General features: G+C 70.9%; 49 protein-coding genes and 3 tRNA genes (2 of these 52 only partly in view). 28 read left to right on the forward strand and 24 right to left on the reverse strand.

Annotated elements, in window-relative coordinates; all coding sequences use genetic code 11:
- Nucleotides 1-953, forward strand: partial view of an FHA domain-containing protein gene (locus LPW41_RS03010; RefSeq protein WP_230704080.1) — the 3' portion only. It extends 331 nt beyond the left edge of the window; 953 of the gene's 1,284 nt are visible here — the last part of the coding sequence; its start codon lies off the left edge, out of view; it ends in the stop codon at nt 951-953.
- 15 nt (nt 954-968) lie between these two features.
- On the opposite strand, the gene LPW41_RS03015 is transcribed toward LPW41_RS03010, so the two are convergent.
- The 10 genes from LPW41_RS03015 to LPW41_RS03060 form a co-directional block, all read right to left on the reverse strand.
- Entirely contained in the window at nt 969-2,318 is a 1,350-nt protein-coding gene (locus LPW41_RS03015; RefSeq protein ID WP_186325424.1) for a S8 family serine peptidase, read from the reverse strand.
- On the reverse strand, nt 2,315-3,643 hold the full coding sequence (gene eccB, locus LPW41_RS03020; RefSeq protein WP_144830158.1) for a type VII secretion protein EccB: 1,329 nt from the start codon (nt 3,641-3,643) through the stop codon (nt 2,315-2,317). The genes LPW41_RS03015 and eccB overlap by 4 nt, the downstream gene beginning before the upstream one ends.
- Before the next feature lie 4 nt (nt 3,644-3,647).
- Entirely contained in the window at nt 3,648-4,982 is a 1,335-nt protein-coding gene (gene eccD / locus LPW41_RS03025) for a type VII secretion integral membrane protein EccD (RefSeq protein ID WP_144830155.1), read from the reverse strand.
- 69 nt (nt 4,983-5,051) lie between these two features.
- Entirely contained in the window at nt 5,052-5,345 is a 294-nt protein-coding gene (locus tag LPW41_RS03030; protein ID WP_144830152.1) for a WXG100 family type VII secretion target, read from the reverse strand.
- On the reverse strand, nt 5,345-5,662 hold the full coding sequence (locus tag LPW41_RS03035) for a WXG100 family type VII secretion target (protein ID WP_144830148.1): 318 nt from the start codon (nt 5,660-5,662) through the stop codon (nt 5,345-5,347). The genes LPW41_RS03030 and LPW41_RS03035 overlap by 1 nt, the downstream gene beginning before the upstream one ends.
- A 54-nt stretch (nt 5,663-5,716) precedes the next feature.
- Nucleotides 5,717-7,282: a hypothetical protein gene (locus LPW41_RS03040; RefSeq protein ID WP_230704081.1), complete on the reverse strand. Its 1,566-nt coding sequence runs from the start codon at nt 7,280-7,282 to the stop codon at nt 5,717-5,719.
- Nucleotides 7,279-8,535, reverse strand: a complete 1,257-nt coding sequence (locus LPW41_RS03045) for a S8 family serine peptidase (protein ID WP_230704082.1) — start codon at nt 8,533-8,535, stop codon at nt 7,279-7,281. Before LPW41_RS03045 ends, LPW41_RS03040 begins: the two co-directional genes overlap by 4 nt.
- Before the next feature lie 38 nt (nt 8,536-8,573).
- Nucleotides 8,574-8,969, reverse strand: a complete 396-nt coding sequence (locus LPW41_RS03050) for a hypothetical protein (protein ID WP_230704083.1) — start codon at nt 8,967-8,969, stop codon at nt 8,574-8,576.
- Nucleotides 8,970-9,082: 113 nt separating this feature from the next.
- A complete protein-coding gene (locus LPW41_RS03055) occupies nt 9,083-9,370 on the reverse strand; it encodes a WXG100 family type VII secretion target (protein ID WP_230704084.1) in 288 nt (95 codons plus the stop codon).
- A 29-nt stretch (nt 9,371-9,399) separates the two neighbouring features.
- Nucleotides 9,400-9,711: a WXG100 family type VII secretion target gene (locus LPW41_RS03060; protein WP_144830137.1), complete on the reverse strand. Its 312-nt coding sequence runs from the start codon at nt 9,709-9,711 to the stop codon at nt 9,400-9,402.
- Nucleotides 9,712-10,002: 291 nt separating this feature from the next.
- Between LPW41_RS03060 and LPW41_RS03065 the strand changes: the two genes are divergently transcribed.
- The 8 genes from LPW41_RS03065 (at nt 10,003) to LPW41_RS03100 (ending at nt 25,972) form a co-directional block, all read left to right on the forward strand.
- Nucleotides 10,003-11,367 carry a hypothetical protein gene (locus LPW41_RS03065; protein WP_230704085.1) on the forward strand — a complete coding sequence of 455 codons (1,365 nt, stop codon included), beginning with the start codon at nt 10,003-10,005 and terminating at the stop codon, nt 11,365-11,367.
- Nucleotides 11,364-12,371, forward strand: a complete 1,008-nt coding sequence (locus LPW41_RS03070; RefSeq protein ID WP_230704086.1) for an RDD family protein — start codon at nt 11,364-11,366, stop codon at nt 12,369-12,371. The genes LPW41_RS03065 and LPW41_RS03070 overlap by 4 nt, the downstream gene beginning before the upstream one ends.
- The gene (eccCa, locus tag LPW41_RS03075) at nt 12,368-16,372 is read left to right on the forward strand and encodes a type VII secretion protein EccCa (RefSeq protein WP_230704087.1); all 4,005 of its coding nucleotides are present in this window, start codon (nt 12,368-12,370) and stop codon (nt 16,370-16,372) included. Before LPW41_RS03070 ends, eccCa begins: the two co-directional genes overlap by 4 nt.
- Before the next feature lie 169 nt (nt 16,373-16,541).
- The gene (gene recQ, locus LPW41_RS03080; protein WP_230704088.1) at nt 16,542-18,584 is read left to right on the forward strand and encodes a DNA helicase RecQ; all 2,043 of its coding nucleotides are present in this window, start codon (nt 16,542-16,544) and stop codon (nt 18,582-18,584) included.
- A 299-nt stretch (nt 18,585-18,883) separates the two neighbouring features.
- The gene (locus LPW41_RS03085) at nt 18,884-20,986 is read left to right on the forward strand and encodes an acyl-CoA dehydrogenase (RefSeq protein WP_230704089.1); all 2,103 of its coding nucleotides are present in this window, start codon (nt 18,884-18,886) and stop codon (nt 20,984-20,986) included.
- Nucleotides 20,987-21,109: 123 nt separating this feature from the next.
- A complete protein-coding gene (locus LPW41_RS03090; RefSeq protein WP_230704090.1) occupies nt 21,110-21,682 on the forward strand; it encodes a DNA-3-methyladenine glycosylase I in 573 nt (190 codons plus the stop codon).
- Nucleotides 21,683-21,866: 184 nt separating this feature from the next.
- The gene (locus LPW41_RS03095; protein WP_230704091.1) at nt 21,867-23,414 is read left to right on the forward strand and encodes a DEAD/DEAH box helicase; all 1,548 of its coding nucleotides are present in this window, start codon (nt 21,867-21,869) and stop codon (nt 23,412-23,414) included.
- 218 nt (nt 23,415-23,632) lie between these two features.
- Nucleotides 23,633-25,972: an excinuclease ABC subunit UvrA gene (locus tag LPW41_RS03100; protein ID WP_144830116.1), complete on the forward strand. Its 2,340-nt coding sequence runs from the start codon at nt 23,633-23,635 to the stop codon at nt 25,970-25,972.
- A gap of 243 nt (nt 25,973-26,215) precedes the next feature.
- Here the strand turns inward: LPW41_RS03100 and LPW41_RS03105 are convergent, their stop codons facing one another.
- The 8 genes from LPW41_RS03105 to LPW41_RS03140 form a co-directional block, all read right to left on the reverse strand.
- Complete coding sequence (locus LPW41_RS03105) at nt 26,216-26,692, reverse strand: dehydrogenase (protein ID WP_230704092.1); 477 nt, start codon at nt 26,690-26,692, stop codon at nt 26,216-26,218.
- Between the two features lie 162 nt (nt 26,693-26,854).
- Nucleotides 26,855-27,607: an SDR family NAD(P)-dependent oxidoreductase gene (locus tag LPW41_RS03110; protein ID WP_230704093.1), complete on the reverse strand. Its 753-nt coding sequence runs from the start codon at nt 27,605-27,607 to the stop codon at nt 26,855-26,857.
- Nucleotides 27,608-27,702: 95 nt separating this feature from the next.
- A complete protein-coding gene (locus LPW41_RS16990; protein WP_222123896.1) occupies nt 27,703-29,451 on the reverse strand; it encodes a sodium:proton antiporter in 1,749 nt (582 codons plus the stop codon).
- A 58-nt stretch (nt 29,452-29,509) separates the two neighbouring features.
- On the reverse strand, nt 29,510-30,748 hold the full coding sequence (locus tag LPW41_RS03120) for an aminotransferase class V-fold PLP-dependent enzyme (protein ID WP_230704511.1): 1,239 nt from the start codon (nt 30,746-30,748) through the stop codon (nt 29,510-29,512).
- A 37-nt stretch (nt 30,749-30,785) separates the two neighbouring features.
- Nucleotides 30,786-31,724, reverse strand: coding sequence for a hypothetical protein (locus tag LPW41_RS03125; protein WP_230704094.1), 939 nt, complete (start codon nt 31,722-31,724; stop codon nt 30,786-30,788).
- A 10-nt stretch (nt 31,725-31,734) separates the two neighbouring features.
- A complete protein-coding gene (locus LPW41_RS03130; protein WP_103206884.1) occupies nt 31,735-31,992 on the reverse strand; it encodes a glutaredoxin domain-containing protein in 258 nt (85 codons plus the stop codon).
- Between the two features lie 34 nt (nt 31,993-32,026).
- Nucleotides 32,027-33,154, reverse strand: a complete 1,128-nt coding sequence (locus LPW41_RS03135; RefSeq protein WP_154096806.1) for a glycosyltransferase family 2 protein — start codon at nt 33,152-33,154, stop codon at nt 32,027-32,029.
- A 158-nt stretch (nt 33,155-33,312) separates the two neighbouring features.
- The gene (locus LPW41_RS03140) at nt 33,313-34,467 is read right to left on the reverse strand and encodes a polysaccharide deacetylase family protein (protein WP_230704095.1); all 1,155 of its coding nucleotides are present in this window, start codon (nt 34,465-34,467) and stop codon (nt 33,313-33,315) included.
- Nucleotides 34,468-34,573: 106 nt separating this feature from the next.
- Between LPW41_RS03140 and LPW41_RS03145 the strand changes: the two genes are divergently transcribed.
- The 3 genes from LPW41_RS03145 (at nt 34,574) to LPW41_RS03155 (ending at nt 38,430) form a co-directional block, all read left to right on the forward strand.
- Entirely contained in the window at nt 34,574-35,530 is a 957-nt protein-coding gene (locus LPW41_RS03145; RefSeq protein WP_230704096.1) for a Gfo/Idh/MocA family protein, read from the forward strand.
- Nucleotides 35,531-35,571: 41 nt separating this feature from the next.
- On the forward strand, nt 35,572-36,765 hold the full coding sequence (chrA, locus tag LPW41_RS03150) for a chromate efflux transporter (protein ID WP_230704097.1): 1,194 nt from the start codon (nt 35,572-35,574) through the stop codon (nt 36,763-36,765).
- Between the two features lie 78 nt (nt 36,766-36,843).
- Complete coding sequence (locus LPW41_RS03155; protein ID WP_230704098.1) at nt 36,844-38,430, forward strand: AMP-binding protein; 1,587 nt, start codon at nt 36,844-36,846, stop codon at nt 38,428-38,430.
- A gap of 54 nt (nt 38,431-38,484) precedes the next feature.
- Here the strand turns inward: LPW41_RS03155 and LPW41_RS03160 are convergent, their stop codons facing one another.
- From LPW41_RS03160 to LPW41_RS03175, 4 genes are all read right to left on the reverse strand, one after another.
- Nucleotides 38,485-40,491: an MDR family MFS transporter gene (locus LPW41_RS03160; protein ID WP_230704512.1), complete on the reverse strand. Its 2,007-nt coding sequence runs from the start codon at nt 40,489-40,491 to the stop codon at nt 38,485-38,487.
- A 430-nt stretch (nt 40,492-40,921) separates the two neighbouring features.
- Nucleotides 40,922-40,994, reverse strand: a tRNA-Phe gene (locus LPW41_RS03165).
- 64 nt (nt 40,995-41,058) lie between these two features.
- Nucleotides 41,059-41,132: transfer RNA gene (locus LPW41_RS03170), tRNA-Asp, on the reverse strand.
- A gap of 30 nt (nt 41,133-41,162) precedes the next feature.
- A tRNA-Glu gene (locus tag LPW41_RS03175) sits at nt 41,163-41,235 on the reverse strand.
- 213 nt (nt 41,236-41,448) lie between these two features.
- Between LPW41_RS03175 and LPW41_RS03180 the strand changes: the two genes are divergently transcribed.
- Complete coding sequence (locus LPW41_RS03180; protein ID WP_230704099.1) at nt 41,449-42,912, forward strand: M23 family metallopeptidase; 1,464 nt, start codon at nt 41,449-41,451, stop codon at nt 42,910-42,912.
- Between the two features lie 58 nt (nt 42,913-42,970).
- Here the strand turns inward: LPW41_RS03180 and LPW41_RS03185 are convergent, their stop codons facing one another.
- Complete coding sequence (locus LPW41_RS03185; protein WP_144830087.1) at nt 42,971-43,504, reverse strand: inorganic diphosphatase; 534 nt, start codon at nt 43,502-43,504, stop codon at nt 42,971-42,973.
- 203 nt (nt 43,505-43,707) lie between these two features.
- Here LPW41_RS03185 and tilS point away from each other — a divergent pair, with 203 nt between their 5' ends.
- The 13 genes from tilS (at nt 43,708) to lysS (ending at nt 55,675) form a co-directional block, all read left to right on the forward strand.
- Nucleotides 43,708-44,700 (forward strand): tRNA lysidine(34) synthetase TilS, encoded by a 993-nt coding sequence (gene tilS, locus LPW41_RS03190; RefSeq protein ID WP_230704100.1) that lies wholly within the window; start codon nt 43,708-43,710, stop codon nt 44,698-44,700.
- A gap of 35 nt (nt 44,701-44,735) precedes the next feature.
- On the forward strand, nt 44,736-45,287 hold the full coding sequence (hpt, locus tag LPW41_RS03195) for a hypoxanthine phosphoribosyltransferase (protein ID WP_230704101.1): 552 nt from the start codon (nt 44,736-44,738) through the stop codon (nt 45,285-45,287).
- 149 nt (nt 45,288-45,436) lie between these two features.
- On the forward strand, nt 45,437-47,440 hold the full coding sequence (ftsH, locus tag LPW41_RS03200; RefSeq protein ID WP_154096798.1) for an ATP-dependent zinc metalloprotease FtsH: 2,004 nt from the start codon (nt 45,437-45,439) through the stop codon (nt 47,438-47,440).
- A 6-nt stretch (nt 47,441-47,446) separates the two neighbouring features.
- Complete coding sequence (gene folE / locus LPW41_RS03205) at nt 47,447-48,034, forward strand: GTP cyclohydrolase I (protein ID WP_230704103.1); 588 nt, start codon at nt 47,447-47,449, stop codon at nt 48,032-48,034.
- Nucleotides 48,031-48,822, forward strand: coding sequence for a dihydropteroate synthase (folP, locus tag LPW41_RS03210; RefSeq protein WP_144830069.1), 792 nt, complete (start codon nt 48,031-48,033; stop codon nt 48,820-48,822). Before folE ends, folP begins: the two co-directional genes overlap by 4 nt.
- A complete protein-coding gene (gene folB, locus LPW41_RS03215) occupies nt 48,822-49,190 on the forward strand; it encodes a dihydroneopterin aldolase (RefSeq protein WP_144830066.1) in 369 nt (122 codons plus the stop codon). Before folP ends, folB begins: the two co-directional genes overlap by 1 nt.
- Nucleotides 49,187-49,714: a 2-amino-4-hydroxy-6-hydroxymethyldihydropteridine diphosphokinase gene (folK, locus tag LPW41_RS03220; RefSeq protein ID WP_144830063.1), complete on the forward strand. Its 528-nt coding sequence runs from the start codon at nt 49,187-49,189 to the stop codon at nt 49,712-49,714. The genes folB and folK overlap by 4 nt, the downstream gene beginning before the upstream one ends.
- Nucleotides 49,711-50,196: a DUF3180 family protein gene (locus tag LPW41_RS03225; RefSeq protein ID WP_144830060.1), complete on the forward strand. Its 486-nt coding sequence runs from the start codon at nt 49,711-49,713 to the stop codon at nt 50,194-50,196. Before folK ends, LPW41_RS03225 begins: the two co-directional genes overlap by 4 nt.
- Nucleotides 50,150-50,764, forward strand: a complete 615-nt coding sequence (locus LPW41_RS03230; protein ID WP_230704104.1) for a PH domain-containing protein — start codon at nt 50,150-50,152, stop codon at nt 50,762-50,764. Before LPW41_RS03225 ends, LPW41_RS03230 begins: the two co-directional genes overlap by 47 nt.
- The gene (locus LPW41_RS03235) at nt 50,761-52,494 is read left to right on the forward strand and encodes a PH domain-containing protein (protein WP_230704105.1); all 1,734 of its coding nucleotides are present in this window, start codon (nt 50,761-50,763) and stop codon (nt 52,492-52,494) included. The genes LPW41_RS03230 and LPW41_RS03235 overlap by 4 nt, the downstream gene beginning before the upstream one ends.
- On the forward strand, nt 52,491-53,213 hold the full coding sequence (locus tag LPW41_RS03240) for a DUF2520 domain-containing protein (RefSeq protein WP_230704106.1): 723 nt from the start codon (nt 52,491-52,493) through the stop codon (nt 53,211-53,213). Before LPW41_RS03235 ends, LPW41_RS03240 begins: the two co-directional genes overlap by 4 nt.
- Entirely contained in the window at nt 53,210-54,064 is an 855-nt protein-coding gene (gene panC, locus LPW41_RS03245; protein WP_230704107.1) for a pantoate--beta-alanine ligase, read from the forward strand. Before LPW41_RS03240 ends, panC begins: the two co-directional genes overlap by 4 nt.
- A 90-nt stretch (nt 54,065-54,154) precedes the next feature.
- Nucleotides 54,155-55,675 carry a lysine--tRNA ligase gene (lysS, locus tag LPW41_RS03250; protein ID WP_230704108.1) on the forward strand — a complete coding sequence of 507 codons (1,521 nt, stop codon included), beginning with the start codon at nt 54,155-54,157 and terminating at the stop codon, nt 55,673-55,675.
- Here the strand turns inward: lysS and LPW41_RS03255 are convergent.
- Entirely contained in the window at nt 55,626-56,783 is a 1,158-nt protein-coding gene (locus LPW41_RS03255) for a DUF4192 family protein (protein ID WP_144830046.1), read from the reverse strand. The genes lysS and LPW41_RS03255 overlap by 50 nt on opposite strands.
- A 134-nt stretch (nt 56,784-56,917) precedes the next feature.
- On the opposite strand from LPW41_RS03255, the gene LPW41_RS03260 reads away from it, so the two are divergent.
- Together LPW41_RS03260 and cls are read left to right on the forward strand one after the other, a co-directional pair.
- Entirely contained in the window at nt 56,918-57,115 is a 198-nt protein-coding gene (locus LPW41_RS03260; protein WP_144830042.1) for a hypothetical protein, read from the forward strand.
- Between the two features lie 64 nt (nt 57,116-57,179).
- A protein-coding gene (gene cls / locus LPW41_RS03265) for a cardiolipin synthase (RefSeq protein ID WP_144830039.1) crosses the window boundary here: on the forward strand, nt 57,180-57,671 show its beginning. Its footprint extends 975 nt past the window's final position; only the first 492 of its 1,467 coding nucleotides appear in the window; it begins with the start codon at nt 57,180-57,182; the stop codon falls past the right edge of the window.

A 57,671-nucleotide genomic window follows, 5' to 3' on the forward strand; every position in this document is an offset into this window, starting at 1 on the left:
TACTCGCCGCCGGGGAGAAGACTCCGGATGCCGTGGATCACGCGACCGATGACGACGCCGAGGTCGTGACCGTGGCCGAGGGCGAGCCTGCGCCGATCACCGCCGTGCCGGGGGCGGAGGCGACGGCGGGTGAGGCGTCGACCGCGGCAGCCTCCGCGACGACTTCTGCGAGTCCCTCTTCGGCTTCCGCTGCGACGACGGATCCGCCTCCGCCGGCTGCCGCGGCCGGAGGTCGCCGCGCGCGGTCGGCCACGCAGGAGACGCCGAGTATCCCGGTGCTGCCAGGGCCCGTCCTCATCGGCGAGGTGCCTGCGGAGGAGACGACCGTGGCGCCGAGCGGCACCGCCCCGCTCGACGACGGAGAGGTCGCCGAGGTGCCTGACGCCGTGCCCTCCGTCGAGGTGCCGAGCTCCGCCCCCGTCGCCGAGGTGCCCGCCGTCGCTGCCGGCGCCGAGACGCCCACCATCGCGGCCGCCGGCGCGCCCGCCGCGGAGGGCGAGGAGCTCGGCCGGGTCGCCGAGACGACCGATTCCACGGCGCAGCGTCCCGACGAGCAGTCGTCGGCCGCCGCCTCGCCCATCGAGGAGATGACGCAGACGGCACGTCCGCGGTCACGCCGCCGTGGCGAGTGGAGCCTGCGCCTGCCCGGTGGAGAACTCGTCGCCCTCGAGAGCCGGACCGTCGTGCTCGGCCGTCGTCCGTCCGTCGACGACGAAGGCGTGCAGTACGTCACGGTGACCGACGACACGCGCACCATGTCGAAGCGTCACGCCCGCCTCGACTGGACGGTTACGGGCTGGACCATCACCGACCTGGAGTCGACCAACGGAGTGACCCTGGTGCACGACGACGGTCGCACCGAGAAGCTGTCGGCCGGGGGCACGGCGATCGTTCCCAGCCGCTTCCGACTCGGCGACGCGCAGGTCGAACTGCGCCCCGAACCGACGGCCTGACGTCGCGGGGCGTTCCTACTCCGCGGGGTCGGGACCGTACAGGCCGCGACCCGTCGGCGCCGGGCGCCGCGACGCGGTCTCTTCGCGACGGCGGCTGACGTACACGGCCAGTGCGCCGATGGCGCCGAGCGCCACGAGTCCCGCCACGCCGATGCCGGTCATGGTCGAGATGGCCGCGGCATCCGGACCCGGCCCGACGACCACGGCCACCGGAGCGGGCGTTCCGGTCGGCGAGGCCGTGGGCGAGGCTCCCGGAAACGGGCTGTTCGGCCCGCGCAGCCCCGAGCCGGGGACCAGCACGATCGCGTCATAGGGCTGCACGAAGCCCCACCCGGTGATGTTCGAGCGATCGTCGGGCTGCGGCCGCACGGCGGTCGCCTCCAGGCGGTACGCCCACTGCGCGGGGGTCTCGCCGGGGTGCGCCGCCGCGACGAGAGCAGCCGCCCCCGACACGTACGCCGCGGCGTAGCTCGTCGCGGGTTGCTCCTTCGCCACCACGCAGTCGCCGCCCAACGGCCAGGCCGAGGCGATGGCCTGACCCGGAGCCGACAGTCGTACGTGCGTGCCGCGGATGCTGTCGCTCGTGACGGCGCTCTCGAGGTTGGTGGCCGAGACGCCGATCGCGCCCGAGAATCCGGCCGGGTAGCGGATGCCGTCGGCGTCGCTCTGCTCGACCGCGGCCGTCGAATCGCGGTTGCCCGCGCTCGCGATGACGAGGCTGCCGCGCGACTTCGCGTAGGCGACGGCGTCGGCCAGGGCGCCGTTCTTCTCGGTCGTGCTCATCGAGACGTTGATGACCTGCGCGCCCCGGTCGGCGGCGATGCGGATGCCCTCGGCCATGCGCGCGGTGTTCGGGCCGATACCCGCGTCGATCTGCGACTTCTCGTCGCCCGCGTAGACGCGGATGGGCAGGATCTTCGCCTCGGGCGCGAGGCCCTGCACCCCGGAGCCCGAGATCACCTGCGCGGCGATCTGGCCCGCGATGACGGTGCCGTGACCGTAGGTGTCGGTGCGTCCGTTCGCGTCGGTGCCGTCGGGTACGAGGTTCACCCCCGGCACGACGTTGTCGTCGAGGTGCGGGTTCTTCGCCACCCCCGAGTCGACCACCGCGACGGTGACGCCCGCTCCGCGAGTGAGCGCCCAGGCCGCGTCGCTCTGCAGCTGGGCGAGCGCCAGCGGGGTCTGGGTCACGCGCGTCGACGCGTCGCACTGCTCCTGCGTGGCCGACACGATCCCGGATGCCGGGCCGAGGCCCTGCGCCGAGACCGGGGCTCCGACTCCGGCGTGCGCCGCGGCGGGCACTCCCGCGAGCAGGATCCCGGTCGCGAGCGCAACCGCGCCGACGCGTCGGATGCCCGGGATCACTTCGTCTCCGGCGTGGTCTGCGCGGCGCCCTCCGTCAGCGACGGGCCGGTCGCGAGCAGGGCCGTCCACCCGTCGGCCACCGCGCCGACGTCGTCGGTGCTGTATCCAAGGCGGGAGATGACCTCTTCGCTCGCGCCGGGGAGGGGATAGGCCGTGCCGGTGGCATCCACCAGGGTGAGCACGCTCGAGTTCTGGTCGCCGCGCCCGCCGGCCCGCACGAGGGCGCCGTGGCTGGGCTCGACCTGCACCCCGGCGGTGACCGCCGTCGACGTCGGCTGCGTGGCCAGGGCCGTGACGGCTTGACCCTCGCCGCCCTCGAGCACGGCGCACGGGCGCTGGCCCGCCGCGACGGTGTCGAACGCGGTCTCGGGCCAGTCCTGACCGAGGTCCTGCGTCGCGGTCGGGAGGTTGCGGGTCTCGTCGATCGAGACCTCGGTGACGCTCGTACCGAGGGCGCTGCCGCTTCCGAGCTGGTACAGCTGCCAGGCGAGAGGCGTCAGGCGCACGAGCACACCGCCGGTCTGCACCAGGTAACGCTCGTCGTCGGGGGTGCCCGTCTGGCGGATCACCTCGCCGACCTTGAGCGAGGTGCCCGGTACGCCCTGGCCGAAGTTCTTCAGCGTGATCGGCGTCAACGGCGTGCCCGCTGTGAACAGGTCGAGCCAGGCGGCCGAGACCGGCACCGGGTTCAGCGACGAGATGCCGGCGGCGCGCAACACGGCATCCGGATCTTCGTTCGACACCGCGAAGCTGCGCTCGCCCTGCACCACGTGCAGAAGGCCGTCGACGGAGACCACGACGGCCTTGCCCGTGGCGGGAGTCGGAGCCGCGGCCGTGCTCACTCGGACGTCGACGGCGGCGTCGTCGGTGACGCACGCGCTCCAGCCCGAGTTGATGAGACCCGATGCGGGGGGCAGCTCGTCGGGGGCGCCCGTGATGCCGAGGGTGTTCCCGACGGGGGTGCCGGCGAGCGTCGCCTGGTCGGTGGAGATGACCCCGAAGTTGTCGGCGGGCAGCAGCAGGCGGGCGCTGGCGGTGTTGATCACCGGGTGGAGCACGCCGTCGACGGTGACGAAGCGTGCTCCGGTGTCGGAGACCAGCACGAGCTTGCCGTTCTCCCAGCCGGTCGGAAGACCCGGGCGGATGAGGCCGTAGAACACGCCCACCAGCACGACGATCACGGTCAGCGCGATTGCGGCGATCACCGCGCGCAGGGGAGAGGTCGGCTGGAGCTCCTTGCCGCCGGGGGCGCCGCTGACGAACGCGGTGAGCAGGCGTCGGCGCGAGAAGTTCTGCGCCTCGATCAGGTCGCCCTTGGTGGCCATCGGGTCAGGCCAGTCCGGACGAGATGACCGACAGCGGCAGGAGCGAGGCGAGCACCAGCAGCTCGACGGTGTCGGCGACGCGGATGAGGCGCAGGCGCGTCTTGGGCGCCAGCAGGGTCACGGTCACCACGCTGACGGTCGCGACGGCGAGCACGATCAGGATGCCGACGCGCAGGCCCGGCTGCGCGAGCGACGCCACGACGCCGGCCACGACGAGGCCGAGCACGCCGGTGGCCATCACCGTGAGCACGCCCGAGCGGGCGTAGGTCTGCCGCGAGGGGAACATCATGCCGGCGAAGGCGAGAGCGCACAGGATCGCACCGGTGGCGTTCTGCGCGGCCACGAGCGGAGTGGCGACCAGTACGGCCGCGGCGAGGGCGAGCCGCAGGGCGATGAGGATGCGCTTGCCCTGGGCGACGCGAGCGGCGATGTCGTCGGCGTCGATCGGCTCGGGGTCGGCGAACATCTCCACGTCGCTCTGGGGCGAGAACACGCGCAGCCGCGTCGTGCCCATCGCGAGCCAGGGGAGGGCGCCCGCGAGCGTGCCGACGACGCCGATCATGAGCGTCCACACCATGGCGGGAGGGAAGAAGGCGGCGAGGGTGCCCGCGACGCCGATCGCGCCGCCGGCGACGAGGGGAGCAAGCTGAAGCTCGGCGTGTGCTCGTGTCAAAGCGAGCGAGACGCCAGCGATGACGAACGCGCCGCCGCCGGCTGCGGCCATGGGCCATCCCCACATGTCGATCGCCGCGGGGATCGCGAGATAGCCCGCGACGGCGCCGAAGACGGCCGCCGCCATGCCGAGACCCTGGCCCGCTTCGCGCTGCCCGAGACGTGCGACCACGGCGGAGACGACGAGAAGCACGATGGCGCCGCCGCCGGCGACGAGGGCGCCGAAGGGCAGGGTGCGTCCGGCGGCGAGGAGCAGCACCGCGCAGACGCCGAGAAGAGCGAGGCTCACGGCGAGGGCGGTGCGGGCGTTGTCGCGCGTCGTCCACGGCCGGTTCTGCTGCGAGGTGGCGTCGAGCACCGCTTCGACGATGTCGTCGTAGACCCGCGGCTGGGCGACGAGGCCGCCGCGCACCAGCGTCAGTACCTCGCCGTCGACGATTCCCTGGGCCGAGGCGCCGAGCGAAGGATCGACGGTGGTTCCGTCCGCGCGGTGCAGGGCGTAGCCCGCCGAGGTCATGGACGGATCGAGCACGCCGAGAGAGCGCGCGAAGCCGGGGAGGAACTCGATGACCGGCACCTGCGCCGGTACGGCGATGTCGAGACGTCGCCCCTCGCTCTGCACCGACAGACGCAGCAATGCGCGCGTCGCATTCATGACGTCAGCCATCCGCGGCCCCTTCTTTCCGGACCGAAGCCCCCCTGCGGTCAGACCCCGAAAGCCTATCGGGGCGGTGCGTCACGCCCCGTCGAACCGCGCCGCGGAGGCGCGGTCGGCGCTGACGTAGTCATCGGCGATGGAGTCCGTGGCGTTCGCGATGCGCTGCAGCACGTCGCGCATCTGCTCGAGAGTCGCACTCCACTGCTGCTGGGCGTTGTTGTAGGCGACCTGGGCCATGCCCTCCCACTGGCCGCGCAGCCGCGAGACCTCGGCGTCGAGGCCGCCGAGGGTCGCATCGATGCGGGCAGACTCGGCGCGCAGGCGACCCGCCGCCGAATGGAGTGCTTCCGGGGTGACACGTAGGTCGCTCATCATTCGCCTCCCAGCATCGAGCCGAGTCCGTGGATGGTGGTGCGGTGCTGTTCTTCGACCGCTTCCTGGTCTTGTGCGGTCGAGCGGAGCGCGGCGCTGAGCGTCACGAGCGTGCTGTTCAAGCGGTCGGCGCTGGCCGTCCACTCGTTGACCAGCGCGCTGTACGACGAGGCGGCGTCGCCGACCCAGTTACCGGCAAGCTCGTCGAGCTCGGCGAGCACGCGCCGGACGCTGTCGTTGACGTCAGCGTGCGCGCCCGACACCGCTTCGGCGCCCCGGACGAGCGCGCCCTCTCCGGCGGAGATGCGGTCAGACATCGTGGTTCTCCTCTTTCGTGGAGTCGATCAGGCAGGGACGTGTTCGGCGAGCGGTCACTCGTCGCGACCGCCAGCCTGCGCGTTCTCCGACCGGGGGGCGATCTCTTCGTCGTCTTCCATGCGAGGAGCGATCGGGCCTCCGAGGCCGCGTGCGGCCTCATCCTTGCGTTCGGAGCGCGAGCCGGGGCCGCCCATGCCGCCCACGCCGCGCGAGCCCGAGGCCGCTCCGCGGCCGCCGCCGGCGGCAGAGCCGCCTCCGACGCCGCGGGCCCCGCCCTTTGCGGGCCCGCCTGTTGCCGAGCCGCCTCCGACACCGACGCCGCGGGCGCCGCCCTTGGCGGATCCACCGGCGGTGCCCGTGCCTCCGGCACCGCCCGCTCCGCCGAGGCCGGTCGCCCCGCCGCGCACACCGGCGCCACGGGCCGCGGTCGAACCGGGCGTGCCGCCGCCGCCGGCGGCGAGGCCGCCGACGCCACGGGCGCCGAGACCGGAGCCACCGGGGGTCTTGCCGAGCAGACCCCCAGAGCGGGCGCCACCGCCGGCCTTGGCGGAGCCTCCGGCCCCGCCCGCCCCTCCGCCGAACAGGCTGCCGCCGACACCGGCTCCACCACCGCCCATGCGTCCGAGCGCCAGAGCGCCACCACCGCCGGCGACGAGGCCCGCGCCGAGCCCTGAACCGATGCCCGCACCGGGTCCGCCGGGCGTACCGCCGACGAGACCTCCACCGGGCATCGTCGAGATGCCGCCGGGAAGAGTCGGGCTGCCGATCACGGGACCGTCAGGCGTCGGGTCGGGCGGAACGTTGCCGATGTCGATGGGCGCCGGGCCACCGGGAACCGGGGTCGGGGTCGGGAACGGGCCGTAGTCACCGGGTCCGGGGCCCGTCGGGACCTCGCCGCCGCCATTACCGCCGCCGCCGATCTCGCCACCGCCGCCGATGTTGCCACCGCCGACGTTGCCGCCTCCGCTCGAGCCGCCGCCAGGGGTCATGTCCCAGTCGGGGTACGACTGGAAGCTTCGGCCGCTGGTGGAGCCGGTACCGCCGTCGGGGTCGTACGGCGGCGGCGGGGGCGGCGGAGGCGGGGGAGGCGGGAATTCGCCCCCGGTGAACGGAGGGGGTGGATCGAGCGCCACATCGTCCAACTGGTTCGAGTGCTTCTCCACGGCCTCTCGAGCAGCCGCCTCGCGCTGCGAAGCCATGTAGTCGTTGATGGCACGGCCCGCACCCTCCCCGGCGAGGAACGCGACCGGACCGAAGATGATGGAGGCTCCGGCGGCTGCCCCGCGGACCATGGCCTGCTGCCCGGGGTCCATCTGGCCTTGAGGAAGGGACGCCGCGGAGTCACGCGCTTGCTGGCGTACCTCGTTCGCCTGGTCGAGCCGACTCGGAACGTGCTCTCGGAGGTAGACGAGTTGGTCGTCGATCTCGAGAGACGTCCGAGTGAACTGCGCTCGTGCCGCGTCGCCTGACGCGCCCGCGAGGCCCGGGTCTTCCGCGGCAGAGTCGAGGACCTGCTTGAGTGCCTCGAGCGCCCCGGCCAGCTCCCACCTGGTCGGGAGGTCCCACGGCACGCCGCCCTCGGCGAGATTCTGCAGACGTTGCTCCCAGATACCTGTCACGATCTGTTCCCCTTTCCAGCCTTGCGGCGTTGGGTGACGACGATGAGGACGATGACGACCACGGCCGCCACGATGAGGGCTCCGATACCGATCGCGGCCCACATCACCAGCGCTCCGAGATCGGAGCCGGTGGAGGTGGGCTCGGCGTCGGCGTACTGGTCGACGCTGCGGGGTTGCTCGTCGGGGGTGAAACCTCCGGCGGCGACAGCGCGGTCGATCTGCTCCGTTGTCGGGAAGCCCGCCGGTTTGTTCATGAGCGGTGTCTGGTCCGGATAGCCAGTGGGATCGATGCTGAGCATCGTGGGCAACCACGCGGCGCCGTAGCCGTACCCGTCTTCGGTGCGCGTCGGATCGTGCTGCGTCCCGTTGGTGGTCGCGATCATCGCCTGGACCAGTTGATTGCCGGTGGCCTCGGGCCACTTCTGCGCCGCGAGGGCGAGCATTCCGCCGACGACCGGCGCCGAGAAAGACGATCCGGTGGTGACCCCGCTCGTGTTCCAGTCGCCGGAGACTCCCACGGTCGGGAGGTCGACTCCCGCGGCCACGATGTCGGCGTGAGCCACGCCGAAGGGCGATGCGCCGTCACCGGGCTGGAGGGCGCCCGAGCTGTCGATGGCCGAGACCGCGACGACGCCGTTCATGGTGCTCAGATCGTTCGACGCGAGGGAGCTGGAATCGGCGTTCGGAGTGGCCACGAGCACGATCGCCCCCTTTGCGACCGCGTAGGCGATGGCCGTGGCATCGCTCGGGGAAGCCGACATCGACACAGAGGTCGTGATTATCTTCGCGCCGTCATCAACAGCGGTCTTGACCGCGAAGCCGAAATCGCGCAGGCCGGCTTCGGGGCTCTCGCAGAGTTCCTTCTTCTCTGCGGAAGATCCATACCCGTAGAACGTCACGGCCGCATCGGGCGCGATACCGCGAACGCCGCTCGGGCCGGCGCCGTTACCGATGATCATGGCCGTGATCGTGCTGCCGTGGACGGACGATTCGTTGGCGGACTCCGTCGCCGAGGCCGCACCGTTCTTGCACGGCTGAGCCTCGCTCACGGTGAGGTTGCGGCCTTCGAACACCGGGAGGCTCGGATCGATCTGCCCGTCGATGACGGCGACCTTCACCCCGGCGCCGGTGAGGCCCGCGTCGTGCGCGGTCTGCACCTGGTAGGCGTCGTACCACCAGTCGTATTCGCCGCCGGCGGCGGCGGTCGCGGCCGGCGCGGCCCCGCCGAGCGCGAGGGCCCCGGCCACCAACATCGCTCCGAGAGTGCGTCCGACGAGAACCTGCCGACGGGTCACCGGGGCGCACCCGGGAGGGCGGACCGCACACCGGCTGCTCCCCCGCCGGACGAGGGGTCGCTTACCGCAGCGGGCTCCGCCGCCGATTCGACGATCGACAGGGCGTTCTGCGACATGAGCGACCCAGAGGTGTCCGTCTCTTGCAGGGACTGGGCCGCTTGAGAAAGGGCCTCGGCGTTGTGAGCGACCGTGGAGCGCAGGTTCTCGACCTGATGGCTCAGTTCGATCGCCTGCTGACGGATTTGATCGGTCAAGCGCGCCGCGGCGGGCTCGGTGCCGTTGCCGTCGACGATCTCGATGGCTCCCGGGGAGGGGAGCTCCTCGGGCACCTGGGTCAGTTGCAGCACGCGCTGCAGCGCCAGCTCGAGATTGAGGAAGATCGACTCGGCCATGGGGATCACTCGTTTCTCTGTGATCGGAATGTATGGAGGGCAGCAATATGCTGCGCACGGGCGTGAGCCCGGGAGCCGGCGGCCGCCGCAGCGACCGCCGGCTCCGAAGGGGATCAGGCGAAGCGGCCTGCGGCCGACTTGTCGGTCGAGGTGTAGCCCTGGGCGATCTCGTCGGTCTTGCCGGCGATCTGCTGGAGCAGCTCGTTCAGGCGGGTGATGGACTGCGTCCACTGGGCCTGCGCCTGGTCGTACGCGGTCTGCGCGTCACCGTCCCACGAGGAGCGGAGGGCGTTGACCTGCGACTCGAGCTCGTCGAGACGGGTGCGGATGCCGGAGGCACCGTTGCGGATCTGACCGGAGAGGGCGATGACCTGCTCGGGACGAACGGACATGGACTGCATGAGAGTTCCTTCTTTCGTGTCGAGCGGGGTCAGCCGAGCAGCGAGCCCAGGTTGCCGATGGTCTGCTGGTGCGACTCTTCCGAAGCCGCCTGGTCGCGCTCGGTGCCGCGCAGGGCGTCTTCGAGCGTGACGAGCACGTTGTTGAGCTTCGTCGTCTCTTCGTTCCAGCGCGCCATGAGCTGCGTGTACGAACCGGCCGCTGCGCCGGTCCAGAAACCGGCAACCTGGTCGAGCTCGGAACGGACCTTGCGGACCTGCTCGTCGATGCCGCCCTTGGCGGTGTTGACGGCTTCGGCTCCGCGTCGTAGCGCACCCTCCTGGGCCGCGATGAGATCTGCCACGTGTGTCTCCTCGATGTTCCTCCGGGCGAACCCGGGCGTTGCGGATCATGTCTGCACACGCGGGATTCGGCCCCGCGCGCGGGATCGATGAAGAACCGGAGCCCCCCACCGGGTCACGACCATATGTAAAGCGGTGCCGGGATACAAGCCACTTGCGCTTTTTCGAAGATGACAAAACTCTCATCTTTATTCCCGGTGGTGGGAGGAAAGACCGGAGCATGCCCGCGGGGTGGATACGCTGGTGCGGTTGCGGCGGCCCTGGGGCCGGTGGCGCGAGAACGAGGGGGACCGTTGAGCGCGGAAGTGATGCAGGGGCGACGTGTCGCGCTCATCGACGGCGCTGCGCGTTTCGACCTCGTCGTCCCGCTCCACGCTCGCATCGACGACGTGCTGCGGGCCGCCGGGTCCGCTTCCGATGGGTCGGTGCGCGTCGTCGGCGTCTCGGGGCGCGAGATCGACCGCTCGACTTCGATGGCCACCCTCGACGACGGAGTCGTGCTCGTCCTGGTCGATCCGCGCGCCACCGTCGCGCAGGCGACGGGGCGATCCTCGCGACCGGTCGCGTCGTCGCGCACTACGGCGGCCTGGTGGGTCATGGCGGCCGCCGGTGGCATCCTGGCTCTTGTCCGCCTCAGCGGTGCCGACGCCCTCCCGCCCGACGTGCGCGCGGTCGTCGCCGCCGCGGCTCTGCTGGCGGCGCTCGCCGCGGCGACCGTCTTCGCCCTCCGCGCGTCCGCTCGCACCGCGACGCTCGCTCCGGTCGTGGGTCTCCTCGCCCTCGCCTTCGGCGGAGGCGTCGCGGTCGTGCCCGACCAGCCCGCCTCGACCGAGCTGGTCGCCGTCTTCACAGGCCTCCTCGCGGGCGCCGTCGTCACAGGCGTCGTGGGAGTGCTCGGCGCGACTGACACCCTGCGCGCGCAGGGGCGCACCGCCACGATCATCGCGGCCATCCTCGCCGCCGTGTGGGGGCTCTCTCTCCTGCTGCACCTCGACCCGTCGGCGCCGGCGGCGATCACCCTCGGACTCGTTCCGGTCGCGCAGCGGGTGCTCCAGGCCAGCCTGGTCGACGTCGAACCCGGCACCTTCATCGACTACGGCCGCTTCCAGAGCACCCGCTGGACGGTGCGTCAGAACCTGCCTGACGAGGTGCGCACGATCGAGGCCGACGACGCCGACGCCCTGGTCGAACGCTCGACCGCGCGGTTGACGATCGGCGTCGTCATGCTCGTGACGGCGGGCGCCGCCAGCGCGTTCACGGCTCTGCCGACCTTCGCCGTCGACAACCCCGTCATGATGGCCGGGCGCATCGCCTTGGCATCCACCGTCGTCCTCGCTCTTCTGCTCGGTTCGCGCAAGAGCACGGTGCCGTTCCTGCGCTGGGTGGCCCGCGTGGGGGCGGCCGTCCTCGTCGCGGCGGTGCTCGCGGCCCTCGTGCCGACAATTTCGTCGGGGCTCCTCGTGGTCGTGGCGGGACTCCTGCTGGTGGGGGGCCTCGGCGCTGCGCTGCTGGTGGTGCCGGTGGGGCGCGGACTGCGCTCGCTGGGGTGGTCGCGCACGGGCGACGTCTTCGAGGCGCTGGCGACGGCGTTCTCTCTTCCGGCGGGCATGTTGGCCGCCGGAGCGGTGGAGATCGCGCGTGCGATGATGGCGACATGACGCAGACGCCGCCGTTCGGCGCGCCCGCGACGGTGGGGGTGCGACTGGGTGCCTTCAGCGTCGATGCGGCCCTCGTGGTCATCTCCTCGGGCGTGGCATTCCTCCTCGGCTCCCCGGTCCTCGGCATCGCCGTGGCCGCCGAAGCGCTCCTGGGCCTGTGGATCCTGCAGGCGCGACGCGGCCTGACGCCGGGCGCCCTGCTGTTCGGCCTGCGCGCCGCGCGCGTCGACGAGCCTGTCGTCCCGGGCGCGGGGCGGGCGTTCGTCCGCGGCTCGCTCGTCGTCCTCGGCGGTCTCGTGCTGGTGGCGGGTGCCTGGGTCGTCGTGGCATCCGCCGCGTTCGACAAGAGCGGTCGGCGACGGTCGTGGGCCGATCGCGCGGCCGGAACCGTGTTGCTGGCGGTGCCCAAAGACAAGACGACGGATGCCGACGAGGCCCGTGGGCTGTCCGAGCCCACGGTGCACGCTCGCCCCTCCACCTCGCGCGAACCGCTGCGGGTCGACGCGGCCGTCGTCGACCTCCCCGAGGCCCCCGCGTGGGAGACGCCCCTCGTCGCGATCGACGCTCCGGCCGCCGCCGGCGAGCGGGCCCCGGTCATCGCCCCCGGTCCCGTCGCGGTGACCCCCGAGCCCGCGGCATCCGCCCCGCGCACCGAGCACGCGCAGCTTCTCATCGTGTTCGACACCGGCCAGCGCGAGCAGCTCGACCTTCCCGCCGCCGTCAACTTCGGTCGTGCGCCCGTTTCGAACGAGCCCGGCGACCTGCTCATCGTCGTCGACGATCCCGACCGCCTGATCTCGAAGACCCACCTGCGGCTCGAGCACGACGGCGAGAACGCCTGGGTCATCGATGCCGGGTCGACCAACGGCTCCGAGATCATCTCCGACGACGGCACGGTGCACGCCCTGCGTCCCGGAGCCCGCACGCTGCTCGAAGACGGCGCGCGCGTTCGTCTGAGCGAACGAGTCTTCACCCTGAGTCGCCTGATCGGAGGTCCGGTGTGAGCACGGGTCCGCGCATCGCCCCGCCGTCGCAGCCCAACGGACGCATCGTCCTGCAGCCGCCGCCCGAGCTCGTGCCGAACGAGGGCGGCAGCGGCATCCTGACCTCCCTCCTGCCGATGCTCGGCAGCGTCGGCGCGATCGTCATGGTGACGATCTCGAACAGCGGCCCCACCGGCTTCCTCATCGGCGGCATGTTCCTGCTGTCGTCGCTCGGCTTCGTCGCGGTCAACGGCTGGCGCCAGCGCGCGCAGCGCAACGCCGAGGTGCTCGGCAACCGCCGCGAGTACCTCGCCTACCTCGCGGACCTTCGCGAGACGGTGCGCGTCGCCGCGCGCAAGCAACGTCGTCACGGCGGGTGGATCATGCCCGCCCCCGCGGCCCTGCCCTTCATCGCCGAGGAGCGCTCGCGGGTGTGGGAGCGCCAGCCGGGCGACGAGACATTTCTGCTCGCGCGCATCGGCCTCACGGACCAGCCCCTGAGCCTGACCCTCGAGGCGCCGGAGCTTCCGCCGCTTGCCCAGCTCGACCCGGTGGCGGCCTCCGCCGCGCACCGCTTCATGCTCACGCACGAGATCCAGCGCGATCTGCCGCTGGGCTTCCCGCTCGCCGATTACGCGCGGGTCGAGCTGGTCGGCTCCGACGAAGAGGCCGTGCGCAGCCTCGCCCGCTCGCTCGTGGCGTCGGCGGCAACCCTGCACGATCCCGAAGACGTCGTCGTCGCGGTGCTGGCCGGTCCCGGGCAGACCGCCGCGTGGGATTGGGTGAAGTGGCTGCCGCACGCGATGTCGTCGCGGGTGCAGGACCGCCTCGGGCCGGCGCGCATGATCGCGGCATCCGTCGATGAACTCGTCGACATGCTCCCCGCGCAGCTCGCCTCGCGCCCGCGGTTCGCCCCCGGCGCCGGAGTGACCCCGCACGTCCTGCTCATCGTCGACGGCGTCGAGATCACGGGCCACGAGCAGCTCGCGGGGCTCGAAGGCGCGCAGGGCGTCACGATCGTCGACCTGCCCGTCCGGTGGGATGAGCTCGACGATCCGCTCAGCGCGCGCGTCGCCCTGGCCGATGCCCCCGCTCCGGTGCGGGTGCGCCGCGGTGACGAGAAGGCGCCGACCGCGACCGCGGAGTTCATCGACGGTGCGGGCCGCGCGCAGACCTTCGTTCCGGATGCCATGACCGTGGCCGAAGCAGAGGCCACCGCCCGGCGGCTCATGCCGCTGCGCCCCGCTCCGATGGTCGTCGTCGATGCGCCGACGACGCAGGGGCAGCTCGAGCTGACCGAACTGCTCGGCCTTCCCGATGTGCGTTCGGTCGACTTCGACCGCGCGTGGGCGCCCCGCCTCGAGCGCGATCGGCTGCGCGTGCCGATCGGTCAGGAACCCTCGGGCACCCCGCTCGTGCTCGACCTGAAGGAGTCGGCGTCGCAGGGCATGGGCCCGCACGGCGTGATGGTCGGTGCGACCGGTTCGGGCAAGTCCGAGGTGCTGCGCACCCTCGTGCTCGCGCTGGCGATGACGCACTCGCCCGAGCAGCTCAACTTCGTGCTCGTCGACTTCAAGGGCGGCGCGACGTTCGCCGGCATGGCCGAGATGCCCCACGTGTCGGCGGTCATCACCAACCTCGGCAGCGAGCTCGCGCTCGTCGACCGCTTCCAGGACGCTCTTCAGGGTGAGGTCGTGCGCCGCCAGGAGCTGCTGCGCGCCTCGGGCAACTTCGCCAACGTCGGAGAGTACGAGGCCGCCCGCCGCGGCGGCCGCACCGATCTCGCCCCGCTTCCGGCCCTGCTCATCGTCGTCGACGAGTTCTCCGAGCTGCTGACCGCGAAGCCCGAATTCGTCGACAGCTTCCTCAACATCGGCCGCGTCGGCCGCTCGCTCCACGTGCACCTGCTCCTCGCGTCGCAGCGACTCGAAGAGGGCAAGCTCCGCGGCCTCGACACGTACTTGTCGTACCGCATCGGTCTGCGCACCTTCTCGGCATCCGAGTCCCGCACGATCATCGGCACCCCCGATGCCTATACGCTTCCGCAGGAGCCGGGCGTCGGCTTCCTCAAGAGCGACACCGAGAACCTCGTGCAGTTCCGTGCGGCGTACGTGTCGGGGCGTCCCAAGGGCGTTGCCGGCGTCGCGGTCGACGAGTTCGGCGGGGCGTCTTCGGGTCCGGCGCGGGTGGAGGTCTTCACCGCGCTCGCGCAGCCCGACGACGACCAGGCCGATGAGACTCCGGATGCCGCGCCCGCGGCCATCGCGGCACCGGTGGCCGAGAAGCGCTCGACGTTCCAGATCGCCGTCGACCGCATGAAGGACCGCGGACCCGAGGCCCACCAGGTGTGGCTCCCGCCGCTGGCCGAGCCGTCGCCGCTCGACGCCCTCATGCCCGACCTCGCCGAAGACCCGGCCCTCGGGCTCGTCTCGAAGCGCTGGCGCGACGCCGGAGCGCTCACGGTGCCGATCGGCGTCGTCGACATCCCGCTCGAACAGCGCCGCGACAACCTCACCGTTTCGCTCGGCGGGGCGGCCGGTCACGTCGCCATCGTGGGCTCGCCCCTCAGCGGCAAGTCGACGCTCGCCCGTACGCTCGTCTCGGCCCTCGCCCTGACGGGCACCCCGCAGGAGTTCCAGTTCTTCGTGCTCGACTTCGGCGGTGGAGGCTTCACCGCGATGCAGCAGCACCCGCACGTCGCGGGCGTCGCGACGCGCACCGAACCCGAGGCCGTGCGACGCGCCGTCGCCGAGGTCGAGGCCGTGCTCGACGCGCGCGAGCAGTACTTCCGCCGCAACGCCGTCGACTCGATGGACACCTACCGTTCGCGTCGGCGCGAAGGCCGGCTCGACGACGGCTTCGGCGACGTCTTCCTCGTCGTCGACGGCTGGTCGACGCTGCGCTCGGAGTTCGAGCCGCTCGAGGCGCGCGTGCAGACCATCGCCGCGCGAGGACTGAGCTTCGGCGTGCACGTGGTCGTCACGGCCAACCGGTGGCTCGAGATCCGCGCGAACCTCAAGGACCTCATTCAGACGCGCGTCGAACTCCGCCTCGGCGATCCGACCGACTCCGACGTCGACCGCAAGCAGGCCGCGAACGTCCCGGTCGGTCAGCCGGGGCGCGGACTCAGCCCGACCAAGCTGCAGATGCTCACGTCGGTGCCGCGCATCGACGGCTCGGACGATGCCGCGTCGATCGCCGACGGCGTGTCCGACATGATCGCCAAGGTCTCCGCCGCCTGGCACGGCGAACCCGGTCCGAAGCTCCGTCTGCTGCCGGAGGACATCTCGCTCGACGAGGTGCGCGCGCTCACCGAACCCGGTGACGCTCGGCTGCTGCTGGGCATCGAAGAGGCGCAGCTCTCCCCGTTCGGCATCGACCCCCGCGTCGAACCGCACCTGTTCGTCTACGGCGACTCGGGAATGGGCAAGTCGTCGTTCCTGCGGGCGACGGCCGCCGAGATCCAGCGCCTGTACACGCCGGCCGAGGCGAAGATCTTCGTCGTCGACTACCGCCGCGCGCTGCTGGGCGAGATCCCCGACGACTACCTCGGGGCCTACCTGACCTCGCACGACCTGGCCACCGGAGGCATGAACGACCTCGCGCAGTACTTCTCCACGCGCATCCCCGGACCCGACGTGACGCCCGCGCAGCTTCGCGAGCGCAGCTGGTGGAAGGGGGCCGAGGGCTTCATCCTCGTCGACGACTACGACCTGGTCGCCACCAGCCAGGGCAACCCGCTCGCGGTGCTCCAGCCCCTGTTGGCGCAGGCCGGCGACCTGGGCCTGCACGTCATCCTGACGCGACGTTCGGGCGGCGCCAGCCGTGCGGCGTACGACCCGATCATCCAGCGCTTCACCGACCTGGGCGTCACCGGCATCCTGCTGGGCGGCAACCCCGAAGAGGGAGCGCTCATCGGGCGTGTCAAGCCCGAGCGCGCTGCTCCCGGCCGTGCGCAGATCGTCAGCCGCGAGCACGGACTCGTGGCCGCGCAGCTGGCGTTCTCACCGCCCGCGCACTGAGCGACGTTCTCTCCTGAGCCGCCGCGGCTTCCACGACGGATGCCGCGGCGGTCTCCGTCCCGCCCGTCCGGGGGCCACGCCTTCTCCACAGTCGCCCTGTCGTCCCCGGTCATCCCCCGACGGATGCCGGGGCGGTGTCGGTGTCGGTGGCCCGGGTTACCGTTGTCGGGTGACTTATCCCGGCGCCGCCTCCGAGCCCTACGCCGACGCGCCGCCCGAGCCGTTCGACGTCCCCGACGACCCGTACGCCGGCGCCGACTGGGACCCCGATCTGTTCGGGCCGCCCGACGACTTCGACGCCCCGCCCCCGCCCGTCGATCCCACGTCGGCATTCGCCCGCGCGGCGGCCGCGACGGGCACCGCGCGCGAACTGCCCGCGGTGCGCGACTTCACCGGGCGCGACCCGCGCGAGGTGCTGCACGAGGTCTACGGGTACGACGCCTTCCGCGGCGACCAGGCAGACATCGTGCAGCACGTGGTCGACGGGGGCGACGCCGTCGTTCTCATGCCGACCGGTGGCGGCAAGAGCGTCACCTACCAGGTGCCCGCGCTCGTGCGCCCGGGCACGGGCCTGGTCGTCAGCCCGCTCATCGCGCTCATGCACGACCAGGTCGAGGCGCTGATCGCCAACGGCGTGCGCGCGGGCTACCTCAACTCCACCCAGGCTCCGGCCGAGCGTCAGGCCGTTGAGCAGGCCTATCTCGCGGGCGAGCTCGATCTGCTCTACGTCGCCCCCGAGCGCCTCAACGGGGCGCAGACCCTCGGCCTGCTCTCGCGCGGCCGACTGAGCGTCATCGCGATCGACGAGGCGCACTGCGTGTCGCAGTGGGGCCACGACTTCCGCCCCGACTACCTCGCCTTGGGCGATCTTGCCGAGCGCTTCCCCGGGGTGCCGCGCATGGCTCTCACGGCCACGGCGACGCCCGAGACGGCGCAAGAGATCGTCGAGCGTCTGCGCCTGCGCGACGCCCGGGGGTTCGTGGCGAGCTTCGACCGACCCAACATCCAGTACCGCATCGACGCCAAGGTCGACCCGCGACGCCAGCTCGTGCAGTTCATCCGATCGCAGCCCGAGGGCTCGGCCGGCATCGTCTACGCCCTCAGTCGCAAGACCGTCGAGCAGACCGCCGCCTACCTGTCGTCGCAGGGGCTCAACGCCCTGCCGTACCACGCGGGTCTCGACTCGTCGGTGCGGGCGACGCACCAATCGCGCTTCCTCCGTGAAGACGGGGTCGTCATGGTCGCCACGATCGCCTTTGGTATGGGCATCGACAAGCCCGACGTGCGCTTCGTCGCCCACATCGACCTGCCCAAGTCGGTCGAGGGCTACTACCAAGAGACCGGTCGCGCCGGTCGCGACGGTGACCCCTCGGTGGTCTGGATGGCCTACGGCCTCGGCGACGTCGTGCAGCAGCGCCGCATGATCGACCAGTCACCCGGCGACCGCTCCTACAAGATGCGACTCGGTCAGCATCTCGACGCGATGCTCGCCCTCTGCGAGACGGTCGGCTGCCGTCGGCAGAACCTTCTCGACTACTTCGGGCAGCGCTCCGAGCCGTGCGGCAACTGCGACACGTGCCTCACCCCGCCCGACACCTGGGACGGCCTCGTCGCCGCACAGAAGCTTCTGTCGACGATCGTGCGGCTGCAGCGAGAGCGCGGCCAGGCCTTCGGCGCGGGACACCTGATCGACATCCTGCGCGGAGCCAAGACCGAGCGCATCTCGCAGCAGGGGCACGACCGCCTCAGCACGTACGGCCTCGGGGCCGATCTGAGCGACCAGGACTGGCGCAGCGTCATCCGTCAGCTGCTCGCCCGCGGCATCGTCGTCGCGCAGGGCGACTACGGCACTCTCGCGCTGAGCGAGGCCTCGGCCGGCGTGCTGCGCGGCGAGACGCCGGTGCCGCTGCGACGCGATGCGCTCGGCCGCACCGGCGGTGGGGGCGGCGGCGGTAGCCGGCAACGGAAGTCGAGTGCCGATGACGTGGCCCCCGGCGACCGCGACCTGTTCGAGGCGCTCCGCGCCTGGCGCGCCGAGAAGGCGCGCGAGCAGGGCGTGCCGGCCTACATCGTCTTCGGTGACGCGACCCTGCGGGCGATCGCCGCTGCGCGTCCGACTGCGATCGCCGATCTCGACGGCATCACCGGCATCGGTGCGAAGAAGCGCGAGGCGTACGGCGACGGCATCCTGACGGTGGTCGCCGCGAACTGAGCTCCGCACGGGTTCCGGTCCCTTCGACGGGCTCAGGGACCTCGCTCGGCGGGGGTGGCTGAGCTCGTCGAAGCCACCGCGAACTGAGCTCCGCACGGGTCCCGGTCCCTTCGACAGGCTCAGGGACCTCGCTCGGTCGCGCGCGACCGCTCAGTCCTCTCACGGGAATGTTGACCACCCACAACGACCTCTCGCAGCGGGGCCCGCGGGTGTTGTGCGTATCGCACAGGAGGTTTGGGTTGTCGTTGTGGGACACCTACCGTGAGAGTCGTCCTTTGCAACGTCGAAAGGTGCCGAGAATGACCGACGCCGCCGTCCGTCCCACCACGCCCGCCACGAGCACGCGTACGCCCGTCGGGGGTGCGCCCACCGCGCCGCACTCCGCCGCCGAGGCCTCCGAGGCGCGTATCGATACCAAGCGGGTCACCGACCTGCTGCTCGGCACCTGGGGCGACACCCGCCGCCAGGCGCGCGAGCTGATCAAGGATCCCGCCCTCTGGCGCGACGACAGCCTCGGCATGGACGCGCACCGCGAGCGCACCCTCAGCCAGCTGCACCTGCTGGTGCAGAACAAGGCCGTGCACCGCGCCTTCCCGAAGCGTTTCGGGGGCGAAGAGAACAACGGCGCCAACATCGCCGGCTTCGAAGAGCTCGTGGCCGCCGACCCGAGCCTGCAGATCAAGTCGGGCGTGCAGTGGGGCCTGTTCGGCTCGGCGGTGTTGCAGCTGGGCACGCGCGAGCACCACGACAAGTGGCTTCCGGGCATCATGAGCCTCGACATCCCCGGCGCCTTCGCGATGACCGAGACCGGGCACGGCTCCGACGTGTCGGCCATCGGCACGACCGCGACCTACCACCCCGCGACCGAGGAGTTCGTCATCCACACGCCGTTCCGCGGTGCGTGGAAGGACTACCTCGGCAACGCGGCCCTGCACGGCAAGGCGGCGACGGTCTTCGCCCAGCTCATCACCGACGGCGTCAACCACGGCGTGCACTGCTTCTACGTGCCGCTGCGCGACGACGAGGGGAACTTCCTCCCCGGCATCGGCGGTGAGGACGACGGCCTCAAGGGCGGTCTGAACGGCATCGACAACGGCCGTCTCCACTTCGACCAGGTGCGCGTCCCGCGCACCAACCTGCTGAACCGCTACGGCGACGTCGCCGCCGACGGCACCTACTCGAGCGACATCGCCAGCCCCGGTCGTCGCTTCTTCACGATGCTCGGCACGCTCGTGCAGGGTCGCGTGTCGCTCGACGGTGCCGCGGCCTGGGCCTCGGCCATCGGCCTCACGATCGCCATCACCTACGGCAACCAGCGTCGTCAGTTCGACTCCGGCAGCGGCACCCCCGAGGTGACCCTTCTCGACTACGGCAAGCACCAGCGTCGCCTGCTCCCGCGTTTGGCCACCACGTACGCGCAGATCTTCGCCCACGACGAGTTCCTGCAGAAGTTCGACGGCGTCTTCAGCGGTCGCCTCGACACCGACGCCGACCGCGAAGACCTCGAGACCCTCGCCGCGGCGCTCAAGCCGCTGTCGACCTGGCACGCGCTCGACACCCTGCAGGAGTCGCGCGAGGCGTGCGGCGGGCAGGGCTTCCTCTTCGAGAACCGCCTCGTGGGCCTGCGCGCCGACCTCGACATCTACGTGACGTTCGAGGGCGACAACAACATCCTGCTGCAGCTCGTCGGCAAGCGACTCCTCGCCGACTACGCCCGCCAGTTCAAGGGCAAGGACGCCAAGCAGCTGGCCGCCTTCGCGGTCGGTCAGACCGCCGGCAAGCTGTTCCACGGCGCGGGCATGCGTCAGCTCGGCCAGGCCGTGTCCGACTTCGGCTCCACCGCCCGTGCGGTCGAGCGGGGCCTGCGCGCCGAGCAGCAGCACGAGCTGCTCGCCGACCGTGTGCAGCAGATGATCGCCGACATCGCGGGGCGCCTGCGCCCGGCATCTAAGCTCTCGCGCGAAGACGCGGCGGCGCTGTTCAACGAGAACCAGGCGCAGCTGATCGAAGCGGCGCGCGCGCACGGCGAACTGCTGCAGTGGGAGGCGTTCACCGACGCCATCAACCGCATCACCGACCGCGACACGCTCACGGTGCTCACCTGGCTGCGCGACCTCTTCGGCCTGCAGCTCATCGAGAAGCACCTCGCGTGGTACCTCATCAACGGCCGCCTCTCCGCGCAGCGCGGGGCCGCGGTGTCGAGCTACATCGACCGCCTGTGCCGTCGTCTGCGCCCGCACGCGCAAGACCTGGTCGATGCGTTCGGCTACGGCCCCGAGCACATCCGGGCGTCGATCGCCTCGGGTGTCGAGGACGACCGCCAGAACGAGGCGGCCGCGTACTACGCCGAGCTGAAGGCGTCGGGCACGGCTCCCGTTCCGGAGAAGAAGCCCGGCAAATAACGCATCCGCACGAGAGCAGGCCGATCCGCGACGGGTCGGCCTGCTCTCGTGTCGGCCCCGTCCGCGAGGCAGGACGAGGTTCCGGATGCCGCGGTGTCGGAGGTCCCCTCTAGCCTGGGTCCCATGACCGATCTCGTGACCGGAGCCGACGGCATCCGGCGCTGCGCCTGGGCGGGCGCCGACGCCGAGTATCAGCGCTACCACGACGAGGAGTGGGGCACGGCGCTGCACGGCGACCGTCGCCTCTTCGAGAAGATGAGCCTCGAGGGCTTCCAGGCCGGGCTCGCCTGGATCACGATCCTGCGCAAGCGTCCGCGCTTCCGCGAGGTGTTCCACGACTTCGATCCGGCGGTGGTCGCCGCCTTCGGCCCCGACGACGTCGAGAGATTGATGCAGGATGCCGGGATCATCCGCAATCGCGCCAAGATCGAGGCCGTGATCGGCAACGCCGGCCTCGTCGAACGCATGGCCGACGGGGAGCTCGACGCCCTGATGTGGTCGTTCGCGCCGGTGGCGCACACCCCTCCCCGCACGTTCGCCGAGGTGCCCGCCGTCACCGCCGAGTCGACCGCCTTGAGCACAGAGCTGCGGCGCCGGGGTTTCCGCTTCGTCGGGCCCACCACGATGTACGCGCTCATGCAGTCCGCGGGCATGGTCGACGACCACGTCGCGGGGTGCTGGCGCGCGGAGGCGTGACGCCCCGCTAGACTGGTCTCATCGGGAGCCTTCGCTCCCTGCGTCGTCGAACGCACCGGCCCCTTCTTTCGGGCCTTTGACCTTCACGGCGAACGGATGCGCCACTCGGCGCCTTCGCCCACTTGGCCGCAGCTTCGCGGCATCCCGAATCGCCGTGCGCGCGTGCGCCGCGGCAGGAGTATTCATGACGTCCCAGACTTTCGCCGACTTCGGCGTGCCCGCCCCTCTCGTCGACGTTCTCGCCTCGCAGGGCAAGAACGACGCGTTCCCCATCCAGGCCGACACCCTGCCCGACACCCTGGCCGGCCGCGACGTGCTCGGCCGCGGCAAGACGGGCTCGGGCAAGACCCTCGCCTTCGCGCTTCCCCTCGTCGCCCGCCTCGCCGGCAAGAACGACCGCCGTCGTGGCCGCAAGCCCCGTGCGCTCGTGCTCGCCCCCACCCGTGAGCTCGCCAACCAGATCGACGAGGTCATCAAGCCCCTCGCCGCGGCCTACGGCCTGGTCACGACCACCGTCTACGGCGGTGTGAACCAGAAGCGCCAGGTCGACGCGTTCGCCGGAGGAGTCGACATCCTCGTCGCGTGCCCCGGTCGCCTCGAAGACCTCATCGGTCAGGGCTACGCGAGCCTCGACGACATCGAGATCACCGTGCTCGACGAGGCCGACCACATGGCCGACCTCGGCTTCCTCCCGGGCGTCACGCGTCTGCTGTCGCGCACGCCCGCCGGTGGTCAGCGCCTGCTGTTCTCGGCCACGCTCGACAATGGTGTGGACAAGCTCGTCAAGCGCTTCCTGCGCAACGAGGTGCTGCACTCGGTCGACGAGGCGCACTCGCACGTCGCGGCGATGACCCACCACGTCTTCGCTCCCGCCGACGCCGACGCCAAGAAAGACCTCGTGCAGACGCTCGCCTCGGGCACCGCGCGCCGCATCCTCTTCATGCGCACCAAGCACCAGGCCAAGAAGCTCGCGAAGGCTCTGACGGCTGCGGGTATCCCCTCGGTCGACCTGCACGGAAACCTGTCGCAGCCGCAGCGCGACCGCAACCTCGCCGCCTTCGGCGACGGACGCGCCAAGGTGCTCGTCGCCACCGACGTCGCCGCCCGCGGCGTGCACGTCGACGGTGTCGAGCTCGTCGTCCACGTCGACCCGCCCGTCGAGCACAAGGCGTACCTGCACCGCTCAGGCCGCACCGCCCGTGCCGGCACCGCCGGTGACGTCGTCACGATCATGCTCCCCGAGCAGCGTCGCGACACCCTCGACATCCTGCGCAAGGCCAAGATCTCGGCCACGCCTACGGCCGTGACCCCGACCTCTCCCGAGGTCGTCGCGCTCGTCGGCGAGGTCGCCGCCTACGTCAAGCCCGAGCCCATCGTGGCCCAGCCGCAGGGCGGCGGCCGCTCGCAGGGCGCCAACGCCCAGCGCAAGCGCGCACAGCGCACGCAGGGCACGGATGCCGTGGCTCCCGCCGCCGGTGGCGGTCGCCAGCGCCGCGGTCGGGGTGGCAGCGCCCAGGGCACCGATGCTTCCGCCGCCGGACGCGCCCCGCAGGGCGGTCGCGGCCAGGGTCAGCGTTCCTCCGGTGCAGGCCGCGGCCAGTCGGCCGCCGGTGGTCAGCGCACGGGTGCAGGTCGTCCGCAGGGCGCCGGGCGCTCGGCATCCGGAACCCCCACGACCGGCATGGTCGTCGGAGCACGCAGCCCCCGCACGAACCGTCGCGCCCAAGGCTGAGTCGACTTTCCCATTGCCCCCGCAGATCCGTCTGCGGGGGCATCGTCGTCTCCGGCGGCAGCTGCCGTCGTGCGGATGTGGACCACGCCGCGCCGGAGGCCGAACGCCGAGGAGCGGCGTGTCACCCGTCGGATCCGCACGGCAGCGCCTCCCGATCCGTCGCGCCTCGCGAATGTCGGAGGTCTCCGCCACACTGGGGTCGATCCGAGGAGACGCCCATGACCGAATCCGACGCCCACGACGTCATCCGCGTGCGCGGCGCCCGCGAGAACAACCTGAAGAACGTCGACCTCGACGTGCCCAAGCGTCGGCTCACCGTGTTCACCGGGGTCAGCGGGTCGGGCAAGTCGTCGCTCGTGTTCGGAACGATCGCGGCCGAGTCGCAGCGGCTCATCAACGAGACCTACCCCACGTTCGTGCAGCAGTTCATGGGCGAGCTGTCGCGGCCCGACGTCGACGCGCTCGAGAATCTCAGCGCCACCATCCGCGTCGATCAAGAGCGCATGGGCGCCAACGCGCGCTCCACGGTCGGCACGGCCACCGACGTGCACGCGATGCTGCGCGTGCTGTTCAGCCGGATCGGGCAGCCGCACGTCGGCTCGTCGCAGGCGTTCTCGTTCAACGTGCCGTCGATCTCGGGCGCGGGTGCCGTGACCCACGCGACCGGTGCCAAGAAGGGGCAGAAGGAGCGCCGCTCGTTCGAGATCACCGGCGGCATGTGCCCCGAGTGCGAGGGACTCGGTCAGGTCAGCGACATCGATCTCGATCAGCTCGTCGACAAGACGCTGTCGCTCAACGCCGGCGCCATCCTCGTGCCGGGCTACACCGCCGACGGCTGGATGGTGCGCGTCTTCAGCGAATCGGGCTTCTTCGACGCCGACAAGCCGATCGAGCAGTTCACCGAGCAGGAGCGCAACGACTTCCTGTACCGCGAGCAGACCAAGATCCGCATCGCGAACACCAACATGACCTACGAGGGCCTCGTGCCCAAGATCACGAAGTCGATGCTGCAGAAAGACCGCGACGCGCTCCAGCCGCACATCCGCGCCTTCGTCGACCGCGCGGTCACCTTCGTCGCCTGCCCGGCGTGCGAGGGCACCCGGCTCAACGAGGGTGCTCGCTCGTCGCGCATCGACGGAGTGAACATCGCGGATGCCGCGGCCATGCAGATCACCGATCTCGCCGCCTGGGTGCGCACAGTCGACGATCCGTCGGTCGCGCCTCTCGTGCAGGGGCTTCGCGAGACGCTCGACTCCTTCGTGCACATCGGCCTCGGCTATCTCTCGCTCGACCGCGCGAGCGGAACGCTGTCGGGCGGTGAGGCGCAGCGCACGAAGATGATCCGGCATCTCGGCTCGAGCCTCAGCGACATCACCTACGTCTTCGACGAGCCCACCGCGGGCCTGCACCCGCACGACATCCAGCGCATGAACGAGACGCTCCTGCAGCTGCGCGACAAGGGCAACACCGTGCTCGTCGTCGAGCACAAGCCCGAGGTCATCGAGATCGCCGATCACGTCGTCGACCTGGGCCCGCGAGCGGGGCGTGCGGGCGGCACGATCCAGTTCGAGGGCGACGTCGCAGGACTCCGTGCCTCCGACACCCTCACCGGGCGCTTCCTCGACCATCGGGCCCAGCTGCGTGAGAAGGTCCGGCCGGCCACCGGGTCCATGCCGATCCGCGGCGCGACCCAGCACAACCTCCGGGGCGTCGACGTCGACGTGCCTCGCGGGGTCTTGACCGTGGTCACGGGGGTCGCCGGCTCCGGCAAGTCGTCTCTCATCCACGGCAACCTGCCCGCGTTCGACGACGTCGTGGTCGTCGACCAGACCGCGATCAAGGGGTCGCGGCGCAGCAGCCCCGCCACGTACACCGGCATCCTCGACGCCGTGCGTGCGGCGTTCGCGAAGGCCAACGGGGTCAAACCCGCCCTGTTCAGCGCGAACAGCGAGGGCGCGTGCCCGGCCTGCCGAGGCCTCGGCGTGATCGTCACGCAGCTGGGCTTCCAATCGACGGTCGAGACCGTGTGCGAACTCTGCGAGGGAACAGGCTTTTCCGACGACGTGCTCGAGTACACCCTCGACGGCAAGAACATCGCCGAGGTGCTCGCGATGTCGGTCGACGAGGCGGCCGAATTCCTCACGAAGGGTCCCGCGGCCGCGGTGCTCGGTCGCCTCCGCGACGTCGGGCTCGGCTACCTGACCCTCGGTCAGTCGCTGAGCACCCTGTCGGGAGGCGAGCGCCAGCGGTTGAAGCTCGCGATCTCGATGGCGAAGCCGGGGGCCGTCTACGTGCTCGACGAGCCGACCACCGGCCTGCACCTCGCCGACGTCGACACGCTGCTGCGGCTGTTGGACCGCCTGGTCGACGACGGCAACACCGTCGTCGTCATCGAGCACCATCAGGCCGTCATGGCCCACGCCGACTGGATCATCGACCTCGGCCCGGGGGCCGGGCGCGACGGCGGTTCGATCGTGTTCGAGGGGACGCCCGCGCAGCTCGTCGAGCAGCGCTCGACCCTGACGGGGGAGCATCTCGCGCGCTACGTCGGCGCCTGAGGGGAGCCCCGGTCCCTTCGACGGGCTCGGGGGCCTTCCGTGCGACGACGGCCGCGTCTGGCGAAATGCCCGGTCCCTTCGACAGGCTCAGGGACCTTCCGTGCGACGACGGGGCCCGGTGAGCCCGGTCCCTTCGACGAGCTCAGGGACTTCCCGCGCGAAGTCGGCGGGCCCGGTGAAGTGTCCGGTCCCTTCGACAGGCTCAGGGACCTCCCCGCGCGACAGCGGCGGGGCGGCTGCGCCTCAGCCGTGCGTGTGGAGCGTCGCGTCGTGCAGGTGGCGGTCGCCGTGCGACAGCACCTTGACCATGACGCCGCGGCGACGCAGATCGGCGACCGCGCGCGTCTCGTCCTCGCGCGTGAGGCCGAGTGCGTGCACGCTCGCGACAACGAGGACGTCGCCGCGCGTAAGGGTTCCGAAGAACCGGTCGAGTCGACCCGCCCACCCCTCGAGCGTTTCGGGGGCGGGGTGACGGAAGCCCTCGATCGGAACGCCGAAGCGGGTCAGGTCATCGCGCTGCTGCTTGACCGACTCCATGTCGGGGCGTGAGACCACAAGGCCGACCAGGCGGGATCCCGACGGGCGGGCGCGCCACCAGTCGCGGTCGCTCTGCAGCTCGGTGAAGCACTTCGGGCACTCGGCAGCCGCGTGCGCGAGAGGCACGGGGCTGGTCCCGGCGGCATCCGCAGATGACGGCATCGTCGGGATCGGATCGCTCATGGAAACCTCCACCTCCATTGTGCCGTACGGCCCCTGCGAATCCCCCTTCCCGCCCATCGGTGGCCGTCCCGGCCGTGGCCAGCACACCCGCGTCCCGACCACCCACCGACGCTACGGGCCCGCCGCGCACTGCGCGACGGGCCCGGGAACGACGGGGCGGACTCAGTGGGCCGAGTACCCGCCGTCGACGAGGTGGTAGCTGCCCGAGATGAACGACGCGTCGTCGCTCAGCAGGAAGAGCGTGAGCGCGGCGACTTCGGCATCCGTTCCGAGGCGGCCGGCGGCGTGCTCGGTCTCGAGGTGCGCGAGCGCCTCGGGCGAGAGGCTGGCGCGCACGAGGGGGGTGTCGATGAAGCCGGGACCGACCGCGTTGGTGCGAACACCCTGCGCGGTGTACTCGAGAGCGGCGACCTTCGTGAGTCCGACGAGCGCGTGCTTGGTGGCGACGTAGGCGGAGCTCTGCGCGATGCCGACCGAGCCGAGCACCGACGCCATGTTGACGATCGCGCCGCCGCCCGAGGCGACGATCGCGGGCAGCTGGAACTTCAGTCCGTAGAAGACGCCGTCGAGGTTGATCGAGCGCACGCGGTCCCACGCGTCGACGTCGTAATCGCCGATGGTGGCCGCGGGGCCGCCGATGCCGGCGTTGTTGACGGCGAGGTGGAGGCCGCCGTAGGTCTGCTTCGCGAAGTCCACGGCTGCTTCGGAGTCCTGCCACTTCGCGGTGTTCTGCGCGAACGCGGCGGCGGTTCCGCCGGCCTCGGTGATCTGCGCGACGACCTTCTTCGCGGCGTCCTCGTTGATGTCGGTGACGACGACCGAGGCGCCTTCGCCGGCCAGCTTCCGTGCGATCTCGGCACCGATTCCGCTTCCGCCTCCGGTGACGAGGGCGACCTTCTGGGCGAACCTGCTCATGGATGCTCTTCTCTCCCGCCGTCGAGTCGCCACGACTTTCGCGGTGACCGCATGCGCATGAATGGAAACGGCGTGGAGGGGCGGGGTATTCCGGGTCAGTCGTCGTCGCCGTCGTCGATGCGCAGCTCGAGGCTGAGCTGGTCGGCGTCGAGCTCGGCGAGAGCGTGGCGCAGCGCAGCCGTGCTGTACCGGCCATCGCGACTGAGCGCCCCGAGGCGATGACGCATCGCCTCGATCGAGGCCAGGCGCAGCTCGAGCAGATCGCGCACCCTCTCGGTCGCCTCCTCGTCGGGCGGGCGCACGACGAGGGCCCCGGCGCGCTCGACCAGCTCGGGGGAGAAGGCGTCGCCGTTGCGGCGCGTCAGCGCGCCCGAGGCGACGGCCGAGACGGCGGCTTCGCGCAGCTCGAGGTCGAGAGCCTGCTGCTCCTCGCGGGACGGACCCTCTCCGCCCTTGCCGGTGAGTCCGACCGCGCGCACGACGGGCCCGAGGGTGAGTCCCTGCAGCACCAGGCTGAACAGCGCCACGAGGAACGCGACGAAGATCAGCAGCGGGCGCTGCGAGGTATTTTCCGGCAGCGTCTGCGCGGCCGCGAGAGTGACCACACCCCGCATACCCGCCCAGACGATGACGGTTCCGTGGCGCGCCCCCAGCGGGGTGTCGCGGTAGTAGTCGAGGTCGGCCATGGTGCGCGAGATGCGGCCGCGCATCCAGCCGATGCGCCGCTCCGCGCGCTCGGGGTTCGCCGCCGACGCGCCGAACTGCTCCGGCGCGTTGCGGTAGGCCTCTTCGAAGCGGTCGAGTCGTTCCTGCGCTCCGTCGATCCGCTCCTGATGGCGGTCGGCCCGCCGGCTGCGGCGACCCTGCACCCAGACGAGGTTCGACACGTACAGTGCCCGCACCGCGAGCGTGATGCCGAGGGCCGACAGAGCGAGCCACGTGCCGTGCCAGAGCCCCTCGTGCTCGCGCAGGTTGGCGGTGACGATGTCTTTCAGCTCGAGGCCGAACACGAGGAAGACCCCGCCCTCGAGGATCAGCTCGATCGTGCGCCAGTTCAGCCGGTCGCTCATGCGCTGCTCGGGGGTGAAGCGACGCGCCGCTCCCTGCCCGGTGACGATCCCCGCGACCACGGCGGCGACGAGTCCCGACCCGCCGAGGTGCTCGGTGGGGAGGTAAGCGATGAAGGGGATTGTGAAGCTCAGCGCGGTGTTCGCTGCCGAGTTGGTGACGCGCTCGCGCACGCGCAGATTCACCCAGCCGATGACCGCGCCGAGGACGAGGGCGATCACGACGGCCCAGGCGAAGTTGGCAAGGGCGTCGCCGAAGGCGAATCCGGATGCCACGGCGGCGACCGCCGTGCGCAGCATCACCAGCGCGGTGGCGTCGTTGAGCAGGCTCTCGCCCTCGAGCATGGTCACGACCCGCGGAGAGATGCCGAGGCGTTTCGCGATCGAGGTGGCCACGGCATCCGTCGGACTGAGGATCGCGCCCAGCGCGATGCCCAGCGCGAGGCCCAGCCCGGGGATGACCGCCCAGAAGAACACCCCGAGCACGAGCGAGCTGAAGACCACCAGCAGCACCGAGAGCCCCGCGATGGGGGCGAAGTCGCGGCGGAACTCGATCGCGGGCAGCTGCACGGCCGCGGAGTACAGCAGGGGCGGGAGGACGCCGATGAGGATGACCTCGGGGTTCAGCGCGAAGGGCGGAACGAACGGCAGCAGGCTCACAGCCGCGCCGATCGCGAGCAGCACGAGGGGCCCCGCGACGTTGAAGCGCGGCGCGATGACGGTGGCGAGGGCGACCACGACCACGCCGGCGACGACGAGGATGAGGGGATCGATCACCCTCCGAGGCTAGCCCTCCGCTCCCGGCGCCCTCGATGCGCGAGCCCGGTGTCGGCCCTCAGCTCTCGGCGCGGACGGCGGCGGCGACCGCCTCGAGGCCGGTGAGGGTCTCGGCGAAGCTCGTCGACAGCGGGGACAAGCCGATCCGCAGTCCATGCGGGTCGCGGTAGTCGGGGATGACGTCCTGTCGCCACAGGCGTGCCGTCACCGCGCGCATGGCGGGGTGTGACAGCGTGACGTGGCCGCCGCGCTCCGCGGGATCGCGAGGCGAGGCGAGCCGCACACCGAGCGGGGTCAGCAGCGCGTCGCTCGCGCGGAGGGCGAACTCCGTCAGCGCGATCGACTTCTCGCGCACGGCGGTGATCCCGGCCTCCTCGAGCAGGTCGAGGGTGTCCTGCATCGCGATCATCGCGAGCACCGGGGGAGTGCCCGACAAGAAGCGGCGCATGCCGTCGGCGGGCCGGTACACCGGGCCCATCGAGAACACGTCGGCCGCGCCCATCCACCCCTGCACCGGCTGGACGAGGGTCCCCTGATGACGCTCGGCGACGTATGCGAACGCGGGGGAGCCGGGCCCGCCGTTGAGGTACTTGTAGGTGCAGCCCACGGCGAGATCGGCGCCCCACGCGTCGAGCTCGACCGGAACCGAGCCGGCGGAGTGGCACAGGTCCCACAGCACGAGGGCCCCGGCGCGATGCGCGATCGCGGTGAGCTCGGTTCCGTCGGCGAGGAAGCCCGAGCGGTACGACACGTGACTGAGCAGCACCACCGCGGTCCGTCGACTCACGGCTGCTTCGAGCAGATCGGCATCCACTCCCCGCGCGGTGTCGACGTCGACCCACACGAGACGCGCACCGCGCTCGGCGGCGATGCCCTCGACGAGGTAGCGATCGGTGGGGAAGTCGTCTCGACCCACGACGATCTCGACCCGCTCGGGATCGGCGGCCATCTGGAAGTCGAGCGCCGCACGCAGCAGCTTGTACAACAGCACCGTGGTCGAGTCGCCGATCACGGTCTGATCGGATGCCGCGCCCAGGGCGACCCGCCCGATGCGGTCGCCGATGGCGAAGGGGAGGTCCATCCACGACTCGTCCCACCCGCGGATGAGACGACCGCCCCACTCCTCGGACACGAAGCGGGAGAGGCGCGCGGCCGTGGCCCGCGGCGGTCGGCCCAGCGAGTTGCCATCGAAGTAGACCAGCGAGGTCTCGGCTCCCACGAAGGCGTCGCGGTGGGCGGCGAGGGGATCGGCCGCGTCCGCACGTGTCGCGTCGCCGCGGAGCGAGCGGTGGGGCACCTCGAGGCCGTCGACGGAACCGAAGTCGGGGGTGGGATCAGTCGACACGGGTGAGCTCCTCGGTGGGGACGACGGTTCCGCGGCTGAGCCACGTCGGCACGTCGTCGGGGTCGGTGGGGGCGGGACCCGCGATGAACGTCGACACCGCGTCGTCGGATCGGACCGCCGGCCACGGATCGGTCAGCGCGGCGATGAGCGCGTCCCCCCGCACCCCGGCCTCGTGCAGGCCGAGCAGCTCCCGGCGGTTCAGGCCGACGGGCAGTGAGCCGTTGCCGAGGTCGGTGCCGTAGAGCACGCGCCCTCCGCGCGCGGCGAAGGCTCGGAGGTTCGTGATCGCCCGCGCGCGGTCGGCGCCCTTGTGGATGTCGAGCGTCGAGATCCACGCCAGTCCCCCCGACACCGCGCGCGAGATCTGCCGACGGGTCACGGGCTCGTCGAACGGTGTGTGGGCCAGGGCGTCGACTCCGGCCGCGATCGCCCGGTCGACCTGCCCGCGACCCTGGGCGTGCGCGACGGTCGGCAGACCGCGCTCCCGCGCCGACGCCACGATGGACGCGAGCTCCTCGTCGGACACGACCGGCCCCGCGTCGGCGTGCAACGCGATCTTGATGACCGAGGCCCCGGCATCCGCCTGCTCATCCACGGCGGTGCGGGCTCCGCCCTCGACTCCCGGATGCCGAGACGCGTCGGTGATCGTGCGCACGACGGGCGCCGGGGCCCACGACCTGCCCGAGGGGTATCCGCCGGGTGCGGTCAGGAAGGCTCCGGCGAACGACACTCGCGGCAGACCGGAGGCTCGTCGGGCGAGGGCCATCGGATCGCCGCCGAGGTCGACGACCGCGGCGATCCCGCGGGAAGGCAGGCCCGCGCCGTCGATCAGGTGCAGGTGCACGTGATGATCGACGAACGCGGGCACCGCCGTGCCGAGCTCTGCAGTGAGCGCGCGGCGCACCGGCCACGCGGCGGAGAGGGTCACGCCGACCCGATCAGATCAGCGAGAGCTCGCGCAGCTTCGACTCGACGTCGGCGTTCGAGGGCTCGACGTGGTGGCTGGAGTCGGGGTAGACGACCACGGGGATGCTGGTGCGACCCGAGATCTCCTTGGCGACGTCGGCGGCCGAGGGGTCGGCCACGAGGTCGATGTACTCGTAGTCGATGCCGAGCTCGTCGAGCTGCTTCTTCGTACGGATGCAATCGCGGCACCAGTCGGCGCCGAACATACGGATGGGTGCGTCGGAGGACATGTCTCCAGCGTACGCCGCCCCCGGCAGCCGGGCGTCAGGCCGTGACTTCGTCTTCGAGGGGCTCGATGGCGTGGACGACCTTGCTGACGCGGCTCTTCTTGGGCGCGTAGACCACGAGGGCGTGGAACACGAAGCGCACGACGAACGCGGCGACGAGGGTCAGCGCGGCCGCCACGACGCTCTGGAAGTGCGCCTGGCTCACGAGCACCCAGATCACCGGGATGCGCACGATGGCCTCGACGCCGTTGAACGTGAACGACTTGATGAAGCGATGCCGCATGAGACCCGACTCCGCGCGCATGTCGGCGAAGACGAGGTACTCGAGGGCGAGGAAGTTGGCCACGATCGTCACGATGCTCGCGATGACGGCGGCGATGAGGTACTGCACACCCACGGCCTGCAGCGCCCACATGATCGCCAGGTTCGCGAGGGCGCCGAGACCGCCGACGAGCGCGAAGGCCGACATGCGGCCGAAGCGCAGCATGGTCAGCTGCGTGAGGAAGCGCATGCCCTGGCTGAACGACGCCTTGGACTCACCGGCGAAGCGCGGAGCGAACGAGAACGGCACCTCGGCCACGCGCATCTGCTTGCGGGCGAGGATCTCGAGCAGGATCTTGAATCCGCGGGGCTGCAGGGTGTCCATGTCGAGCGAGCGACGGTCGACGAGGAAGAAGCCCGTCATCGGGTCGGAGCAGTTGTGCAGCTTCTTGGGGAACATCGCCTTGGTCAGCAAGGTCGATGCGCGCGACACCGTGGTGCGCACAGCGTTGGCCAGACCGTCGGAGGTGCCACCGGCGATGTATCGCGAGGCCACGACGACGTCGGCGTCGCCCTCTTCGGCGCGGGCGAGCAGCTCGGCGATGACCTCGGGCGGGTGCTGCAGGTCGCCGTCCATGACGACGCACCGGTCGGCCTCCGCGGCGCGGATGCCTTCGACGACGGCCCCGCCGAGACCGCCCACGGGGTCGTCGCGGTGGATGAGGCGAACGGGAATCTCGGATGCCGCGGCCACGGCCCGGATGATGTCGGGGGTGTCGTCGGTGGAGTCGTCGACGAAGATGACCTCGACCGTGCGGCCGAGCAGTGCCTGCGTGGTGCGCCGGACCAGCTCTGCGACGTTCGGGCCTTCATTGAAGGTCGGAACGATGACGGATAGATCCATGGGTGCTCGCGTTTTCGTCGGTAAGCCAGAAATACACAGCGTAGACCGGCCGACGCGTGCTCAATCTGGGATTGTGGCGGAGTTCCCTGGGAGGTAGCGGATGTTCACCCCAGTGATCCATGAGAAACCGCCCGTGAGACGGCGAAAACGCGGCGTCGTCACCCGATGCTCGCACGCAGGTCGTCGACCGTCATGCCGTAGTTGACGCGGATGACGGGGAGGGCCAGCTTGTCGGTGCCGATGCGCACGTAGCCGTGCTCGATCGTGCGGCCCAGGTCGAACCCGGCCTGTCGCACTCCTTCTTTCGTCGTGTCGTCGTAGTGGCCGTAGGGGTAGGCGACGACCTCCTTCGCCCCCAGGATCTGCGCCGATTGCTCGAGATCTGCCGCGATCGTGGCGGCGTCGTCGTTCACCATCCGCCCCCGGCCGTTCGCCCCGGCTCGATGCATGTCGTGCGTGTGCGAGCGCTGCAGGACGAACGGGTTGGGCGCGGGCGCGGTGCGGGCGGAGGTGATGACGAACGAGGTCGTGAGCACCCCGCGCGCGGCGACGATGGGGGCGGCGAGATCGAGCCACGAGCTGTCGGCGTCGTCGTCGGTGACCACGACGGATCGCTTGGGCAGAAAGAGGCGTCCGTCGATGAAGGCGCTCACCTCGTCCCACGTCGGTAGATAGAACCCACCGTCCTGCACGTAGGCCATCTGCGCGTCGAAGTCGCCGATGTCGGCGTAATTCAGGCGGAGCCAGCCGTCTTCGCCCCCGGGCTTCTGCGTGAACTGGTGGTACATCAGGATCGGCAGCTGCGTCTGCTCGGCCGCGTTGGCCTCGGGGGTGGTCCACCCGGCGTGCAGGGTGCGCCGGCGATCGGTGCACGAGACGAGGTCGGCTCCGTTGATGCGCTCCTTGAGCGAGAGGGTGCTCGCCGCGCCCGCGTCGGCGTACCAGCCGGCGAACACGCGCCCGGGCTGTGCGGGAAGGGGAAGTGCCTCGTACCGTGCGCCGATGATCTGCAGCTGCGGGGCGAGCGCGAGCGAATCGCCCTCGAACGACACGGCGCAGGCGTTCGGATCGGTGGCGGTCGCCAAGAGCTGCTCCGCCGGCGTGAGCGGAGTCTGCGTGGGCGTCCCAGCCGGGGTGGAATTCTCCGCGGTGGGCGAGGAGCCTGCCTCCGGGCGAGCGGCGCCGCGGGTGACCGCGAGGGCCGTCACACCGGTGGCGATCAGGACGACGGACAGGACGGCGGCGACGACGGAGCGGCGTCGACGGACGGCGCGCGATGTGCGGCGGCGCTGCGCGACTCGGGTGCTGTGCATGGGGCCTCGGGATCGGGTGGGCGAATCGGCGAGAGCATAGTGAGATGACGCGAACGCTCGGATACGCGATTCGATCCGCGCGCACCCGTCGCGGGAGGATGAAGGAATGATCCGCATCGGCATCGTCGGCACGAGTTCCATCTCCGAGCAATTCGCCCGCGCGGTGGGTGTCGTCGACGGAGTCGAGGTGTCGCGCGTCGCCTCCCGTGACGCGGCGCGGGCGCAGGAGTTCGCCGATCGTGTGGGGGCGCCCGGCACCGCCGAGGGACTCGACGCCCTCCTCGCGGCCCCCGACGTCGACGCCGTGTATCTCGCGAGCCCGAACGCGGTGCACGCGGAGCAGGTGCGCACAGCGGCGGATGCCGGCATCCCGGCCCTCGTCGAGAAGCCCGCGGTCCTGACCGCGGACGAGTGGGATGCGGCGGTCGCGCACGCACACGAGCGGGGCGTCGTGCTGCTCGAGGCCATGCGCAGCGCCTACGACCCCGGGCTGGCGGAAGTGGAGCGGCTCGTGCCCCGGCTCGGACGACTGCGACGCGTCTCGTTCCGGTACGAGAAGCGTTCGGCGCGGTACGACCACGTGCTCGCGGGGGAGCAGACGAACATCTTCGACCCCGCGCTGGGCGGCAGTGCGCTGCGCGACCTCGGGGTCTATCCGTTGCACGTGCTGGTGCGGCTGTTCGGTGCGCCGCGCGCGCTGCAGGGCGCACGCGTCGGCATCGCCTCCGCGACCGACGGCCTCGGTTCGGCGCTCGCCGCCTACGACGGCTTCCTCGCCGACGTCGCGTGGTCGAAGATCACCGACACCTCCCTGTTCAGCGAGATCCAGGGCGAAGACGGCTCGCTCGCGATCGATGCGATCGAGGCCCCTCGACTGCTGACCCTCACTCCGCGCGGGGGCACGGCAGAGGTCGTCCGCGTCGAGGCCCCCGACAACCCGATGGTCGGAGAGATCGAGCGCTTCCGCGACGCGATCGGCGGCGTGGACATCGCCCGCGATCAGGAGCTCACCGGGCTCACGCTGCGGGCCATCGACCAGATCCTCGCTGTTCCGTTGGTCTGAGGATTCACCTCCCGTTTCCCCCAGAGGAAGAGAATCGGCGGATGACGCGAGACGGCCGGGTGGGAGAGGTGTTCCGGGCGTTCCTGCGCCTCGGAGTGTCGTCGTTCGGGGGGCCCGTCGCGCACCTCGGCTACTTCCGCGACGACCTCGTCGTGCGGCGCCGATGGATGGACGATCGCGCCTACGCCGACCTCGTCGCGCTGTGCCAGTTCTTGCCCGGGCCGGCTTCGAGCCAGGTCGGCTTCGCCATGGGGCTGCAGCGCGCGGGCATCCTCGGCGCGCTCGCCGCGTTCCTCGCCTTCACCCTTCCCTCCGCGATGCTGCTGGTGCTGTTCGCCGGCGGGGCGGCGCTGGTGGGGGGACCGATCGGCGACGGAGTGCTGTCGGGCCTCAAGATCATCGCGGTGGCCGTCGTGGCGCACGCCGTGTGGGGGATGGCGCGCACCCTCACCCCCGACGCCCGGCGGGCGGGTATCGCGGTGGTCGGGCTCGCCCTCGCGCTGCTGCTGCCCGCGGCGCCGGGGCAGCTCGGGGCCCTCGCCGTCGGCATCGTGGGCGGGCTGCTGCTGGTGCGCGGGGTGCCCGAGGCCGAGGGGCCGCGGCTGCCGTCGTTCGGGGTGCCGCGGGCCGTGGCGATCGCGTGTCTCGCCGCCTACGCCGCGCTCCTGATCGCTCTCCCCCTCGCGGCGACGACGACGGGGGCGGGCACCGCGCAGTTGGTCGACGCCTTCTATCGCGCCGGGGCGCTCGTATTCGGCGGAGGTCACGTCGTGCTGCCGCTGCTGCAAGCGGGCGTCGTCGAGACCGGATGGGTGTCATCGGGCGATTTCCTCACCGGCTACGGCGCCGCGCAGGCCGTGCCGGGTCCGCTGTTCACCTTCGCGGCCTACCTCGGGTCGTTCTCGAACGTCGGCCCCGGAGGCGTCGCGGGTGCCGCCCTCGCGCTCGCCGCGATCTTCGCACCTGGATTCCTCGTGCTGGTCGGAGTCCTGCCCTTCTGGGACGCCGTGCGCGAGAGGCCGCGGGTACGCGCGGCGATGCGCGGCGCGAACGCGGCCGTCGTCGGCATCCTCGCCGCCGCCCTCTACACCCCGGTCTTCACGACCGCGGTGACCGGTCCAGGCCCGTTCCTGCTCGCGGCGGTGGGCTTCGTGCTGCTGACCGCGTTCCGTGCCCCGGCATGGGCCGTGGTCATCGTGGGCGCGGCCGGGGGAGTAATTCTGGCCTTCCTCTGAGTCGGCCCGACACGTCGGGATCGATGCCAGGATGAGCACACCGCAGCGCCGCGGCGAGCATCCTCGAGGGAGAGAACCGTGTTCCACAGCCCCCATCCGAGCGTCGAGATCCCCGACCAGAGCATCTACGACTACCTCTTCGCCTCCCTCGACGACGGCGATCTGGCCCGCGTCGCGCTGATCGACCCGACGTCGGGGGCCGAGACCACCTACGGCACGCTGCGGCAGCAGATCGACGCCTTCGCCGGGGCCCTCGCGCACCGGGGGGCCGACACCGAGACGGTCGTGGCGATGCTGTGCCCGAATGTCCCCGCCTTCGCCACCGTGTTCCACGGCATCCTGCGCGCCGGGTCGGTCATCACCACGATCAACTCCCTCTACACCGAGCGCGAGATCGAGACCCAGCTCCGCGACGCGCGGGCCACGTGGCTCGTCACCGTCTCGCCGCTGCTGCCCCAGGCGCGCGAGGCGGCCCGCGCCGTCGGCATCCCGGACGATCAGCTCATCGTGCTCGACGGAGCCGACGGACACCTCGACCTGCGCTCGCTGCTCGCCGAGGGGCGCACGCCCCCGGAGGTGCGGTTCGACCCCGCCACCCACACCGCGGTGCTGCCCTATTCGTCGGGGACGACGGGCGTCCCCAAGGGAGTGATGCTCTCGCACCGCAACCTCGTCGCCAACGTGGCGCAGTGCCGGGTCGTGATCGAGATCGCCCGCGACGACCGGGTGCTCGCGGTGCTGCCGTTCTTCCACATCTACGGCATGACCGTGCTGCTCAACCTCGCGCTGCGCCAGCGCGCCGCCCTGGTCACGATGCCGCGCTTCGACCTGACCGACTTCCTCACGACGATCCAGGAGCGCCGCTGCACCTTCCTCTTCATCGCCCCGCCGATCGCGGTGGCGCTCGCCAAGCACCCGGCCGTCGAACAGTTCGACCTCTCGAGCGTGCACAGCGTGTTCTCGGGGGCCGCGCCCCTCGACGGGGAGACGGCCGAGACCGCCGGGCGACGCATCGGCGCGCGGTTCTACCAGGGCTACGGCATGAGCGAGCTCAGCCCCGTCTCGCACGCGATCCCGGGGAACTCCGACATGCCGGTCAGCTCGGTCGGCGTGCTCATCCCCAACTGCGACGCGAAGCTCGTCGACCCCGAGACCGGAGCCGAGCTCGAGGAGCACGGCGACGACGGTCTCACCGCGCCGGGCGAGATCTGGGTGCGCGGGCCGAACGTCATGCTCGGTTACCTGAACCGCCCCGACGCGACGGCCGAGACGCTCGACGCCGACGGCTTCCTGCACACCGGCGACATCGGCGTGCACCACGTCGACGGGTACTTCACGATCGTCGACCGGCTCAAGGAGCTCATCAAATACCACGGGTACCAGATCGCCCCGGCGGAGCTCGAAGCCCTGCTGCTGGCGCATCCGAAGATTCAGGATGCCGCGGTCATCGGCGTGCGCGACGACGAGGGCGAAGAGATCCCCAAGGCCTTCGTGGTGGCGGCTCCGGATGCCGGCCTGACGGCGGAGGACGTGATGGCCTTCGTCGCCGAGAACGTCGCTCCGCACAAGAAGGTGCGCCGGGTCGAGTTCATCGACGTCATCCCCAAGTCGACCTCGGGCAAGATCCTGCGGAAGGACCTCCGCGCGCGCGAGGCCGCGGCCTGAGACACGACGAAGGGCGGGGCGTCTGGCGACGGCCCCGCCCTTCGTGGGTGCGGACTACGGTGCGATCAACGCACCGGACTGCGCGGCGGCCTCTTCGGCATGCTCGTCCTCTTCCTTCTTGCCTCGGCGCTCGTCGGCGGCCTCCTGCAGCGCCGACTTCGCCCGCAGCGGCGGCGTGCGGAAGAACAGCGACAGCACGAAGGCGAGCAGCACGACGCCCATCGCGGTCCAGTAGACCGTGGTGGCGGAGTTGTTGAACCCGACGAGGAACGGCTTCGTCAGCCGCGCGTCGGCGCCCACCAGGAACGAGGTGTCGTCGAGGGTCGACCCGCCGATCGAGGTGTTCTCGTCGCCCGAGGTGAAGCGGTCTTCGAGGGTGGTCGCCACGGTGTCGACGAAGGCGGCGCGATCCGTCGCGTTCGAGAAGTCGAGGCTGACCGTGCCGTCGGCGGCGACCCGTGCGACGGGCACCTGCTGCTGGATCTGCGTGGCGGCGGCCTGCACGGCCTGGGCCACGGCGGCCTGCGTCGCCTGCGCCTGAGCGGCCGCGGGGATCTGGCCGGCGGCGACCTGCGCGGCGACGGCCTGAGTCGCGGCATCCGTCGCCTGCTGGACACCCTGCTGTGCCTGTTGCGTCACGGCCTGAGTGGTCTGCGCGACGATGGGGGCGTAGATCGACGACATGATCTTCTCGTTCGCGGGCGCCGACGACACGGTGGGGTCGAACGCCGCGTCGAGCGCGTCGGTCAGGGTGCCGCGGTCGGAGAACGATCCGATGATGTTCGAGGGCATCAGCGTGAACAGCAGCGACAGCAGCACCGCGGTGCCCAGCGTTCCACCGATTTGGCGGAAGAAGGTCGAGCCGCTCGTGGCCACGCCCATGTCGCGCAGGCCCACCGAGTTCTGGCTGGCGATGGTCAGCGTCTGCATGAGCTGACCCAGACCCAGGCCGATCACGAGCATCGCGACGGCGACGTGCCAGTAGGGGCTGTCGTACTTCAGGAACGTCAGAAGGAAGAAGCCGATCGACATCAACGCCGTGCCCAGGATCGGGAACATGCGGTACCGCCCGGTGCGGGCGATGATCTGACCGCTCGCGATCGAGGCGATCATGAGGCCGAGAATCATCGGCAGCATCTCGAAACCGCTCTGCGTCGGCGAGGAGCCGAGCACGAGCTGCAGGTACAGCGGCAGGGTCAGCATCGCGCCGAACATGCCGAAGCCCACGAGCACGCCGATGATGGTCGCCATCGAGAAGGTCGGCGACCGGAACAGCTTCAGCGGGATGAGCGCGTCGTCCTTCATCGCGGTCTCGGCGATGACGAAGGCCAGGATGCCGAGGGCGCCGATGACGTAGCAGGCGATCGCGATCGGCGAGCCCCAGCCCCACTCACGGCCCTGCTCGGCCACGAGCAGCAGCGGGACGAGCGCGACGATCACGGTCGTGGCGCCCCACCAGTCGATGCGCACGGAGTGCCGCGGCTGCTTCGGGATGTGCAGGAAGCGCCAGACGATCGCGAGCGCGACGATGCCGATCGGCACGTTGATGAGGAAGACCCAGCGCCATCCGGTGATGAACAGGATCTGGCTGGCGCCGGCGAACAGACCGCCGACGAGCGGGCCGATGACGCTCGAGATGCCGAAGACGGCCAGGAAGTAGCCCTGGTACTTCGCGCGTTCGCGCGGGGCGAGGATGTCGCCCATGATCGCGAGCGGCATCGACATCAGTCCACCGGCGCCGAGGCCCTGGATGGCGCGGAACGCGGCGAGCTCGACCATCGAGGTCGAGAAGCTCGCGAGCACCGAACCGATGATGAAGATGAGGATGGCGATGAGGAAGAGCGGGCGCCGACCGAAGATGTCGGAGAGCTTGCCGTAGATCGGCGTCGAGATGGTCGACACGATCAGGTAGGCCGTCGTGACCCAGGCCTGAAGGCTCAGGCCCTGCAGGTCGTCGCCGATCGTGCGGATCGAGGTGCCGACGACCGTCTGGTCGAGGGCGGAGAGGAACATGCCGGCCATGAGGCCGAAGATCACGAACATGATCATGCGGTGTGTCATGACCGTGTCGGTCGCCCCGGTGGTGGGCGAGGCCGCACGGGCGCGTCTGGTTTGAGTGATGTCTGACATCGGGGCCTCTTCGAGAGAAGGCCTGGCGGACGGCTCGGGTGGCTCAGTCGGGCGCCAGGTGTTTGCTAAAAGTCAACAAATAGTAGCGCTGTCCGGAGGCGTCCGGAACCACCCGCGGCTGTGGGGAAGCTATGCGGGCGTTCGTCGCGGTGTCCGGCGCGGCGCGGCGCCTCCGCCGGTCACGAGAACAGGGGGATGCCACGGGGACAGGGCGATATCGCGGAGAACGGCCCGTTCTCGACGCGCGTCTTGTTCTCAGGGCAGCGGGGTGCGGTGAGGGATCCTCGCCGGGGAAAAGAGGAAACCCCCGCCATGTAGAAGCTAGACGAGGGTTTCTAAGGTGACTGTAATGATCACCCTGTGGCTCCGACGGGCGTCGATCCCGTGACCTCACGATTTTCAGTCGTGCGCTCTACCAACTGAGCTACAGAGCCGAGCGACATGTCTGCCGCTTCCTAGACGAAAGGCCTCCTCGAAAGAAGGCCCATCGCTATGGAGCGACCCTGACGGGACTTGAACCCGCGACCTCCGCCGTGACAGGGCGGCACGCTAACCAACTGCGCTACAGGGCCATGCGTTTTAAATTGTACTTCACCGGAAAGTGACCCCAACGGGATTCGAACCCGTGCTACCGCCGTGAAAGGGCGGCGTCCTAGGCCGCTAAACGATGGGGCCGGATGAGCCTGAAACCTTGCGATTTCATCCTCGCTTGCCGACGACCGAGCCTACTTCACATCTTCGGAGATTGCCAATTCGGGGCGTGGCGTGCGGCTCCCGCGCGTGTCGAGGGCCCAGGATGGGCCGCGGCAGCGGGAACTCGCCCTGTTGTACGTGTGACTCGTGTTGCTACTGTTGGCCGAGTTGCGACCGGTGAGATGAGGTATTCCCGTGACGCTCGAGCACCTCGACGAAACAGACGACTGCGGCTGCGCGCCCAGTCCGGCCGAGAAGCGACGGTTGTGGCCGACGTTCGACCGCCGTGGCGCGCTGAAGTTCGGCGTGATGGGGGCCGTCGCCGTCGGTGCGTTCGGCGCCGCGGCATCCGGCTTCAGCTCTCCCGCGGTCGCCGCCGACTACCCCTCGTGGGACGACGTCCAGGCTGCCAAAGCCAATGAATCCGCCAAGGCGGGTGAAATCGCCCGCATCCAGGGCCTCATCGCGGGGCTGCAGTCCGAGGTCGCGCGCACCCAGGCCGAGGTGCAGGCACGCTCCGACGAGTACTTCACCGCGCAGCAGGCCTACCTCGACGCCGACTACCGCGCGCAGCTGATCCAGACCCAGGCCGACGCCGAAGCCGCGAAGGCGACGGATGCCGCGACCAAGGCCGGCAAGGTCGCCGCGCAGCTGTACCGCTCGGGCGGAGACGACACCTCGCTCGACCTGTTCTTCTCGGGCTCGGCGGCCACGGCCGACGACCTGCTCGCCAAGCTCGGCACGATGGACAAGCTCCTCGAGCGCAACCGCTCGGTGTACGCCGCCGCCGTGACGGCCCGCGACAACGCGCAGCAGCTGAGCAATCAGGCCAACGACGCCCGTGCCGAGCGCGACCGCCTGCAGAAGATCGCCGAAGACAAGATGGTCGCCGCGCAGCAGGCCGCTCAGGCCGCGCAGGAGGCCCTGGCCGCGCAGCAGGCCAACCAGGTCACGCTCGAAGCGCAGCTCGCGGCCCTGCAGGACACCACGGCCAAGACGATCGCCGACTACCAGGCCGGCGTCGAAGCAGAACGCAAGGCCCGCGAGGAGCGCGAGCGTCAGGCCCGCGAAGAGGCCGAGCGCCGCGACCGCGAACGCCGCGAGCAGGAAGAGCGCGACCGCCAGAACGCCGCGAACAACAGCGGCGGTGGCGGCGGGGGCGGAAGCAGCAGCGGCGGCGGTGGCGGCGGAAGCAGCAGCGGTGGCGGTGGCGGTGGCGGCGGTGGAAGCGTCGTCGGGTCGGGCTGGGCTCGCCCGTCTTCCGCATACACGTCGTCGGGCTACGGCCCGCGCACCGGCCAGTGCAGCGCCAGCTACTGCGCGAGCACCTGGCACCTCGGTCTCGACTTCGGCGCCAGCTGCTGGTCGCCCATCTACGCGGCCGCAGCCGGTCGCGTCACCTACGCCGGCCGCTACGGCGGGTTCGGCAACTACATCCGCATCCAGCACGACGACGGCTCGGGCACGGGATACGGACACATCGTCGACGGCGGCATCTACGTCTCGTACGGTCAGCGCGTGGGAGCGGGCGAGCAGATCGCCGCGACCGGACAGACCGGCAACTCCTTCGGCTGCCACCTTCACTTCGAGGTCTATCCGCCGTGGGGTGGAACCACCGATCCCGCGCCCTGGCTGCGCGATCGGGGCGTCTCGGTCTGACCGAGCCCACGAGAAAACCCCCGGTCGCAGGACCGGGGGTTTTCTCGTCTGCAGAAGATCAGAGGGTGTTCGGAGCCTCGCCCGAACCCTGCGTCTTGGTCTGAGCGTCGTGCTCGTCGAAGCGCGTGAAGGCCTCGGCCACGAGACGCTCGGCCTCCGCGGCATCCGCCCACTCGTCGACCTTGACCCACTTGTTGGGCTCGAGGTCCTTGTAGTGCTCGAAGAAGTGCGAGATCTCCTTCTTGGTCCACTCGTCGATGTCGTCGACGTCCTGGATGTGGTCCCACCGCGGGTCCTTGGCGAGCACGGCCACGACCTTGTCGTCGCCGCCGGCCTCGTCGCTCATCTTCAGCACGCCCACGGGGCGCACCTTGGCGAGGATGCCGGGGTGCAGGTCGCGGTCGAGCAGCACCAGCACGTCGAGCGGGTCGCCGTCTTCGCCGAGGGTGTTCTCGAAGAAGCCGTAGTTGGCCGGGTAGCCGAACACCGTGTACAGGATGCGGTCGAGGTAGACGCGGCCGGTGCCGTGGTCGACTTCGTACTTCACGCGGCTTCCGCGGGGGATCTCGATGACGGCGTCGAAAGCGCCCATACTCGTGCTCCTTAGATCTGTGGATTTCCGCGGCCCAGCCTAGTCGGGCGGGCGCGCGACACCCACGCGCAACCAGACCGCAGGAGTTCGCGGTCGACGAGGGCTGACGAGACGCGGCGTCGGCGCGTCACCGCCCGGAACTCCTGCGTCATGTCACGGGCGGAGCAGGCGGCGCCGCCACGGCCCGGCGATAGCGTGGAGACATGGATCACCGCCCCGGCCTCGACCCGTCCGTCGCCGAGGTGCGCCGTGCCGTGCGCGCGGCCCTCGACGACATCGAGGGCACCGTCGTCGTCGCTCTGTCGGGCGGACCCGATTCGCTCGCCCTCGCGCTGGCGACCGCGTTCGAAGCTCCGCGCCGGGGGGTCCGGGCCGAGGCGGTGGTGATCGACCACGGTCTGCAGGAGGGGTCGGATGCCGTGGCCCGGCGCGCCGCCGACGCCGCCCGATCGTTCGGGCTCGAGGCCCGGGTCTCACGCGTCGAGGTCGTGCCGGCGGAGGGCCCCGAGGCCGACGCGCGTGCCGCGCGCTACGCCGGGCTCGCGCGGGCCGCGGAGGAGATCGGGGCGGATGCCGTGCTGCTCGGCCACACGCTCGACGACCAGGCCGAGACGGTGCTGCTCGGACTCGCCCGCGGATCCGGTACGGCGAGCCTGGCGGGGATGGCTCCCCGGCGCCGCGACGAGACCGGACCCACCTGGGTGCGCCCGCTGCTGGGGGTGCGCCGCCGTACGACCGTCGCCGCGTGCGCCGCGGAGAGCGTCGAGCCGTGGACCGACCCGCACAACGCTGATCCGACGTTCTCGCGGGTGCGGGTGCGGGAGCACGTGCTCCCGGTGCTCGAGGCCGAGCTCGGCCCCGGAGTGGCCGAGGCGCTCGCGCGCACAGCCGAGCAACTGCGCGAAGACGCCGAAGCGTTCCAGGAGATGATCGACGAGACGATCGAAGACATCGTCGAGCACGCCGAGGCCGGGATCTCGATCTCGGTGGCGGCCCTCGCCGCGAACCCCGCAGCGCTGCGCCACCGGATCATCCGCTACGTGGCCGACAGTGAATTCGGCGTCTCGCTCTCGCGCACCCAGACCCTCGAGGTCGCCCGGCTCGCGACCGACTGGCGCGGGCAGGGGCCGATCGACCTTCCGCGCTGCCTGGCCCGCCGCGTCGGCGCCCGCATCGAACTGGTCGCGCGGGCGTGACGGCGATGGCGAATTCGCCGACGTAGACTTTCCCAATGCGCGCGGCCGACATCTCCGACGACATCAGCGAAGTCCTCCTCACCGAGGAGCAGATCCACGGAAAGCTCGCCGAACTGGCGACGCAGGTGGCCGCCGACTACGAGGAACGCGACGTCGTCCTCGTAGGCGTGCTGAAGGGTGCGGTCATGGTCATGGCCGACTTCGCCCGTCACCTGCCGATGCACGTGTCGATGGACTGGATGGCCGTCTCGTCGTACGGCGCCTCGACCCGCTCGAGCGGTGTCGTGCAGATTCGCAAAGACCTCGACACCGACATCACCGGCAAGCACGTGCTGATCGTCGAAGACATCATCGACTCCGGTCTGACCCTCAGCTGGCTGCTCGAGAACTTCGCCTCGCGCGGAGCCGAGTCGGTCGAGGTGCTCGCTCTTCTGCGCAAGCCCGAGGCGATGAAGGTCGAGGTCGACTGCCGCTACGTGGGCTTCGACATCCCCAACGACTTCGTCATCGGCTACGGCCTCGACTACGCCGAGCGCTACCGCAACCTGCGCGACGTCGCGGTGCTTGCGCCGCACGTCTACTCCTGAGATCGGGCGCCGCCGAGGTCGGCCGAACACCGACATCGAGCATTCGGCGTACGCCCACGACGAACGCACAGGCCCGGCATAGTCCTCGCGCGTTAGCCTGATGCGACCGCTTTTCTGCGGAGCACACGAAAGGGCTGGGCTCGCCCACCATGAATTTCAAGAAGATCACGCGTAATCCGATCGTCTACGTTCTGCTGGTCGGTCTGCTTCTGGTCATCGGTTTCTCGCTCATCTCCAACCTCAGCGGCGCCCGTCAGGTGTCGACCAAGGAGGGTCTGGAGCTCCTCAAGGGCGGCACCGTGACCCAGGCGGTGACGAACGATCCCGACCAGCGTGTCGATCTGACGCTGTCGACGCCCTTCGAGGGCGCTAACGACGTGCAGTTCTACTTCAGCCAGGCGCGCGCCAGCGAGGTCGCCAGCGCGATCGACTCGGCGAACCCCTCCGACGGCTTCAACGACGTCGTGCCCAAGCCCAGCTGGTTCGATGGCTTCCTCGGGCTGATGCTCCCGCTCGTGCTGCTCGGTCTGCTCTTCTGGTGGCTGCTCTCGAGCGCCCAGGGCGGCGGCAGCAAGGTCATGCAGTTCGGCAAGTCGCGCGCGAAGCTCGTGACGAAAGAGACGCCGACCGTCACCTTCCAAGATGTCGCGGGCTCCGATGAGGCGATCGAAGAGCTCGACGAGATCAAGGAGTTCCTCAAGGACCCGAAGAAGTTCGAAGAGGTCGGTGCCCGCATCCCCAAGGGCGTGCTGCTGTACGGCCCTCCCGGAACCGGTAAGACCCTGCTCGCGCGCGCCGTCGCCGGTGAGGCGGGCGTGCCGTTCTACTCGATCTCGGGTTCGGACTTCGTCGAGATGTTCGTCGGCGTCGGCGCCAGCCGCGTGCGCGACCTGTTCAACCAGGCCAAGGAGAGCTCCCCGGCCATCATCTTCATCGACGAGATCGACGCCGTCGGCCGCCACCGCGGCGCCGGCATGGGCGGCGGTCACGACGAGCGCGAGCAGACGCTGAACCAGATGCTCGTCGAGATGGACGGCTTCGACCCCAAGGTCAACGTCATCGTCATCGCGGCGACCAACCGCCCCGACATCCTCGACCCCGCGCTCCTGCGCCCGGGCCGCTTCGACCGCCAGATCGGCGTGGACGCGCCCGACCTCAAGGGCCGTCAGCGCATCCTCGAGGTGCACGGTCGCGGCAAGCCGCTGTCGGACTCGGTCGACCTCGAGGTCGTCGCGCGCAAGACGCCCGGGTTCACCGGTGCCGACCTGGCGAACGTGCTGAACGAGGCGGCGCTGCTGACCGCCCGCTCGAACGCGCAGCTCATCGACAACCGCGCCCTCGACGAGGCCATCGACCGCGTGATCGCCGGTCCCCAGCGCCGCACGCGCGTGATGAAGGACAAAGAGAAGCTCATCACCGCCTACCACGAGGGCGGCCACGCCCTGGCTGCGGCGGCCATGAACCACACCGACCCCGTCACCAAGGTCACGATCCTCCCGCGCGGCAAGGCGCTGGGCTACACGATGGTGCTGCCGCTCGACGACAAGTACTCGATCACCCGCAACGAGCTGCAGGACCAGCTGACCTACGCGATGGGCGGCCGCGTCGCCGAGGAGATCGTGTTCCACGACCCCACCACAGGCGCGTCGAACGACATCGAGAAGGCCACCAGCATCGCCCGCAAAATGGTCACCGAGTACGGCATGACCAACGAGGTCGGCCCCGTCAAGCTCGGCTCGTCGTCGGGCGAGGTGTTCATGGGCCGCGACATGGGACACGGTCGCGACTTCTCGGAGCGCATCGCCGAGCGCGTCGACGCGCAGGTGCGCGCTCTCATCGAGCAGGCGCACAACGAGGCCTACGAGGTCATCAACGCCAACCGCGAGGTGCTCGACCGTCTGGCTCTCGAACTGCTCGAGAAAGAGACCCTCGACCACCTCGAGCTCGCCGAAATCTTCAAGGACGTCAAGCGTCTGACGCCGCGCCCGCAGTGGCTGTCGTCGGGCGATCGTCCGGTCTCGAACCAGCCTCCGGTCGAGGTCCCCCGTCGCCAGGCTCCCGCCGGCATCGCGGCATCCGCCGAAGCGGAGTCGCAGGCGACGGCCCAGGCGCAGCACCGTCCCAGCGGACAGACGCGCCCGGCAACCGCCTGAGGCGCCGTGGCCGTCGATCGAGAGCGCGTCGCCGCTCTGGTGCGTGAGTTGCTGGAGGCGATCGGGGAAGACCCCGATCGCCCCGGCCTCCGCCAGACCCCGACGCGTGTCGCCGACTCCTGGGCGGAGTTCTTCTCCGGCGTGAACCAGGATGCCGGGGAGCCCTTGCAGCACACCATCTCGGTGTCGCGCGGACCCGCACCCGACACGCTGCCCTCGGGAGCCGTGATGCTGCGCGACATCGCCTTCCGGTCGATGTGCGAGCACCATCTGCTCCCCTTCCGCGGTCGCGCGCACGTCGCCTACCTGCCGGGCGAAGAGGTCGTGGGTCTGGGGGCTCTGCCCCGGGTCATCGACATCCTGGCCGCCCGTCCGCAGGTGCAGGAGCGCCTGGGGGAGCAGGTGGCGGATGCCATCGACTCGGCCCTCGACGCGCGTGGCGTGCTCGTGGTGCTCGACGCGACGCACGAGTGCGTGACCATGCGGGGAGGGCGCCAACTCGACGCCTCGACCGTCACGATCGCCGCGCGCGGCGTGTACACCGACCCCGCCGCCCGATCCGAGCTGGTCGCTCTGATCGGGGCGCGCGCGTGACCCTCATCATGGGGATCGTCAACGTCACCCCCGACTCCTTCAGCGACGGCGGCCGCTACATCGACCCCGACGTCGCGATCGCCCACGCGCGGAGCCTGCGCGACCAGGGCGCCGATCTCCTCGACATCGGCGGCGAGTCGACGCGCCCCGGGGCATCGCGCGTGGCCCCGCGGGTCGAGCAGCAGCGCGTGCTCCCGGTCGTGGAGGCCCTGGCCGCCGAGGGCGCGTGGGTCAGCATCGACACGATGAACGCCTCGACGGCCGTCGCCGCGGCGCGGGCGGGTGCGCGGCTGATCAACGACGTCTCGGGCGGACTCGCCGACCCCGAGATGCTCTCCGCCGTCGCCGGAACCGACGCCGAGATCGCCCTGGGGCACTGGCGCGGCCCGTCGACCGAGATGTACGCGCGGGCGGACTACGCCGACGTCGGTCGAGAGGTGGCCGCCGAACTGGCCGAGCGGGTCGAGGCGGCGCGCGCAGCCGGCATCGATCCGGCACGCATCGTCGTCGACCCGGGCATCGGCTTCGGCAAGCGCGGAGCGCAGAACTGGCAGACGCTGCGCGCGCTGCCGCACCTCGTCTCGTCGGGGTACCGCGTGCTCGTCGGCACGAGTCGGAAGCGATTCCTCGGCGACGCGCTCGGCGACGACGCCGATCTCGCGCGCCGCGATCTGGCCACCGCCACGACGAGCGTCCTGGCGGCGCGCGACGGCGCCTGGGCCGTGCGCGTGCACGACGTACCGACCACCCGCGACGCGCTCGCCGTCGCCCGCGCTTGGGAGGCTTGATGGATGCCGTTGACCGCATCACGCTGACGGGGGTGCGCGCCGTGGGCTTCCACGGTGTGTATCCCGACGAGAAGCGCGACGGACAGGAGTTCGTCGTCGACGCCGTTCTGCACCTGCCGCTGCGACGTGCGGCCGAGACCGACGACGTGGTCGACACCGTCCACTACGGCGAGCTCGCCGAACGCCTCGTCGCCGTCGTCGAGGGGGAGCCCGTCGACCTCATCGAGACGCTCGCGCAGCGCCTCGCCGACGAGGTGCTGACCGATCGACGCGTCGAGACGGTCACGATCACGGTTCACAAGCCGAAGGCACCCATCACGGTGCCGTTCGGCGACGTCTCGGTGACGATCACGAGGGGGCGGTCGTGAACGTGCGTCTGGCCCACGGCCTCGACGCGGCTCCGCGCTCGACGCCCGTGCCCGCGGTGGTCGCCCTCGGCGCCAACCTCGGTGAACGCGCCGAGACACTGGCCGCGGCGGTCGACGAGCTGCGGCGCTTGACCCTCACCTCGGACGTGCGGGTGTCGCATCCGATCGAGACGGTCGCGGTGACCCTCGACGGCGAGGACGAGGACGCGCCCCGCTACCTCAACGCGGTCGCGGTGCTGCAGACGCGTCTCTCGCCCGCCGAGCTGCTGGCGTCGCTGCACCGCATCGAGGCGCGCCACGGTCGCGTGCGTCGCGAGCGCTGGGGCGATCGCACCCTCGATCTCGACCTGATCGCGTACGGAGACGAGATGATCGACCGCGACGACCTGGTCGTGCCGCATCCCCGCGCGCACGAGCGCGAGTTCGTCCTCGCGCCGTGGGTGCAGATCGATCCGGATGCCGAGATCCCGGGCCGCGGCCGCGTCGCCGACCTGCTCGCCGGACTCCGGGGGAGCGACCGATGAAGCGTACGGGAGCCGGCATCCTGACCATCGCCGTCATCATCGGGCTCGTCTGCGGCTTCGTCCTCGACACCGCGCTGACGGCCATGGGGCGCGCGACGTTCTCGCCGGCCGTGAGCCTGCCCACGATCCTCGCGCTGCTGGGCGCGGTCATCGTGGTGCTCGCGGTGCCGGTGTTCCGCGCGAGCCGCGGGCGCAGCGAGCGGCGCATCGACCCGTTCCGGGCGTTGCGCATCGCGATGCTCGCCAAAGCGTCGTCTCTGCTGGGGGCGGCCGCGGCGGGATTCGCGGTCGGCCTGCTCGCCTTTCTGCTGAGCCGTCCGGTGACGCCATCGGTAGGCTCGATGGGGACGATCATCGCGACGCTCGTGTGCGCTGTCGTCCTGGTCGTCGCGGGACTCGTGGCCGAGCAGCTGTGCACCATCCGGAAGGACGACGATGACGACACCCCCGGAGACCTCCCCGCCGGCCCCGTCGGGATCTGACGCCCCCGCGCCCTCGCCGGAGGCGGTGACGCAGGGTGCCGTGCTGAGCGAGCGCACCTACGACCGCATTCTCGAGCCTCGTTCGGAGCGACGGCTGCCGCTGGGCGACGGCACCTGGTATCAGCTCGCGCGGGCCTACGTGCGGGTGCAACTCATCTCGCAGGGCGCGGTCTTCGTCCTGGTGGCCGCCGCGGCGCTCGTCGCGCAGCTGCTCACCGGAGTGATGTGGCAGTGGATCCCCGCGGGAGTGATCCTGCTCGTCACCGCCATCGGGCTGATCATCACGCCGCGGCAGGCGCGATCGGTCGGGTACCAGTTGCGCGACGACGACCTGGTCTTCCGCCGCGGCATCCTGTGGCAGCGCGTCGTCGCCGTGCCCTACGGTCGCATGCAGCTCGTCGACATCACCCACGGGCCGCTCGATCGCGGCTTCGGCATCGCGCAGCTCAAGCTCGTGACCGCCGCCGCCTCGACGGGCGTCACGATCCCCGGCTTGAGGCAGGAGGCGGCCGAGCACCTGCGCGACACCCTCGTCGCCGTGGCCGAGACCCGTCGGACCGGCCTGTGAGCGACCCGGCGCCTCCGGCCGGCGCCCCGGCTGACTCGACGCCGCCGAGCCCGATGGGCGCGCCGGAGGCTGACGCTCTTCCGCCCGCAGCGGCCGCCGGCGCCCCTCCGCCCGCAGTCGGCGCCGACGCCCGTCCGTCCGCAGCCGCTGCCCCCGCCGCCGACGCCCGTCCGCCGGGCGCGGTCCCCGCCGTGCCGCGCGTCAGCGTGCGATCGCCGTACAGTGACGGCGAGTGGCACCGGCTGCATCCGCTGACCCCGCTGTTGCGTGGCGGTCTTTCACTGCTCGTCATCATCGGTGTGCTCGTCGCCAACCTCCGTGAGCGGTTGATCGAGTGGTTCTTCCCCGTGGTCACCGAGCTGCCTCCCGGCGGAATGCCGCCCGACCCGGTCGACTTCCTGTTCTCCCACAACCTGATCCTCATCGCGGGTGGGGTCGCTCTCGCCGTGGTGCTCGTGCTGCTGGTGCTCTTCCGTTTGTCGTGGCGGTTCCACACCCTGCGCATCGGTGACGACGACGTCGAGGTGCGTTCGGGCGTCCTCTTCCGCACGCATCGGCGCGCCCCGCTCGACCGGGTGCAGGGCGTGAACCTCACGCGCCCGATGCTCGCCCGTCTGCTGGGGCTCGCCAAGCTCGAGGTCGTCGGCGCGGGCCTCGACGCGAACGTGAAGCTCGAGTACCTCTCGGGCAAAGACGCCGAGGCGATCCGTGGCGACATCCTCCGCCTCGCCTCGGGTCGTCGGCTCGCCGAGGCGCGCGAGGCCGGGGGAGAGCGGTCGTCTCTCGTGCGCCAGGCGGCCGCGACGGTCGGCTCCGGGTTGCAGGGCATCGTCGATGGTGAGGACTTCTCCGACGCCGAGCCGCAGAGCATCGTGCGCATCCCCCTGGGGCGCCTGGTGGCCTCTCGCGTGCTGAGCGGGTCGACGCTTGTGCTCATCGCCCTGGTGGTCGGGATCATCGTGGCCGCGTCGGTGTCGACGCTGTGGCTGTTGTTCACGGTCGTGCCGATGTTCCTCGCCTTCGGTGCGTACTACGTGCGCTCGATCGCCCGGGGGCTCAGGTACTCGATCGCCCCCACCCCCGACGGCGTGCGCGTCACCTTCGGGCTCTTCACCACGGTGTCCGAGATCGTCCCGCCGGGCCGCGTGCACGCCATCGAGGTGCGTCAGCCGCTGATGTGGCGCCCCTTCGGATGGTGGTCGGTCTCGGTCAACCGCCTCTCGGGCCGCGCGTCCACCGACACCAGCAACGATCAGCTGGCCGCGGTGCTGCCGATCGGCACCCGCGCCGACGTCGAACGGGTGCTGGGGATCTTCGCGCCGGGGCTGTCCGACGACGAATGGACACTCGTGTTCCGCGACGGCATCCTGGGTCCGGTGGAGAACGACCCCTACGTCACGACCCCGCGCCGCGCGCGGTGGCTGCGGCCCTTCTCGTGGCGCCGCAACGGCCTGCTCGTGACAGCCGATGCCCTGCTGATGCGCCGCGGGTGGATCTGGCGCTCGCTGAGCGTGCTGCCCCTGGCCCGGTTGCAGTCCGTGGGGCTGCAGCAGGGCCCGATCGCGCGCGCCGCGGGAACCGCGACCGTGACCGGACACGTCATCGCCGGCAACGTGCAGACCTCGATCGGCGCGATCGACCGCGCCGACGCGCTGGAGATGTTCGCGCGCGCGGCGCGAGGCGGCGTCGCCGCCGCGGCCACCGATCGCAGTCACCGGTGGGCCGGATGAGCGGCGGTCGCGACGGGCGCTTGGGCGTCGGGGTGATCGGCGCGGGACGCGTCGGCCCGGTGATCGCGGCAGCCCTCGCCGGTGCCGGGCACGCGCTCACGGGGATCACCTCGGGTTCCGACGACGACCGCGTCGAAGCGATCCTGCCGGGTCTGCCGGTGCTGGCAGCCGACGAGGTCGTGCGCCGCAGCGAGCTCGTGGTGATCGCCGTTCCGCACGACGAGCTCGCGGGCCTCGTCGCCGGACTCGCTGAGATGGGTGCCTGGCAGCCCGGTCAGCTCGTGCTGCACACCGACCCCGCGTACGGTACGCGCGTGCTGGATCCGGCTGCGCGCCTCGGCGCAATCCCCCTCGCCATCCACCCGGCGATCGTCTTCACCGGGGTCTCGTCGGTCGACCTGCGCCAGCTCGCCCAGTCGTACGCCGCGGTGACGGCTCCCGCTCCGGTGCTCCCGATCGCGCAGGCCCTGGCCGTCGAGCTCGGGTGCGAGCCCGTGGTCGTGGCGGAGGACGACCGCGCGACGTATGCGGAGGCGATCGCGACGGCCACGGAGTTCTCGCGCTCGATCGTGCGCCAGTCGTCGGAGCTCCTCGGGCGCGTCGGCGTCGAGAACCCCGGCGGATACCTGTCGGCCCTCGTGCGTTCCAGCGTCGACCAGGCGCTCGTGGAGGGCGCCGGGCGGGGCGGACTCGTCGGCGACGCTACGATCGACGAATGATCCGCACCCTCGAGGATCTGCGCACCCGACTCGGCGAGATCCGAGGCGCAGACCGATCCTCCAGCGGCCCCCGCGTCGCGCTCGTCTCGACTCTGGGCGCCCTGCACGACGGCCACATCGACCTCATCCGCGAGGCGCGCGCGCAGGCCGAGGTCGTCGTCGTCTCGACGTTCGTCAACCCGCTGCGCTTCCGCACCGCCGACGACACCGCACGCTACCCGCGCTCGCCGGAGGCCGACGAGATCGTGCTGCGCGATCTCGGTGTGGACGTGGTCTTCGCCCCGAGCGCGAGCGAGTTCTTGCCCGCCGGCACCGCTACGACCCGCGTCTCGGCGGGCGATGTGGGCCTGCGCTACGAGGGCCGGGTGCGTCCGTTCTACTTCGACGGCGTGCTCACGGTGGAGGCGAAGCTGTTCCACCTCGTGCGGCCCGACGTCGCCGTCTACGGGGAGCGCGATCTGCAGCGGATCTTCCTCGTGCGCAAGATGGTGCGCGATCTCGACTTCGCCGTGTCGGTCGCGACCGTGCCGACCGTGCGGACCGACGACGGGCTGCCCGTCTCGAGCCGTGTGGCGCTGCTGGAGCCGGCCGACCGCCGCGCGGCGGCGGCCCTGCCCCGGGCCTTGGAGGCCGCGGCATCCAACGCCGACCTCGGGGTGGACGCGTGCATCGCGGCGGCGCAGTCGTCGCTGATGGGCGAGGCGCGCATCACGCTCGAGTACCTCAGCGTCGTGGATCCCGAGACGTTCCTGCCCGTCGACGACGGTCACCACGGCCGGGCGTTCGCCCTCATCGCCGCGACCGTGGGCGGGCACCGCTTCATCGACAACGCGGAGATCTCGCTGCGCTGACCTCGGGCCGGTCAGCGCCGGGACGTCGGTGGGCCACAGGGCCCTCGAGCGCGGCGAATAGACTGGAGCAGACCCCGAGGAGCCTTTCTGATGACCGACGCGCCCGCGAACGACGCCGCCGAACCGACCGAAGACGAGGTCTTCGAACAGAAGGCGGTACGCCTGGCCAAGCGCGAGCGTCTGCTCGCCGAGCGCACGGATGCCGCGGGTGGGCCGTACCCGGTCGGTGTTCCGATCACCACGACCATCCCCGAACTGCGCGCGCGCTTCGGCGATCTCGAGGCGGGGGACGAGACCGGCGAGACCGCCGGCGTCGCGGGTCGCGTCGTGTTCAGCCGCAACACCGGAAAGCTCTGCTTCGCCTCGCTGCAGGCCGGCGACGGCAGCCGCATCCAGGCGATGGTGTCGCTCGCCAGCGTGGGTGAGGAGTCGTTGCAGGCGTGGAAGGAGCTCGTCGACCTCGGCGACCACGTCTTCATCTCGGGCGAGGTGATCTCGAGCCGTCGCGGCGAGCTGTCGATCATGGTCGCCGAGTGGAGCATCGCGGCCAAGGCCGTGCTGCCCCTTCCGAACCTGCACACCGAGCTGAGCGAAGAGAGCCGCGTGCGCAGCCGCTTCCTCGACCTGATCGTGCGCGACCGTGCGCGCGAGACCGTTCTGGCCCGCGCCAAGGTCAACGCGAGCCTGCGCCGCACCTTCACCGAGCGCGACTTCGTCGAGGTCGAGACCCCCATGCTGCAGGTGCAGCACGGTGGCGCGAGCGCGCGCCCGTTCACCACTCACTCGAACGCGTTCGACACCGAGCTGTTCCTGCGCATCGCGCCCGAGCTGTTCCTCAAGCGCGCCGTCGTCGGCGGCATCGACCGCGTGTACGAGATCAACCGCAACTTCCGCAACGAGGGCGCCGACTCCACGCACAGCCCCGAGTTCGCGATGCTCGAGGCCTACCAGGCCTACAGCGACTACAACGGCATCGCCGATCTGACCCAGACGCTCATCCAGGACGCCGCGATCGCGGTCGCCGGCTCCACCACCGTGACCTGGGCCGACGGGACGGAGTACGACCTGGGCGGGCAGTGGGATCGCATCTCGATGTACGACTCGCTGTCTGCGGCATCCGGTCACGAGATCACCCCCTCGACCTCACTCGACGAACTGCGCGCCCTCGGTGCCGAGGCCGGAGTCGACGCGCCGCCGCACGAGACGCACGGCAAGTGGGTCGAAGAGCTGTGGGAGCACTTCGTCAAGGGTGGCCTGACCCGCCCGACCTTCGTCATGGACTTCCCGCTCGACACGAGCCCGCTCGTGCGCGAGCACCGCTCGATCGCGGGTGTCGTGGAGAAGTGGGACCTGTACGTCCGCGGCTTCGAGCTCGCGACCGGGTACTCCGAACTCATCGACCCCGTCATCCAGCGCGAACGCTTCGTGGAGCAGGCGAAGCTCGCCGCGCGCGGTGACGACGAGGCGATGCCCATCGACGAGGAGTTCCTGCGGGCGCTCGAGCACGGCATGCCGCCGACCGGTGGAATGGGCATGGGCATCGATCGTCTGCTGATGGCGATCACCGGTCTCGGAATCCGCGAGACGGTGATGTTCCCGCTCGTGAAGTAGGTCGCTCGAACACCCACTCGGGCAGGCGGCCGCCGTCGATCATGCTCAGCATGATGCCGCTGAGGCCATGAGCGCTGTCGATGTCGAGCGCGTGCTCGGCGTAGGTGGCGGCGTGCGTCGAGCGCCCCACCGCCCAGGCGAGCCACGCGCACGCCGAGAGCGACCCCGGGCGTCGTCGTGACGGTACGGTCGCGGCGACGAGGCGGCACAATGCCAGCGCGCGGTGCAGGCGGTCCGGATCGGGGTGAGCCCCCTCGCCCCACATGGGGCGCGCGAGGTCTTCGGGGAACGCCGCGCCCGCGTGGTACGCCGTCTGGGCGCCGAGCACGGCGTACCCGTCGCGGATGTCGCCCGCCCACTGCATGAGGGCGACGTCGCGCAACGACGGGCGCTCGAGGCAGAACGAGACGGCGGCGAGCTCACGCGGCGTCAGCTCCGACGGGGCGCGCGAGATCGCGTCCTCGAAGAGAAGGGGCGGTTCGGCCAGCAGCGACGCGGTGGCCGTGGCGACGGCGACCCGATCGAGGGGCAGGCGGCGGCGCTCGGCCACCGTTCCGAGCACGTGCTCCATCGCGTCGATCGCCTCGGCCACGACCTCCTTGAGGTCGTCGTCGACCCCGGGCAGTTCGGCTGCGGCGTACTGGTCGTCGTCGATGCGGGTGTCGGGTAGCCCGCCCTGCGACTCGTCGATCTCCGGGAGCGGATACGGCCCGCTCGATGACGGCGCGCGGTGATCATCCCACCCGTCGGCACCGACGATCAGCGCCTCGGTGATGCGAAGGCCGCAGATCTCGGCTCGAGCGATGGTCGCGTCGACGAGCGGGCCGTGCGCCGACGCGGCCGCCTCGGCGAGGGGCTCGTCGGCGTAGACGACGACGGCCACGGCGTCGGCCGTCGCCACCTTGCAGGCCATGCCGATCACGGTGGAGGCCACGCTGACGCAGGCGGTGGGGTCGCTGCTCGGGGGCAGATCGACGCGCATCGCGCCGAGCGAGCGCCCGCGTGCGAACGGCACGAGGACGAGGCTCCGGCGCGGAACGCACCCGAGCAGGTGGGGGACGAGGGAGAGGAACGAGGCGGGTGTGGACGCGGGGATGATGGTGGTCATGCGCACGAGAGTGCCGGGATGCGCGGGGCGCGCGCGGCGGCCGATACCTCGATCGTGGACGAATCCGCCGAACCCGCTCCTGGGGAGAAGGGGGAGCCGGCCGGATGTCGGGGCGCCGCGGGTATCCTGGAGTCATGGACGAGACCTGGACCGCGATGCTGTGGGCGATCCTGCCGACCCTCGTGGTGTCGGTGGTCTTCTTCTTCATCCTCCGCAACGTCATCCGCATGGATCGCACCGAGCGCAAGGCCTACGCCCGCATCGAGGCGCAGGAGCGCGCCAAGCGCGGTCTCCCGCCGGTCGCGCGCACCGGCGACGGACCCGCGAACTGACACCGGCGCGGCCCGTGTCGGGGGCCGTCGCTACGCTGGGTGCACAACCCGCCCAGGAGGATCCGTGATCAACGCCACGTTCGACGCGAGCTGGCTCGTCATCACGCTGTTCGTCGTCGACCTCGTGGTGCGCATCGCCGCCATCATCATCGTGCCGCGCAACCGCCGCCCGACGGCCGCCATGGCGTGGCTGCTGGCGATCTACTTCATCCCGTTCGTCGGGGTGTTCCTGTTCCTGCTGATCGGAAACCCGCGTCTGCCGCGCAAACGGCGACGCAAGCAGGCGGCCATCAACGAGTACATCCACGACACCAGCGCCTCGCTCGAGTTCGGGACGCTGCGCCCCAACGCCCCGCAGTGGTTCCGCTCGCTCGTGAGCCTCAACCGCAACCTCGGAGCCATGCCGATCGCCGGCGACAACGCCGCGACCCTCATCTCGGATTACCAGCAGAGCCTGGATGCCATGGCCGACGCGATCCGCGAGGCGAAGCGGTACGTGCACGTGGAGTTCTACATCCTGCAGTCCGACGACTCCACCGACAACTTCTTCCGGGCG

The sequence above is a fragment of the Microbacterium sp. JC 701 genome (assembly GCF_021026215.1).
In the GTDB taxonomy this organism is placed as follows: Bacteria; Actinomycetota; Actinomycetes; order Actinomycetales; family Microbacteriaceae; genus Microbacterium; species Microbacterium algihabitans.

Coding starts and splice junctions, on each gene's coding strand:
- eccB (WP_144830158.1), bottom strand. CDS start 3,643: ATGGCCACCAAGGGCGACCTGATCGAGGCGCAGAACTTCTCGCGCCGA.
- eccD (WP_144830155.1), bottom strand. CDS start 4,982: ATGGCTGACGTCATGAATGCGACGCGCGCATTGCTGCGTCTGTCGGTG.
- LPW41_RS03030 (WP_144830152.1), bottom strand. CDS start 5,345: ATGAGCGACCTACGTGTCACCCCGGAAGCACTCCATTCGGCGGCGGGT.
- LPW41_RS03035 (WP_144830148.1), bottom strand. CDS start 5,662: ATGTCTGACCGCATCTCCGCCGGAGAGGGCGCGCTCGTCCGGGGCGCC.
- LPW41_RS03045 (WP_230704082.1), bottom strand. CDS start 8,535: ATGTTGGTGGCCGGGGCCCTCGCGCTCGGCGGGGCCGCGCCGGCCGCG.
- LPW41_RS03050 (WP_230704083.1), bottom strand. CDS start 8,969: ATGGCCGAGTCGATCTTCCTCAATCTCGAGCTGGCGCTGCAGCGCGTG.
- LPW41_RS03055 (WP_230704084.1), bottom strand. CDS start 9,370: ATGCAGTCCATGTCCGTTCGTCCCGAGCAGGTCATCGCCCTCTCCGGT.
- LPW41_RS03070 (WP_230704086.1), top strand. CDS start 11,364: ATGACGCAGACGCCGCCGTTCGGCGCGCCCGCGACGGTGGGGGTGCGA.
- LPW41_RS03085 (WP_230704089.1), top strand. CDS start 18,884: ATGACCGACGCCGCCGTCCGTCCCACCACGCCCGCCACGAGCACGCGT.
- LPW41_RS03090 (WP_230704090.1), top strand. CDS start 21,110: ATGACCGATCTCGTGACCGGAGCCGACGGCATCCGGCGCTGCGCCTGG.
- LPW41_RS03095 (WP_230704091.1), top strand. CDS start 21,867: ATGACGTCCCAGACTTTCGCCGACTTCGGCGTGCCCGCCCCTCTCGTC.
- LPW41_RS03100 (WP_144830116.1), top strand. CDS start 23,633: ATGACCGAATCCGACGCCCACGACGTCATCCGCGTGCGCGGCGCCCGC.
- LPW41_RS03105 (WP_230704092.1), bottom strand. CDS start 26,692: ATGAGCGATCCGATCCCGACGATGCCGTCATCTGCGGATGCCGCCGGG.
- LPW41_RS03110 (WP_230704093.1), bottom strand. CDS start 27,607: ATGAGCAGGTTCGCCCAGAAGGTCGCCCTCGTCACCGGAGGCGGAAGC.
- LPW41_RS03130 (WP_103206884.1), bottom strand. CDS start 31,992: ATGTCCTCCGACGCACCCATCCGTATGTTCGGCGCCGACTGGTGCCGC.
- LPW41_RS03135 (WP_154096806.1), bottom strand. CDS start 33,154: ATGGATCTATCCGTCATCGTTCCGACCTTCAATGAAGGCCCGAACGTC.
- LPW41_RS03140 (WP_230704095.1), bottom strand. CDS start 34,467: ATGCACAGCACCCGAGTCGCGCAGCGCCGCCGCACATCGCGCGCCGTC.
- LPW41_RS03145 (WP_230704096.1), top strand. CDS start 34,574: ATGATCCGCATCGGCATCGTCGGCACGAGTTCCATCTCCGAGCAATTC.
- chrA (WP_230704097.1), top strand. CDS start 35,572: ATGACGCGAGACGGCCGGGTGGGAGAGGTGTTCCGGGCGTTCCTGCGC.
- LPW41_RS03160 (WP_230704512.1), bottom strand. CDS start 40,491: ATGACACACCGCATGATCATGTTCGTGATCTTCGGCCTCATGGCCGGC.
- LPW41_RS03185 (WP_144830087.1), bottom strand. CDS start 43,504: ATGGGCGCTTTCGACGCCGTCATCGAGATCCCCCGCGGAAGCCGCGTG.
- tilS (WP_230704100.1), top strand. CDS start 43,708: ATGGATCACCGCCCCGGCCTCGACCCGTCCGTCGCCGAGGTGCGCCGT.
- hpt (WP_230704101.1), top strand. CDS start 44,736: ATGCGCGCGGCCGACATCTCCGACGACATCAGCGAAGTCCTCCTCACC.
- ftsH (WP_154096798.1), top strand. CDS start 45,437: ATGAATTTCAAGAAGATCACGCGTAATCCGATCGTCTACGTTCTGCTG.
- folB (WP_144830066.1), top strand. CDS start 48,822: ATGGATGCCGTTGACCGCATCACGCTGACGGGGGTGCGCGCCGTGGGC.
- LPW41_RS03225 (WP_144830060.1), top strand. CDS start 49,711: ATGAAGCGTACGGGAGCCGGCATCCTGACCATCGCCGTCATCATCGGG.
- LPW41_RS03230 (WP_230704104.1), top strand. CDS start 50,150: ATGACGACACCCCCGGAGACCTCCCCGCCGGCCCCGTCGGGATCTGAC.
- LPW41_RS03240 (WP_230704106.1), top strand. CDS start 52,491: ATGAGCGGCGGTCGCGACGGGCGCTTGGGCGTCGGGGTGATCGGCGCG.
- panC (WP_230704107.1), top strand. CDS start 53,210: ATGATCCGCACCCTCGAGGATCTGCGCACCCGACTCGGCGAGATCCGA.
- lysS (WP_230704108.1), top strand. CDS start 54,155: ATGACCGACGCGCCCGCGAACGACGCCGCCGAACCGACCGAAGACGAG.
- LPW41_RS03255 (WP_144830046.1), bottom strand. CDS start 56,783: ATGACCACCATCATCCCCGCGTCCACACCCGCCTCGTTCCTCTCCCTC.
- LPW41_RS03260 (WP_144830042.1), top strand. CDS start 56,918: ATGGACGAGACCTGGACCGCGATGCTGTGGGCGATCCTGCCGACCCTC.